51 protein-coding genes (1 of these 51 running past the window's edge) are annotated in these 57,671 nt (G+C 67.6%); 41 read left to right on the top strand and 10 right to left on the bottom strand.

The features are described 5' to 3' along the window. Both pknB and E3O50_RS00255 read right to left on the bottom strand, forming a co-directional pair. Nucleotides 1–925: the 5' end (the start) of a Stk1 family PASTA domain-containing Ser/Thr kinase gene (gene pknB, locus E3O50_RS00260; RefSeq protein ID WP_134558346.1), read on the bottom strand. It extends 1,034 nt beyond the left edge of the window; the window shows 925 of its 1,959 coding nt (coding positions 1–925); it begins with the start codon at nt 923–925; the stop codon falls past the left edge of the window. 60 nt (nt 926–985) lie between these two features. After that, complete coding sequence (locus tag E3O50_RS00255) at nt 986–2,302, bottom strand: LysM peptidoglycan-binding domain-containing protein (RefSeq protein ID WP_241975249.1); 1,317 nt, start codon at nt 2,300–2,302, stop codon at nt 986–988. Between the two features lie 237 nt (nt 2,303–2,539). Between E3O50_RS00255 and E3O50_RS00250 the strand changes: the two genes are divergently transcribed. Continuing rightward, a complete protein-coding gene (locus E3O50_RS00250) occupies nt 2,540–2,881 on the top strand; it encodes an Rv2175c family DNA-binding protein (protein WP_134446104.1) in 342 nt (113 codons plus the stop codon). Nucleotides 2,882–2,971: 90 nt separating this feature from the next. On the opposite strand, the gene E3O50_RS00245 is transcribed toward E3O50_RS00250, so the two are convergent. Further along, nucleotides 2,972–3,952 carry a polyprenyl synthetase family protein gene (locus tag E3O50_RS00245; RefSeq protein WP_347233257.1) on the bottom strand — a complete coding sequence of 327 codons (981 nt, stop codon included), beginning with the start codon at nt 3,950–3,952 and terminating at the stop codon, nt 2,972–2,974. A gap of 178 nt (nt 3,953–4,130) precedes the next feature. On the opposite strand from E3O50_RS00245, the gene E3O50_RS00240 reads away from it, so the two are divergent. From E3O50_RS00240 to E3O50_RS00135, 22 genes are all read left to right on the top strand, one after another. Beyond that, complete coding sequence (locus tag E3O50_RS00240) at nt 4,131–4,541, top strand: DUF3040 domain-containing protein (protein ID WP_134446102.1); 411 nt, start codon at nt 4,131–4,133, stop codon at nt 4,539–4,541. Nucleotides 4,542–4,799: 258 nt separating this feature from the next. Then, nucleotides 4,800–5,231 carry a division/cell wall cluster transcriptional repressor MraZ gene (gene mraZ, locus E3O50_RS00235; RefSeq protein ID WP_134446101.1) on the top strand — a complete coding sequence of 144 codons (432 nt, stop codon included), beginning with the start codon at nt 4,800–4,802 and terminating at the stop codon, nt 5,229–5,231. A gap of 98 nt (nt 5,232–5,329) precedes the next feature. After that, on the top strand, nt 5,330–6,283 hold the full coding sequence (gene rsmH / locus E3O50_RS00230; RefSeq protein WP_134446133.1) for a 16S rRNA (cytosine(1402)-N(4))-methyltransferase RsmH: 954 nt from the start codon (nt 5,330–5,332) through the stop codon (nt 6,281–6,283). Continuing rightward, on the top strand, nt 6,280–6,933 hold the full coding sequence (locus E3O50_RS00225; protein ID WP_134446100.1) for a hypothetical protein: 654 nt from the start codon (nt 6,280–6,282) through the stop codon (nt 6,931–6,933). The genes rsmH and E3O50_RS00225 overlap by 4 nt, the downstream gene beginning before the upstream one ends. A 65-nt stretch (nt 6,934–6,998) precedes the next feature. Continuing rightward, a complete protein-coding gene (locus E3O50_RS00220) occupies nt 6,999–8,786 on the top strand; it encodes a penicillin-binding protein 2 (protein ID WP_241975250.1) in 1,788 nt (595 codons plus the stop codon). A 76-nt stretch (nt 8,787–8,862) separates the two neighbouring features. Continuing rightward, the gene (locus tag E3O50_RS00215; RefSeq protein WP_174774577.1) at nt 8,863–10,344 is read left to right on the top strand and encodes a UDP-N-acetylmuramoyl-L-alanyl-D-glutamate--2,6-diaminopimelate ligase; all 1,482 of its coding nucleotides are present in this window, start codon (nt 8,863–8,865) and stop codon (nt 10,342–10,344) included. Next, nucleotides 10,345–11,808 (top strand): UDP-N-acetylmuramoyl-tripeptide--D-alanyl-D-alanine ligase, encoded by a 1,464-nt coding sequence (gene murF, locus E3O50_RS00210; RefSeq protein ID WP_134558348.1) that lies wholly within the window; start codon nt 10,345–10,347, stop codon nt 11,806–11,808. Continuing rightward, the gene (mraY, locus tag E3O50_RS00205) at nt 11,805–12,896 is read left to right on the top strand and encodes a phospho-N-acetylmuramoyl-pentapeptide-transferase (RefSeq protein WP_134446097.1); all 1,092 of its coding nucleotides are present in this window, start codon (nt 11,805–11,807) and stop codon (nt 12,894–12,896) included. Before murF ends, mraY begins: the two co-directional genes overlap by 4 nt. Nucleotides 12,897–12,898: 2 nt before the next feature. Continuing rightward, nucleotides 12,899–14,443, top strand: coding sequence for a UDP-N-acetylmuramoyl-L-alanine--D-glutamate ligase (murD, locus tag E3O50_RS00200; protein ID WP_134558367.1), 1,545 nt, complete (start codon nt 12,899–12,901; stop codon nt 14,441–14,443). Continuing rightward, a complete protein-coding gene (gene ftsW / locus E3O50_RS00195) occupies nt 14,412–15,695 on the top strand; it encodes a putative lipid II flippase FtsW (protein WP_134446096.1) in 1,284 nt (427 codons plus the stop codon). Before murD ends, ftsW begins: the two co-directional genes overlap by 32 nt. After that, nucleotides 15,692–16,807, top strand: a complete 1,116-nt coding sequence (locus E3O50_RS00190; RefSeq protein ID WP_134558349.1) for a UDP-N-acetylglucosamine--N-acetylmuramyl-(pentapeptide) pyrophosphoryl-undecaprenol N-acetylglucosamine transferase — start codon at nt 15,692–15,694, stop codon at nt 16,805–16,807. The genes ftsW and E3O50_RS00190 overlap by 4 nt, the downstream gene beginning before the upstream one ends. Before the next feature lie 63 nt (nt 16,808–16,870). Continuing rightward, on the top strand, nt 16,871–18,277 hold the full coding sequence (murC, locus tag E3O50_RS00185; RefSeq protein ID WP_134446094.1) for a UDP-N-acetylmuramate--L-alanine ligase: 1,407 nt from the start codon (nt 16,871–16,873) through the stop codon (nt 18,275–18,277). Between the two features lie 9 nt (nt 18,278–18,286). Further along, the gene (locus E3O50_RS00180; RefSeq protein WP_134558350.1) at nt 18,287–19,438 is read left to right on the top strand and encodes an FtsQ-type POTRA domain-containing protein; all 1,152 of its coding nucleotides are present in this window, start codon (nt 18,287–18,289) and stop codon (nt 19,436–19,438) included. A 202-nt stretch (nt 19,439–19,640) separates the two neighbouring features. Beyond that, nucleotides 19,641–20,822, top strand: a complete 1,182-nt coding sequence (ftsZ, locus tag E3O50_RS00175) for a cell division protein FtsZ (RefSeq protein WP_134446092.1) — start codon at nt 19,641–19,643, stop codon at nt 20,820–20,822. 7 nt (nt 20,823–20,829) lie between these two features. Beyond that, nucleotides 20,830–21,522, top strand: coding sequence for a YggS family pyridoxal phosphate-dependent enzyme (locus tag E3O50_RS00170; protein ID WP_241975251.1), 693 nt, complete (start codon nt 20,830–20,832; stop codon nt 21,520–21,522). A 35-nt stretch (nt 21,523–21,557) separates the two neighbouring features. After that, nucleotides 21,558–22,094 (top strand): cell division protein SepF, encoded by a 537-nt coding sequence (gene sepF, locus E3O50_RS00165; protein ID WP_134446091.1) that lies wholly within the window; start codon nt 21,558–21,560, stop codon nt 22,092–22,094. Between the two features lie 8 nt (nt 22,095–22,102). Beyond that, the gene (locus tag E3O50_RS00160; protein ID WP_134446090.1) at nt 22,103–22,399 is read left to right on the top strand and encodes a YggT family protein; all 297 of its coding nucleotides are present in this window, start codon (nt 22,103–22,105) and stop codon (nt 22,397–22,399) included. A gap of 138 nt (nt 22,400–22,537) precedes the next feature. Next, nucleotides 22,538–23,164 (top strand): DivIVA domain-containing protein, encoded by a 627-nt coding sequence (locus tag E3O50_RS00155; RefSeq protein ID WP_134446089.1) that lies wholly within the window; start codon nt 22,538–22,540, stop codon nt 23,162–23,164. Then, nucleotides 23,154–23,792: a signal peptidase II gene (gene lspA, locus E3O50_RS00150; RefSeq protein WP_134558351.1), complete on the top strand. Its 639-nt coding sequence runs from the start codon at nt 23,154–23,156 to the stop codon at nt 23,790–23,792. Before E3O50_RS00155 ends, lspA begins: the two co-directional genes overlap by 11 nt. Nucleotides 23,793–23,800: 8 nt before the next feature. Continuing rightward, nucleotides 23,801–24,721 (top strand): RluA family pseudouridine synthase, encoded by a 921-nt coding sequence (locus E3O50_RS00145; RefSeq protein ID WP_134446087.1) that lies wholly within the window; start codon nt 23,801–23,803, stop codon nt 24,719–24,721. 77 nt (nt 24,722–24,798) lie between these two features. Next, nucleotides 24,799–28,296 (top strand): DNA polymerase III subunit alpha, encoded by a 3,498-nt coding sequence (dnaE, locus tag E3O50_RS00140; RefSeq protein WP_255454095.1) that lies wholly within the window; start codon nt 24,799–24,801, stop codon nt 28,294–28,296. Between the two features lie 85 nt (nt 28,297–28,381). Beyond that, a complete protein-coding gene (locus E3O50_RS00135; protein ID WP_134446085.1) occupies nt 28,382–29,170 on the top strand; it encodes a lysophospholipid acyltransferase family protein in 789 nt (262 codons plus the stop codon). Nucleotides 29,171–29,197: 27 nt separating this feature from the next. Here E3O50_RS00135 and E3O50_RS00130 read toward each other — a convergent pair whose 3' ends face one another. Further along, entirely contained in the window at nt 29,198–29,752 is a 555-nt protein-coding gene (locus tag E3O50_RS00130; RefSeq protein ID WP_134446084.1) for a flavin reductase family protein, read from the bottom strand. A gap of 73 nt (nt 29,753–29,825) precedes the next feature. Here E3O50_RS00130 and hisD point away from each other — a divergent pair, with 73 nt between their 5' ends. The 3 genes from hisD (at nt 29,826) to E3O50_RS00115 (ending at nt 32,824) form a co-directional block, all read left to right on the top strand. After that, on the top strand, nt 29,826–31,130 hold the full coding sequence (gene hisD / locus E3O50_RS00125; RefSeq protein ID WP_134558352.1) for a histidinol dehydrogenase: 1,305 nt from the start codon (nt 29,826–29,828) through the stop codon (nt 31,128–31,130). A 170-nt stretch (nt 31,131–31,300) separates the two neighbouring features. Then, nucleotides 31,301–31,792: a transcriptional regulator NrdR gene (gene nrdR / locus E3O50_RS00120; protein WP_134446082.1), complete on the top strand. Its 492-nt coding sequence runs from the start codon at nt 31,301–31,303 to the stop codon at nt 31,790–31,792. 3 nt (nt 31,793–31,795) lie between these two features. Beyond that, nucleotides 31,796–32,824, top strand: a complete 1,029-nt coding sequence (locus E3O50_RS00115) for a quinone-dependent dihydroorotate dehydrogenase (RefSeq protein ID WP_134558353.1) — start codon at nt 31,796–31,798, stop codon at nt 32,822–32,824. Between the two features lie 55 nt (nt 32,825–32,879). Here the strand turns inward: E3O50_RS00115 and E3O50_RS00110 are convergent, their stop codons facing one another. After that, complete coding sequence (locus E3O50_RS00110; protein WP_166787235.1) at nt 32,880–33,926, bottom strand: phosphatase domain-containing protein; 1,047 nt, start codon at nt 33,924–33,926, stop codon at nt 32,880–32,882. A gap of 167 nt (nt 33,927–34,093) precedes the next feature. On the opposite strand from E3O50_RS00110, the gene E3O50_RS00105 reads away from it, so the two are divergent. From E3O50_RS00105 to E3O50_RS00085, 5 genes are all read left to right on the top strand, one after another. After that, nucleotides 34,094–34,795: a TetR/AcrR family transcriptional regulator gene (locus E3O50_RS00105; protein WP_241975252.1), complete on the top strand. Its 702-nt coding sequence runs from the start codon at nt 34,094–34,096 to the stop codon at nt 34,793–34,795. An 86-nt stretch (nt 34,796–34,881) separates the two neighbouring features. Continuing rightward, nucleotides 34,882–35,772, top strand: coding sequence for an ATP-binding cassette domain-containing protein (locus E3O50_RS00100; RefSeq protein WP_134446079.1), 891 nt, complete (start codon nt 34,882–34,884; stop codon nt 35,770–35,772). Next, nucleotides 35,769–36,467 (top strand): ABC transporter permease, encoded by a 699-nt coding sequence (locus tag E3O50_RS00095; RefSeq protein ID WP_134446078.1) that lies wholly within the window; start codon nt 35,769–35,771, stop codon nt 36,465–36,467. Before E3O50_RS00100 ends, E3O50_RS00095 begins: the two co-directional genes overlap by 4 nt. Next, on the top strand, nt 36,464–37,201 hold the full coding sequence (locus E3O50_RS00090; protein ID WP_134446077.1) for an ABC transporter permease subunit: 738 nt from the start codon (nt 36,464–36,466) through the stop codon (nt 37,199–37,201). The genes E3O50_RS00095 and E3O50_RS00090 overlap by 4 nt, the downstream gene beginning before the upstream one ends. A 2-nt stretch (nt 37,202–37,203) precedes the next feature. Further along, entirely contained in the window at nt 37,204–38,130 is a 927-nt protein-coding gene (locus E3O50_RS00085; RefSeq protein ID WP_134446076.1) for an ABC transporter substrate-binding protein, read from the top strand. 83 nt (nt 38,131–38,213) lie between these two features. On the opposite strand, the gene E3O50_RS00080 is transcribed toward E3O50_RS00085, so the two are convergent. Together E3O50_RS00080 and E3O50_RS00075 are read right to left on the bottom strand one after the other, a co-directional pair. Further along, nucleotides 38,214–39,173: a M56 family metallopeptidase gene (locus tag E3O50_RS00080; RefSeq protein ID WP_241975253.1), complete on the bottom strand. Its 960-nt coding sequence runs from the start codon at nt 39,171–39,173 to the stop codon at nt 38,214–38,216. A 10-nt stretch (nt 39,174–39,183) separates the two neighbouring features. Further along, entirely contained in the window at nt 39,184–39,570 is a 387-nt protein-coding gene (locus E3O50_RS00075; protein ID WP_134446075.1) for a BlaI/MecI/CopY family transcriptional regulator, read from the bottom strand. Between the two features lie 97 nt (nt 39,571–39,667). Between E3O50_RS00075 and E3O50_RS00070 the strand changes: the two genes are divergently transcribed. The 8 genes from E3O50_RS00070 (at nt 39,668) to E3O50_RS00035 (ending at nt 51,863) form a co-directional block, all read left to right on the top strand. Beyond that, a complete protein-coding gene (locus E3O50_RS00070; RefSeq protein ID WP_134446074.1) occupies nt 39,668–41,080 on the top strand; it encodes a cytochrome ubiquinol oxidase subunit I in 1,413 nt (470 codons plus the stop codon). 9 nt (nt 41,081–41,089) lie between these two features. Beyond that, a complete protein-coding gene (cydB, locus tag E3O50_RS00065; protein WP_134558354.1) occupies nt 41,090–42,094 on the top strand; it encodes a cytochrome d ubiquinol oxidase subunit II in 1,005 nt (334 codons plus the stop codon). A 94-nt stretch (nt 42,095–42,188) separates the two neighbouring features. Then, a complete protein-coding gene (gene cydD / locus E3O50_RS00060) occupies nt 42,189–43,913 on the top strand; it encodes a thiol reductant ABC exporter subunit CydD (RefSeq protein WP_134558355.1) in 1,725 nt (574 codons plus the stop codon). Beyond that, on the top strand, nt 43,906–45,588 hold the full coding sequence (cydC, locus tag E3O50_RS00055; protein ID WP_134558356.1) for a thiol reductant ABC exporter subunit CydC: 1,683 nt from the start codon (nt 43,906–43,908) through the stop codon (nt 45,586–45,588). Before cydD ends, cydC begins: the two co-directional genes overlap by 8 nt. Before the next feature lie 87 nt (nt 45,589–45,675). Further along, complete coding sequence (locus tag E3O50_RS00050; RefSeq protein ID WP_134558357.1) at nt 45,676–47,184, top strand: anthranilate synthase component I family protein; 1,509 nt, start codon at nt 45,676–45,678, stop codon at nt 47,182–47,184. 59 nt (nt 47,185–47,243) lie between these two features. After that, nucleotides 47,244–49,838 (top strand): leucine--tRNA ligase, encoded by a 2,595-nt coding sequence (leuS, locus tag E3O50_RS00045; RefSeq protein ID WP_134446069.1) that lies wholly within the window; start codon nt 47,244–47,246, stop codon nt 49,836–49,838. Nucleotides 49,839–50,001: 163 nt separating this feature from the next. Further along, complete coding sequence (locus E3O50_RS00040) at nt 50,002–50,892, top strand: helix-hairpin-helix domain-containing protein (protein WP_241975254.1); 891 nt, start codon at nt 50,002–50,004, stop codon at nt 50,890–50,892. 41 nt (nt 50,893–50,933) lie between these two features. Next, nucleotides 50,934–51,863: a hypothetical protein gene (locus E3O50_RS00035; protein WP_134558358.1), complete on the top strand. Its 930-nt coding sequence runs from the start codon at nt 50,934–50,936 to the stop codon at nt 51,861–51,863. Between the two features lie 481 nt (nt 51,864–52,344). Here E3O50_RS00035 and E3O50_RS00030 read toward each other — a convergent pair whose 3' ends face one another. The 3 genes from E3O50_RS00030 to E3O50_RS00020 are packed head-to-tail and all read right to left on the bottom strand — an operon-like array spanning nt 52,345 to nt 54,472. Then, nucleotides 52,345–52,704 (bottom strand): hypothetical protein, encoded by a 360-nt coding sequence (locus tag E3O50_RS00030; protein ID WP_134558359.1) that lies wholly within the window; start codon nt 52,702–52,704, stop codon nt 52,345–52,347. Between the two features lie 23 nt (nt 52,705–52,727). Continuing rightward, nucleotides 52,728–53,906, bottom strand: a complete 1,179-nt coding sequence (locus E3O50_RS00025; RefSeq protein WP_134558360.1) for a hypothetical protein — start codon at nt 53,904–53,906, stop codon at nt 52,728–52,730. Beyond that, entirely contained in the window at nt 53,903–54,472 is a 570-nt protein-coding gene (locus E3O50_RS00020; protein WP_134558361.1) for a recombinase family protein, read from the bottom strand. The genes E3O50_RS00025 and E3O50_RS00020 overlap by 4 nt, the downstream gene beginning before the upstream one ends. A 164-nt stretch (nt 54,473–54,636) precedes the next feature. On the opposite strand from E3O50_RS00020, the gene E3O50_RS00015 reads away from it, so the two are divergent. Continuing rightward, entirely contained in the window at nt 54,637–55,152 is a 516-nt protein-coding gene (locus E3O50_RS00015; protein WP_134558362.1) for a hypothetical protein, read from the top strand. A gap of 769 nt (nt 55,153–55,921) precedes the next feature. After that, nucleotides 55,922–56,863, top strand: coding sequence for a glycosyltransferase family 2 protein (locus E3O50_RS00005; protein WP_166790598.1), 942 nt, complete (start codon nt 55,922–55,924; stop codon nt 56,861–56,863). Nucleotides 56,864–57,671: the final 808 nt, after the last annotated feature.

Below are 57,671 nucleotides of genomic sequence, written 5' to 3'. Positions count from 1 at the left end.
CGGCATCGGCATCGGCCTGGGCGGCCGCCGCACCGCTCGGCATCAGCAGGGTCTGCTGCACTCCGGTTTCGCCGTCGAAGGGGCGCATCTGCTTCTCGACGTCGAGGAGCTGGTCGAGCATGACCTTCGCGTCCCGGGGGCGCTGCTCGGGGTCCCTGGCGGTCGCCCAGCTCACGAGCTCGTCGAGTTCGTGCGGGACGGTCATGACGCGCAGGCTCGGCATCGGCACCGTGTCATTGGCGTGCTGGTATGCGATCTGCATCGGAGCCTCGCCGACGTACGGCTGTTCGCCGGTGAGCATCTCGTAGGTCATGATCCCGAGGGCGTAGATGTCGCTGCGCGCATCGGCGATACCGCGCGTGACGAGCTCGGGGGAGAGGTAGGCGATCGTGCCGAGCAGCGCCTGCCCGGTTGCGGTGTTGTTGTTGGCGGCGCGGGCGAGCCCGAAGTCGCCGATCTTGATCCGCCCGTCATCGGCGAGCAGCACGTTCTCGGGTTTCAGGTCGCGGTGCACGATGCCGGCCTTGTGCGCTGCGGCGAGGCCGGACAGCACCGCCTCGAGGATGTCGATGGTCTGTTCGCTCGTGAGGCGCCCGTAGTCCTTGAGCAGGTCGCGCAGCGTGATGCCCGGCAGGTACTCCATCACGAGGTACGCCATGTCGGCGTCCTGGCCCTGGTCGTAGACGTTGACGACGTTCGGGTGGGCGAGGCGCGCAGCCGAACGGGCCTCCTGGACGAACCGCGCCTTGAAGGCATTGTCGTCGGCAAGGTGGCCGTGCATCACCTTGAGCGCCACCCGGCGCTCGAGGCGCAGGTCGGTGGCGAGGTAAACGGTCGCCATTCCGCCCCGGGCGATGCGAGAGCGCACCTGATATCGGCCGTCTATCAGACGGCCGATCATCGGATCGGCAGGACTATCGCTCACCAGTCGAGTCTAGGGAGAAGCGGGCAGATCCGCTGCTGGACACTCGCACGGCACGGCTGATCAGCCGAGTTCGGAGAGCCAGGAACGGGCAGAGGTCTCCCACTTCGCGTAGTAGTCGGGGAAGGCGGAGAGCTGCACGGCCTGCGCCGCCTGGGTGACGGAGAGTCCGTCCCAGCCGGGAATGTCGAGCAGCCCCCTGGTGACCCCGGGGTTGGGGTTCCCGGCGCCCCCGAAGAACGCCTGGCTCGCCCGGACCGGGTCCATCACCTGGTCCGGCGACCCCCACCCCTTGCCGGGGCGCTGCTGGAAGAGTCCGAGTGAGTCCCGGTCGCCGTAGTGGACGTTCCGCAGTCCCGATTCCTGGGCGGCGGCGACGAGGGCGATGACGAGGCCCTGGTCGTTCACGCCGGCCGCACGGCCGGTCGCCACGATGATCCGGGCGTTGGCGCGCATCTCGTCGGAGAGCGGCGTGACCTGGCCGAGGACGGCAGTGGGAGCCGGCCCGGGTTCGGGCGCCTGCAACGGGGTGACGGATGCCGCGGCGACCGATTCCGCCGCGGGCGCGGGGATCGAGAGCTGCTGGCCGGGGTAGATGATGCTCGACCAGCCGAGGTTGTTCGCCTGCAGGATCGCGCGGATGGACACTCCGGCGGCTGCCGCGATCGTCGAGACGGTTTCTCCCGTTGCGATCGTGTGACTCGCGCCGGGCGCGGCGGTCGTCGCGCTGACGAGCGCAACAGCCGGGGCCGCTGCTGCCGGGGCCGAACCGGTGGGAATGACGAGGGCCTGGCCCGGAAAGATGATACTCGCCCTGTCGAGGCCGTTGGCGCTCAGCACGGCCGCGACCGCGATGCCGTGCGCGGCCGCTATCCCGCTGATGGTGTCGCCCGTCACGATCGTGTAGCGCGTGAGTTCACTGGCAACCGGCGTGGGGGCAGGGGCCGCTGCCGGGGCGGCACCCTCGGCGAGGGTGAGTTGCTGGCCGGGGAAGATCTTCGTCGACCAGCTCAGCCCGTTGCTCGCGAGGACGGCAGCGGTCGAGAGCCCGAACCTGCTCGCGATGCCGCTCACGGTGTCGCCGGCGACGACCGTGTACTGGTTCGGTGCAGCCTCGGCCTGCACGCGTTGCGCAGGGGCGCTGGTCCCAGCGGATGCCGGCAGCTGCGCCGGGTTCTTGAGCGGCTTCCGGCTCAGGGAGGCTGCCTCGGCGGGCGACGCAAGATTGAGACCGATGGCGACCGTGCACGCCACGGCGAGCGGCAGGGCCGCGAACATGCCGAGCGCGCGGGAACGGATGGCCGAGGACTTGCGGGGCCTGGCGGGGACGAGCTCGCCACTGGCCGGCGGTCGAACGATCCTGTTGGACTGTGCTGACATGACGCTCCATTCAGATTGGTCTGACACTCAGATGCTGTCGAGCCGAAAACCGCCGCCCGAGCTTGAGACTGGCTACAACCTTCACCGTGTCCACGAGCGTTAACTTGTCCACGACCTTCAACGTTTTCACACATGACTGCCGGAGTCAATCGGTATGACCCCCATCCGGGCCGCACGGAGCGCGCACCGGGGCATCCGGTGTTTGAAGTGGCCCGGGAATCATGGGAGGCTTGGAGGGTGACCGATTCGTTTTCAGATCAACCCTGGCTGACCATCCCCGACCTCGTTTCCCTGCTCGGGACCAGTCAAAGCCGGGTTCGCCAACTCATCGATGACAAGCAGCTCCTCGCGATCCGCCGGAACGGTGTGATCTCGGTGCCGGCCGCATTCGTCAAGGACGGTTCCCCGCTCCCTGAACTCCGCGGCACCCTGATCGTGCTCGCCGATGACGGCTTCACCGACGAGCAGGCCATGCAGTGGCTGCTCGAGGTCGACGACAGCCTCGGTGTCCCGCCGATCCAGGCGCTTCTCGCCGGTCGTAAGGCCGAGGTCCGCCGCGTCGCCCAGGCGCTCGCCTAGCCACAGGTTCGACCCCGGGCCCAGTTCACACGGCGAGCCCCTTCACACGGCGAGCCCCTCGGCTCGCCCCGCTCCCGGCTCGCCCCGGTCTCAGAACGACCGGCGTGTCACGGTTTCGGCGAGCCTCTCGAGCTGGTCCCGCATGTCGGGGGCGATCGGAGAGGCGTGGAGCGCGCCGCGCGCATCCGCGACCTGGTCCGTGATGAGCGTCTCGACGCTCTCGACGGCTCCGCTGGCCCTGATGAGTTCCTGCAGCGACAGGATCTGGGCCGCGTCGAGCCCCGGGTCTCCGAGGAGTCCGTCGAGGTACTCCCGCGCGGCCGGTTCGAGCGCGCGCCTGGCGAGTGCGATGAGCACGGTGCGCTTGCCCTCCCGCAGGTCGTCACCGCTCGGTTTGCCCGTCACGGCCGCGTCGCCGAACACTCCGAGCAGGTCGTCGCGGAGCTGGTATGCGATGCCGAGCGGAAGCCCGAAGGCGCGCAACGCGTCGAGGTGGGCCGTGTCGGCGCCCGCGAGTGCCGCCCCGATGACGAGGGGAGCCTGGACGCTGTACTTCGCGGACTTGAAGACGATGACCCGCATGGCGCGTTCGAGCAACTCCTCCTCCTGCTGCACGAGCCAGGCCCTTTCCTCGAGGATGTCGAGGTACTGACCGGCTGTCACCTCCGTGCGCATCTGGTTGAATTCGTGGCGACCGAGCCTGGCCGCCACAGGATCTTCGGAGGCCTGGAGGCCCTCGTCGAGGAGCTCGTCGCTCCACCCGAGGAGCAGGTCCCCGAGAAGGATGGCGGAGGCCCGGCCGAACTCGACAGGAGCGCCGGCCCAGCCGCCCGTGGCATGCAGGGATTCGAAGAGTTTATGGGCGGATGCCGAACCCCTGCGGGTGTCCGAATTGTCGATGATGTCGTCGTGGACGAGGGCGGCGGCATGGAAGATTTCGAGGGCGGCGGCCGCCGCGATGACCGGCGCGGAATCGAGTGCGTCCGAACCGGGGACGCTCTGCCAGCCCTGGTGGCAGAACTGGGCCCGGAAGCGCTTACCACCGCTGAGAAACTGCCGTGAGAAGTTCACCAGCGCGCTAAGATCCGGGCTGACAGTAGTCACAATTAGTTGACGGGTTTTCAGGAATTCGTCGATGCGAGTTTGAACCAGATCGACCAGTTGATTGCTTTCAGCCACCCGCCTAGCCTAGCTATCGCGGCGGGGCTAGAATTGGGATTCACCGGTGATCCTACAGAGGAGGAATAAGATGCCGCTTTCGGAACAAGAGCAGCGACTCCTTGAAGAGATGGAGCGCGGGCTCTACCACAACGACTCCGACTTCGTCGCGACCGTTGGCGGTTCATCGCTTCGCCCGAACTACCGCTCGATCGCCCTCGGCGTTCTCGCGGTCGTCGCCGGTATCGGGGGACTGATCGCCGGAGTCGCAGTGCAGCAGCTGTGGCTCGGAATCCTCGGCTTCGTCGTCATGTTCGCAGGGGTATTGCTCGCCACGTCACCGGGCAAGGCCGCCCGCAGGCTGTCGTCCTCCGGCTTCTCATCCTCCGGCACGTCACCGTCCGGGACGAGCGGGTCACGCCCGTCGGGTTCCGGCAAGTCCGGCCGCGGGTTCATGGACCGTCTCAATGACCGTTGGGATCGACGCCAGGACGGCAACTAGCCCTTCGGCTCCCATCCTCCACAGCACGACCGAAACTTCACAAAAGCAGGGCCGATCACAGATCGGCCCTTTTTTTGTGCCCAAAATCGACTCTCGACCCCGCTCGCCCTTGGATTTCCCTCCACCCATCACTTAGCCTGTTCATCTGGTATTTTTCTAGAAATTTACTCGTTGATCGTGGCATTTCCCGTTTTCGTGGTCCAAAGTGGAGTAAAGTGGAGTAACACCTGAACTTGGCCGGAAGAGAAGGGGTGATGAATGTTCCTCGGGACCTATGCCCCCAAGCTCGACGACAAGGGACGCGTCATCCTCCCCGCGAAGTTCCGTGAGCAGTTGTCCACCGGCATCGTGATGACCCGCGGCCAGGAGCACTGCCTCTACGTCTTCACGACCCGGGCGTTCGAGGAACTGCACGAAAAGATCAAGCAGGCCCCGATCACGAGCAAGCAGGGCCGTGACTTCCTCCGGGTCTTCACCTCCGGAGCCAGTGCGGAAACTCCCGACAGCCAGAACCGCGTCACCATCCCCGCCAACCTCCGCAGCTATGCCGGCCTCGACCGCGAACTCACGGTGATCGGTGCGGGCGACCGTGTCGAGATCTGGGACACCGAGGCCTGGGACCTGTACCTCGCCGAACAGGAAACCTCGTTCGCCAACACCACGGAGGAGGTGATTCCGGGACTCTTCTAGAACCTGGCGCCTGACTCCCAGCCGTACGCCCTGACACACTTCCCCGGTGCCAGGACTGCCGGATGGGGATCAGGATCCAGGAACTACTCCCCGGGACCATGAACATCGACGAAATCCATACCCCCGTACTGCTCGAACGCTGTGTCGAGCTCCTCGCGCCGGCCCTGAACCAGCCCGGCGCCGTGCTCGTCGACGCGACCCTCGGCATGGCCGGGCACTCCGAGGCCTTCCTGACCCGCTTCCCAGGACTCACCCTCGTCGGCCTCGACCGTGACCTCGAGGCGCTCTCGATCGCCGAGGAGCGCCTCAAGCCGTTCCGCGACCGGATCCACCTCGTGCACACCGTCTACGACGGCATCCAGGACGCCCTCGACTCCCTCGGCATCGAAGAGGTCCAGGGCGTGTTCTTCGACCTCGGAGTCTCCTCGCTCCAGCTCGACCGGGTCGAACGCGGTTTCTCGTACTCCAAGGACGCTCCGCTCGACATGCGGATGGACAACACGAGCGACCTGACGGCGGAGCACATCCTCGCGACGTACAGCGAGTCCGAACTGCGCCGGATCTTCCACGAGTACGGCGAAGAGAAACTCGCGGCACGCTACGCCAAGGCCATCGTCGAGGCTCGGTCCACCGCCCCTCTCGTCCGCTCGGCCGAGCTCGTCGCGATCCTCACGAAGGTCACCCCCGTCGTCGTCCAGCGCACCGGACACCCGGCGAAGCGGGTCTTCCAGGCCCTGCGCATCGAGGTCAACCAGGAACTCTCCGTTCTCGAACGCGCGATCCCCGCCGCCCTCGATGCCGTCGCCGTGCACGGCCGGATCGTCGTGGAGGCCTACCAGTCGCTCGAGGACCGGATCGTCAAGAAGGCGCTCGCCCGGGCATCCACCTCGAGCGCCCCCGCCGGCCTGCCCATCGAGCTGCCGGAACACAAGCCACTGTTCACACAGTTGATCCGGGGCGCCGAACTCGCCTCGGAAGAAGAAAAGGCGAGAAACCCCCGTGCGACGTCGGTCAGACTTCGCGCCGCCGAGCGACTGAGGAGAGCCGGATGAGCGACAATCTCGCACGCGTGCTGCGACCGAACTGGGAAAGTGCCCCCCGGCACGACACCCCCGACCAGAAACCGCTGGACGCTCCGGCAGGCCAGCCAGGCTCGCGGCTTCGCCACATCGAGATCGTCGCAACGCGCAGCCAGCGCCGGGCACGACCCAAGATCGCCTTCGCCCTGTCCGCCGTCGCCGGGGTCGCGGTGATCATTGTCGCGCAGCTCCTGCTGAGCGTCGGAATCTCGCAGGGCGCGTACGAGGTGTCCCGCCTGCAGGCCAGCCAGACGGAACTCAGCCGCACCGCCGACAGCGTCACGGAGGACCTCGTCCGGGTCTCCTCCCCGCAGAGCCTCGCGGCCAACGCCGAGGCCATCGGCATGATCAGCAACTCCAACCCGGTCTACCTGCGCCTCTCCGACTCCGCAGTGCTCGGCGCCCCGAGTTCCGCAACGGGCAGTCAGGCCGGTGCGGCGAGTCTCGTGCCGAACGCGCTGCTCACCGGCGTACCTTTGGTGACACAGCCAGCCCAGGCCACCGGGCAGGGCGCGAGCGTCGCCGGCGCCGCGACGTCACCAGCCACCACGACCGCCCCGACAACCTCAACCGCCGCCGTGCCAGCCCCTGGCGCCGGACTCCCGACGCCCACGACTCGCTAGAACGCATTCCCGCACGAGCCGGGGTGCCACAACCGCGGCCCCGTCCGCAGTAAGGAACCGAAACTGTGGGTGTCAGTGCCAGGTCGACGCGCAGCGGCAAGCGCCGCATCGCGATCACGGTCGTTCTCCTCTTCGCGATCGTCGCACTCTTCGTGGTCAGGCTCGTCGACATCCAGGTCGTCCGTGCCGACACCCTCAGCGCCGATTCACTCGGCAACCGATCGGTCGAGCAGCCCATCTACGGCTCACGCGGTGACATCGTCGACGCCAACGGCGTCGTACTCGCCGGGACGGTGATGCGCTACAACATCACGCTGTCTCCCCGCAATGCCGTCGAGTTCACCCGCACAACGGCGGCGGGAGACCAGACGGTCACCGTCGCCCAGGCCGCTGCGGAGGTCGGCGCCATCACCGGTCAGACCGGAGACGCGATCCTCGCGATCATCTCTTCGTCGCTCGCCGCCAATCCCGCGTCGGATTACGCCATGGTGACCAAGGCAGTGGATGTCTCGGTGTTCCGGGCGGTCGACGCGCTCGAGATCCCGTGGATCTACTTCGAGAAGAAGCCCGGCCGGGTGTACCCGGACGGTGCGGTCGCAGGCAACCTCGTCGGATTCGTGTCGTCAGAGGGTGAAGCCCAGGCCGGCCTTGAAATCGGCCAGGACTCCTGCCTCGCGAGCACCGACGGAACGGAGACCTACGAGAAGGGCGCAGACGGCGTCCGGCTGCCGCAGAGCACCGTCACGGAGAAGGCGGCCGTCGACGGCGGAGATGTCGTGACGACGATCGACTCCGACCTGCAGTGGTTCGTCCAGCAGGCCCTGGCCAAGCAGGCCCAGGCCACCGGCGCGGCGTGGGGAACGGTCGTGGTGCAGGAGGTCAAGACCGGGAAGCTCGTCGCGGTCGCCGACTATCCCAGTGTCGACCCGAACAACGTCAACGGAACGACCAACCCCGATGACCGCGGCTCGCGCGCTTTCACGGCCTCCTTCGAACCGGGGTCGACCTTCAAGGCGCTCACCGCGGCATCCGTTCTCGATGCGGGCAAGGCCACGGTGAATACCCAGGTCGTCGCGCCCTATCGATACCTGCCGGGCAACGGCGCGAACATCAACGACAGTTCCGGTCACGCCGACCTGCACCTCACCCTCACCGGCGTGCTGATCGAATCCTCGAACACCGGCATGTCCAAGTTCGGCGAACTGCTGACCGACAAGCAGCGCTATGACTACATGACCAAGTTCGGCCTCGGCACTGCGACGGAGGCGGGGTTCCCCGCCGAAGACTCCGGAATCCTGCATCCCTACGACGAATGGGACCCCCAGACCAAGTACGCCACCATGTTCGGCCAGGGCCTGACCACGACGGCGCTCCAGATCGCGAGCATCTACCAGACCATTGCGAACAAGGGCGTCCGGTTGCCCGTCCAGCTCGTCGCCGGCTGCCGCCAGGCGGACGGCACCATGACGAATGTGCCGGCAGCAGCGGGAACCCAGGTCGTCTCGGCATCGGCCGCGCACGACACCTCGGACATGCTTGAGATGGTGTACCAGAAGGCCTGGCTGTCCAAGGTCTGGAACATTCCCGGCTACCGGGTCGCCTCGAAGACCGGAACGGCCCAGATGCCGGACGGCCACGGCGGGTACACCCACGGGTACCTTGTGTCGGTTTCCGGGTTCGCTCCCGCAGACGATCCGGAGTACGTCGTTTCGGTCAGTCTCGCCGATCCTGTTAAACTGAATTCGTCTGCAGCGCCCGCTCCGATCTTCCAGGAGGTCATGAGCCAGGTGCTGAAGAAGTACCGGGCAGTTCCATCGGGCGCTCCAGCGCCTGCCCTTCCCGGTACCTGGTAAGAAAGCGAGCCCCGTGACCGAGTTGGCACCATCGGCTCTCCGTCCTCAGCACCCGGTTGCGCGGTCGTTGTCGGGCATGGTTGATGAATTCGAACTTTTCCTGCGCGGCGACATCGAGGGTCTCGAAGTCTCCGGCGTGAGTATCTCCTCCCGTTCCGTCCAGCCGGGCGACCTGTACGTCGGCGTTCCCGGGCGAGCCTTCCACGGCGCGAGCTTCGCCGACGACGCCAGGGAGGCCGGAGCCGTCGCCATCCTGACCGATGAGGCCGGTGCGCTCGTCGCCGCCGGAAGCGGCCTGCCGATCCTCGTCACCCCGGACGCGCGCGCCGCTCTCGGCGCGGTCGCCGCCTGGATCTACCGGACCGACGAGAACCCGGCAACGCTCTTCGCAGTGACCGGAACGAATGGCAAGACGAGCGTCGTCTACCTCCTCGTCGCCATCCTGAACCAGCTCGGCGTCGTCACAGGCCTCACCTCGACCGCGGAACGCCGCATCGGCGACCTCGCCGTCGTGAGCTCGCTCACCACCCCGGAGGCCACCGAACTGCATGCCCTTCTCGCCAGGATGCGCGAAGCCGAAGTGCGCGCCGTCGCGATCGAGGTCTCCGCGCAGGCCCTCAGCAGGCACCGTGTCGACGGGCTCGTCTTCGATGTCGCAGGGTTCACCAACCTCAGCCACGACCACCTCGACGACTACGCCAGCCTCGACGAGTACTTCCAGGCCAAACTCGAACTCTTCCAGCCCGACCGGTCCCGGCGCGGCGTCATCACCGTGGACTCCGAATGGGGCCAGCGGATCGTCGCAGAGTGCCGCATCCCGGTGACGACCCTCAGCATCCATCCAGAGGTCGACGCCGACTGGCACCTCTCGATCGTGTCGGAGGACGCCCTCTACACGGAGTTCCTGCTCGAGGGGCCGGAGGGCCGCCGCCTGCAGACCCGTGTTCCGCTGATCGGCTGGTTCATGGCCGCGAACGCCGCACTGGCCATCCTGATGCTCGTCGAATCCGGCTACGACCTCGATGCCATCAATCACACCCTCGCCCGCGACGGCGGCATCGACGTATACATCCCGGGGCGCACCGAGCGCATCTCCGGCGACCGCGGACCGCTCGTCTACATCGACTACGGTCACAGCCCGGACGCCTTCCTCAACACCCTCGCGGCCATCCGCACCTTCACGCCGGGGCGACTGTTCATGGTCTTCGGCGCCGACGGCGACCGCGACACCACCAAGCGCGCGGCCATGGGTGCCATCGCAGCCAGGGGCGCAGACGTCGTCGTCATCACCGACTTCCACCCCCGCTACGAGGACCCGGCCTCGATCAGGGCCGCCCTGATCGCCGGCGCCCGAGAGGCCGTCCCCGACGTGGAGCTCTACGAGGTCGCCGACCCGCGCACCGCCTTCCGCACCGCGCTCGGCCTCGCGGTCGAGGGCGACTCGATCCTCTACGCGGGCCCCGGCCACGAGAACTATCACGAAGTGAACGGCGTCAAGATCCCCTATTCCGCCCGCGACGATTCCCGGCTCGCGCTGCGCGAAGCGGGGTGGCAGTAGATGATCGCCCTCTCCCTCTCCGAGATCGCCGGCGCCGTCAACGGCGCCCTGCACCTCGACGGAGCCCTGAACGCCGACGGCTCGCCGACGACGCCGGCGACCGTCGTCTCCGGTGCCGTCGACACCGACTCGCGTGAGATCCGCCCCGGCGGCATCTTCGTCGCGAAGCCGGGGGAGACCACCGATGGTCACCTCTTCGCTCCTGCCGCGATCGACAACGGCGCCGCGCTCCTCATCGTCGAGCGCGCGCTCGACCTCCCCGTCGCCCAGATCATCGTCGCAGACGCGGTGGTCGCCCTCGGCGACCTCGCCACCTTCGTCGTGGCCCGCGTCCGCGCGGAGGGTCGGCTCCGGGTGATCGGCGTGACCGGGTCCAACGGCAAGACGACCACCAAGAACCTGCTGCGCGCCATCCTCGAACGCGTCGGCCCGACCGTCGCCGCCCGCGCCTCCTTCAACAACGAGGTGGGCGCGCCGATCACGATGCTCGCCGTCGACTTCGACACCCGGTTCCTCGTCGCCGAAATGGGCGCGAGCGGCATCGGCGAGATCGCCAGGCTGATCCGGATGGTCCGTCCGGACGTGGGGATCGTCCTCAAGGTCGGCCTCGCCCACGCCGGCGAATTCGGCGGAATCGAAGCGACCCTGGCGGCCAAGACCGAAATGGTCACCGACCTCCTCGCAACGGATGTCGCCGTGCTGAACGCCGACGACCCCCGCGTCGCCGGAATGCGGGCACACACCCGCGCCAGGGTGGTCTGGTTCGGCCAGGACGCCACCGGCACCTCGCGCGCACCGGACGGAACGGACTTCTCCGGCGTGCACGCGACCGGGATCGAGGTCTCGAGCAGCGGAACGACGTTCACCCTGCACCTCGCGGGCGGCGACACCCGCCCGGTGACCTTCCAGGTACTCGGAGAGCACCACGTGATGAACGCCCTCGCCGCTGCGGCCACAGCAGAGGTGCTCGGGGTCGGCATCGACGACATCGTCGCGGCACTCGAATCCGTCGTCACGGCCGAACGCTGGCGGATGCAGGTGCTCGGCGGGCGTGACGGGGTCACGGTCATCAACGATGCGTACAACGCGAGCCCCGATTCGATGACGGCGGCCCTCAAGACCCTCGCCCAGATCCGGCGGCCGGGAGAACGCACCGTCGCAGTCCTCGGCGAAATGAGCGAACTCGGCGAATTCTCCGGGGACGAGCACGACCGCATCGGACTGCTCGCCGTGCGACTCAACATCTCCCAGCTCGTCGTGGTGGGACCCGCCGCCCGCCGGATGCACATCAGCACGATCAACGAGGGGTCCTGGGACGGGGAATCGCTCTTCGTCGACGACCAGGACGACGCCTTCGCGCTCCTCACCGCGACCATCCGCCCCGGTGACACGGTGCTCGTGAAGTCGTCGAACTCCGCGGGCCTCAGGTTCCTCGGCGACCGCCTCGGGGAGTTCTTCTCATGAGAGCCCTGCTGATGTCCGGCGCGATGTCGCTCGTCTTCACGTTGTCCCTGACCCCGCTGTTCATCCGGCTCTTCCACAAGCTCGGCTGGGGACAGTTCATTCGCGATGACGGCCCGAAGAGCCACCACGCCAAGCGCGGCACCGCGACCATGGGTGGCATCGTCATCATCCTCGGCACCCTGATCAGCTACTTCCTTGCGATGTGGCTCACGGGCACCCCGATCACGGCGTCCCCGTTGCTCGTGCTGTTCATGATGGTCGGACTCGGGCTCGTCGGATTCCTCGACGACTTCATCAAGACCCGGAACCAGCGCAGCCTCGGCCTCGGCGGCTGGCAGAAGATCAGCGGGCAGGTGCTCGTCGCCGGCGTCTTCGCCGTTCTGGCGCTGCAGTTCCCGAACAGGCACGGCCTCACCCCGGCATCCACCAAGATCTCACTGTTGCGCGACCTGCCCCTCGACTTCATGAAGCTCGGGACCATCGTCGGGATCGCCCTGTTCATCGTCTGGATCTGCTTCCTCGTCGCGGCGACCTCCAACGGAGTGAACGTGACGGACGGCCTCGACGGGCTCGCGACCGGGTCATCGATCCTCGCCATCGGGGCGTACATCGTGATCGGCTTCTGGCAGTCCAACCAGGCCAGGTACGGGGGAGCGGACATCGGCGACCTCTACCGTTCCTACAACGTGCGCGACCCCCTCGACCTCGCCATCGTCGCCGCAGCGATCGTCGGCGGCCTGATCGGCTTCCTGTGGTGGAACACCTCACCCGCCAAGATCTTCCTCGGCGACACCGGGTCCCTCGCCATCGGCGGGGCGCTGGCCGCACTCGCGATCCTCAGCCGCACCGAGCTCCTGCTCGTGCTCCTCGGCGGCCTGTTCGTGATCGAAGCCGGCTCCGTGATCGTCCAGAGGGCGTACTTCAAGGTCACCCGGGGCAAACGGATCTTCCTGATGAGCCCGATCCACCACCACTTCGAGCTCAAGGGCTGGGCAGAGGTCACCGTCGTCGTCAGGTTCTGGATCGTCGGCGGACTCCTCGTCGCGGCGGGCGTCGGCTCGTTCTACCTCGAATGGCTGACCGCATGATGATGAGCAACAACCCATACGACACGCACTCTGGCCATCGCCGCCTCGACGGCCTCATCAGCTGGCACGCCGACTGGACCGGGCTCCGGGTCGCCGTCCTCGGCCTTGGCGTGACCGGCTTCGCCGCGGCGGACACCCTCGCCGAACTCGGCGCGGACGTCCTCGTCGTCGCCGGTAACGCCCCGGACGACCGGGCCAGGCTCCTCGGCGTGATCGGCGCCGGGCTCGTCCAGGCCGACCTGAGCGAAGTCCCCGCTGAACTCGCCGCCCACCGTCCGGAACTCCTCGTCGTCAGCCCCGGCTTCCACCCCGACCACCCGCTGCTGCTCTGGGCCGCTGCAGCCGGAATCCCCGTCTGGGGCGACATCGAACTGGCCTGGCGCCTGCGCGACAAGGTCGGCGCCCCGGCAGAGTGGATCCTCGTCACGGGCACCAACGGCAAGACCACGACCGTGCAGCTGACCGCGACGATCCTCGCCGCAGCAGGCCACCGGGTCGCCCCCTGCGGCAACATCGGCGTGCCCGTCCTCGACGCCGTCCGCGACCCGCTCGGCTGGGACGTGCTCGTCGTCGAACTCTCGAGCTACCAGCTGCACCACCTGCCACGCACCGGGCCGGGCGCCCTCGTGCCGTGGGCGAGCGTCTGCCTGAACATCGCGGACGACCACCTCGACTGGCACGGCTCCGCTGCCGCCTACCGCGAGGCAAAAGCCACCGTCTACGCCAACACCAAGATCGCGTGCGTCTACAACAAGGACGACGAGGCCACCCGCACGATGGTCGAGGACGCCGAAGTCCGCGAGGGCGCCCGCGCCATCGGCTTCGGCCTCGGCGTCCCCGGTCCGAGCGACCTCGGCGTCGTCGACGGCATCCTCTGCGACCGCGCCTTCCTCGAGGAACGCTTCGACACCGCGATCGAACTGACCACCGTGCCCGAGCTCCGCGCCCGCGGCCTCGGCGCCGCCCACCTCGTGGCCGACATCCTCGCCGCGAGTGCCCTCGCGCGGTCCTTCGACGTCGACGCACCGATCATCCATGACGTGCTCGAGACCTTCCAGCTCGACGAACACCGCATCGAGATCGTGGCAGACGCAGCGGGCATCCGCTGGATCGACGACTCGAAGGCCACGAACCCGCACGCAGCGGATGCGTCGCTCGCCGCGTTCGACTCCGTGGTCTGGCTCGTCGGCGGCCTGCTCAAGGGCGTCGACATCGACCACCTCGTCAGCACCCACGTGCCCCGGCTCCGGGGCGCCGTCATCATCGGCGTCGATCGGGACGCCCTGCGGGCGGCATTCCTGCGACACGCCCCCGGGTTGCCCGTATTCGAGATCGATGCCGCTGACACTGGACAGGTGATGCCGAACGCCGTCGCTGCCGCGGCAGGCATCGCCGAGTCAGGTGACGTCGTGCTGCTCGCACCGGCGGCGGCATCGATGGACCAGTTCTCCGACTACGCAGCACGCGGCCGCCTCTTCGCGGAAGCCGTTCACGATTATCTGGGAGGTGAGGCGGATGGCGAGACTGCCCCTGGCTCGAACGCCTAGGACCGCAGCCCCCCACCAGCCGGCGCCCGAGGCGCACAACCCCGCCACCCGCATCCATCTCGGACGCGTGTTCAAGGCGGAATCGACGAGCTACTTCCTGCTGCTCGGAACGACCCTCTTCCTCGTCGCCTTCGGCCTCGTGATGGTGCTGTCCTCATCGTCGGTCGACTCCTACCTCGAGAACGCAGGCTTCTTCGGCACCGTGCTCCGCCAGGGCGGCTTCGCGGCCGTGGGTGTCCCGCTGATGCTCTTCGTCAGCCGGATGCCGATCAAGTTCTGGCAGCGGGTGGCCTGGCCGACCCTGATCATCGCGTGCCTGCTGCAGTGCCTCGTCGTCTTCACCCCGCTCGGCATCACCGTCGCAGGGAACACGAACTGGCTGTCCCTCGGCGGGGTCCAGTTCCAGCCGTCCGAGGCGATCAAGCTCGCGCTCGTCATCTGGCTCGGCATGATCCTCTCCCAGAAGCAGGACCTGCTCGACGACTGGCGCCACGTCTACATTCCCGTGTTCGGCGTCGGCGGCGGATCGATCATGCTCGTACTGATCGGCGGCGACCTCGGAACCGTCATCATCATGGCCGGAATCCTCTTCGGCGCGCTCTTCTTCGCGGGCGTCCGGCTGCGGATGCTCGCGCTCCCGCTCCTGGTCGGCACGGTCGCGGGCGTGCTCGTCGCCGTCTCGAGCTCCAACCGGATGACCCGCATCCTCTCCTTCCTGAACACCGGCTGCGACGACCACACCGGAACGATCTCCGCGGCGTGCTGGCAGCCGCTGCACGGCACCTGGGCACTCGCCAACGGCGGGATCTTCGGCGTCGGACTCGGCAACTCCAAGGCCAAATGGTCCTGGCTGCCCGCTGCGGACAACGACTACATCTTCGCGATCATCGGCGAGGAGCTGGGCCTGATCGGCGCCATCGTCGTGCTCGGCATGTTCATCCTGCTCGCGTTCGCCTTCCTGCGGATCATGCGCTCGAGCACGAGCGTGCAGGCGCGCGTGTCGACGGCCGCCGTGATGGTCTGGGTCATCGGCCAGGCGCTCGTCAATATCGGTGTCGTCCTCGGCGTCTTCCCCGTCCTCGGCGTTCCGCTTCCGCTCGTCTCCGCGGGCGGCACAGCCCTGCTCTCGACCCTGATCGCGATCGGCATCGTGCTGTCCTTCGCCCGCGCGCACCCCGATCCGGCCGGGCGCACCCCCGGCGGAACCGAGCACCCGGCGGCACGGCCCGGACCGAGACGGGTGTCCGAGTGACCACGTACCTCATGGCCGGCGGCGGGACCGCCGGCCATGTCAACCCCCTGCTCGCGGTCGCCGATGCGATCCGCGCGCGCGAACCCGACGCGGTCATGATCGTGCTCGGCACCAGGGAAGGCCTCGAGGCCCGCCTGGTACCCGCACGCGGCTACGAGCTGATCTTCGTGCCACGGCTGCCGTTCCCGCGCCGCCCGAACCGCGCCGCCGTGCTCTTCCTGCCCCGGTTCAACCGCGCCGTCAGCGACCTCGCCGCCGTGCTCCGCGCCAGGAAGGTCGACGTCGTCGTGGGCTTCGGCGGCTACGTCTCGACGCCGGCCTACCTCGCGGCCCGCCGGGCGGGCATCCCGATCGCCATCCACGAGGCGAACTTCCGCGCGGGACTCGCGAACCGCCTCGGGGCCTGGCTGACCACGCGCGTCGGCGTCGTGTTCCCCGGAACCCGGATCCGCCACGGCCGGGTCGTGGGAATGCCGCTGCGGCCGGAGATCCAGAACCTCGACCGCCCCGGCGTCCGGGCGGAGGCGCTGCGCTTCTTCGACCTCGACCCCGGCCGGCCGACCCTCCTCGTCACGGGCGGGTCCCTCGGCGCGCGGCGCCTCAACGGCACGGCCGTGCAGTCAGCATCGGCGCTGGTCGCGGCCGGCTGGCAGGTGCTGCACATCACCGGGCAGAAATCCGAGGTCTCCGACCCGGCCATCGACCACTACCGGATGATCGAGTACTGCGACCGGATGGACCTCGCCCTCGCGAGCGCGGACTTCGCCGTCTCCCGGGCAGGGGCCGGGACGGTCTGCGAGCTCAGCGCGCTCGGCATCCCCGCCGTCTACGTGCCCTACCCGGTCGGAAACGGGGAACAGCGCTTCAACGCGGCCTCCGTCGTCGCCGCGGGTGGCGGGATCATCGTCGACGACGCGGCCTTCCTGCCCGCCTGGGTCGCTGACGAGCTCGTGCCGCTCCTCACCGACCGGCCGCGCGTGCGCAGGATGGGGGAGCTCGCGGCATCCGTCGGAGGCCGCGACGGCGCCGAGCGGATGGCGGACCTCGTCAGCGATGCCCTCGGCCACCCACACGGCGGCGTCAATCCGGCAATCCCTGGCGCCGACGCGTAACGTAGAGGCCGCACCACACCCGATTTCGACACTGAGATTCGACACTGAGAAGAGCGGCACCACGTGATCAAGCCCGACCTGAACCTCGTCATTCCTGCGGACCTGGGAACGGTACATTTCGTCGGCATCGGCGGTTCCGGAATGAGCGGCATCGCGCGGCTCTTCCTTGCGGCCGGCCACACCGTGACCGGCTCCGACGTGCGCGAGTCGGCGAACGTGCTCGCCCTGCGCGAGCTCGGAGCGCGGATCAGCATCGGCCACGCCGCGGAGAATGTCGGGGATGCCGATTCCCTCGTCGTCACCGGGGCGCTCTGGCAGGACAACCCCGAGTACGTCCTCGCCCTCGAGCGCGGCCTCCCGGTGCTGCACCGGGCCCAGGCGCTCGCCTGGCTGATCCAGAAGCACCGCCTCGTCTCCGTCGCCGGCGCACACGGCAAGACCACGTCGACCGGGATGATCGTCACGGGCCTGCTCGGCATCGGCAAGCACCCGAGCTTCGTCAACGGCGGAGTGATCGAGTCCCTCGGCGTCTCGGCGGGCGCGGGAACCGATGACCTGTTCGTTGTCGAGGCCGACGAATCCGACGGGTCCTTCCTGCTGTACAACACGGCCATCGCGCTCGTGACGAACGTCGATCCGGACCACCTCGACCACTACGGGTCCCTCGAAGCTTTCGAGGCCGCCTTCGTGCAGTTCTCCCACGCAGCCACCGAGCTCGTCGTGATCTCCGCAGACGACCCCGGCGCGGTCCGGGTCACCCGGAGCCTCACCGGCCAGAAGGTCGTCACCTTCGGCGAGGCCGCCGACGCGACCGTGCGCGTGCACTCCGTCGTGACGGATGGTCCCGTGAGCTTCTCCGTCTCGTATGCGGGCCAGGACTACTCAGCGACCCTGCGGATCCCCGGCAGGCACAACGCGATCAACGCGGCAGGCGCCTTCGCCGTGCTCGTCGGACTCGGCTGCGACCCCGCAGCGTCGCTCGCGGCCATTGCCACCTTCGGAGGCACCCAGCGCCGCTTCGAACTGCACGGCACCGTGAACGGCGTCAGTGTCTACGACGACTACGCCCACCACCCGACGGAGGTCGCGGCCGCGCTCACCGCGGCACGGACCGTCGTCGGGACCGGGCGCATCATCGCCGTGCACCAGCCGCACCTGTACAGCCGCACCCGCCTCTTCGCGCAGGAGTTCGCGGACACCCTCGAACGCACCGCTGACCAGACGGTCGTGCTCGGCGTCTACGGCGCCCGCGAGGATCCCGAGCCCGGCGTGACCGGCGCCCTGGTCTCCGGAAAGTTCCACGACGCATCCAAAGTCGCCTACGTGCCCGACTGGCAGGAGGCCGCCGACTACGTTGCGCGCATCGCCAGACCCGGCGACTTCGTCGTCACACTCGGCTGCGGTGACGTCTACCGGATCGTCCCCCAGCTGCTCGAATCGCTCGGCGACCGCGTCCAGGCCCAGGGATAGCACGGGGGAATGAGGCGACCAGAGGGCTTCGACCGGCCGGAGCAGCCGCCCACCAGGGACGGCGCCGCGCCCAGCGCTGCCACACCCGGCGGCCGGGGCACGAAGCGTTCGTCGCGCCGCCCCGCGGACACCGCGACTCCCGCCGGCGGCCGGGGAACGACCGACGGCACCAGCACCGAACCCATCACGGTCCCGAAACGCCGGCCAGAGCAGCCGCACCTCGCCTCCGTCTCGCCTCTGCACTCGTCAGGAGCGCAGCAGGCCGAACCCGTCACCGAGCCGATCACGACGGTGCCGGCGCGGTCACCGGGCGCACGGCCGCCGAAGGGGCGGGCGTCTGACGCAAAGACGGAGACCGCCGGTACGGCAGGGGAGGACGCAGAGCCCGCGCTGACCCCCGCAACGGCCCGGCGCAAGTTCCGCGCCGCCCGACGTGCGCGCAAGCGTTACGAACGCGAGGAGGTGCGCCGCTTCACCTGGCGCTCGCGCCGCCGCCGCACGGCCTGGCTCGTCGCGCTCGGTACCGTGGCCGCTCTCCTCGGGTTCGTTCTCATCGGGACGTACTCGCCGCTGATGGCGCTCCGCACGATCGAGGTCGTCGGGACCAGCCGGATCTCCGCCGACCAGGTCACCGCCGCGCTCGGCGACCAGCTCGGCACCCCGCTGCCCCTCGTGGACTTCGCGCGGATTCGCGAGGACCTCGGTACGTTCCCATTGATCCAGAGCTACGTGACCGAGAGCAGGCCACCGGACACCCTCGTGGTGCGGATCGTCGAACGGACGCCCGTCGGCACGGTCGTCGTCCCCGGCGGGTTCAACCTCGTCGATGCCGCGGGCGTCGTGATCCAGAACGGCCCTGCACGCCTGGCCGACTATCCCGTGATCGACGCGCGGGCCGGCGTCGGCAGCGCCGGGTTCCAGGCCGCGACGGCCGTCATCGCCGCCGTCCCGGATGCCGTCCGCCAGCAGCTCGACACGGTCACGGCGGCGACCACCGACGACGTGACCCTGGTCCTGACCGGTGGGGCCCGGGTGGTGTGGGGGAGTGCGGAGCGATCGGAGTACAAGGCCGTCGTGCTCGCCGCGCTCATCGTGAGCCACCCCGTCGGCACCGTCAAGGAATACGACGTCTCTTCTCCGGACAGCGCCGTCCTCCGCTGATCCGCGGGCCATCCGCCGGCCGGGGAACCGAGTCGTCCCGCCACGCGTAATCCGCACGGTGATTTTTCCGGGGTTGTTCGCGACACGCGGGCGCGCCTCCCCGGAGGGGGATGCGTGGCGCTTACCTTCGAAATCAGGAATTGCATACTCAGCATAACTTTAAACTTCGACCAGAGGTTTAGGGTTCCACCGGAGGCCGGACGTGTCAACAACAAACCAGAACTACCTCGCTGTCATCAAGGTTGTTGGAATCGGCGGCGGCGGCGTCAACGCTGTCAACCGCATGATCGAACTCGGCCTCCGTGGCGTCGAGTTCATCGCCATCAACACCGATGCCCAGGCGCTGCTGATGAGCGACGCCGACGTCAAGCTCGACGTCGGTCGCGACCTCACCCGTGGCCTCGGCGCCGGCGCGGACCCCGAGGTCGGCCGTCGTGCCGCCGAGGACCACGCCGAAGAAATCGAAGAAGCCCTCGCGGGAGCCGACATGGTCTTCGTGACCGCCGGCGAAGGCGGCGGCACCGGCACCGGCGGAGCACCCGTCGTCGCCCGCATCGCGAAGTCCATCGGCGCGCTCACCATCGGCGTCGTCACGAAGCCGTTCGGCTTCGAGGGCAAGCGCCGCCAGGCCCAGGCCGAGGCGGGTGTCGCCTCCCTCAAGAACGAGGTCGACACGCTCATCGTCGTGCCGAACGACCGCCTGCTGGAAATCAGCGACCGCGGCATCAGCATGCTCGAGGCCTTCGCAACGGCCGACCAGGTCCTCCTCGCCGGCGTGCAGGGCATCACCGACCTGATCACGACCCCCGGTCTGATCAACCTCGACTTCGCCGACGTGAAGTCCGTCATGCAGGGCGCGGGTTCCGCGCTCATGGGCATCGGCTCCTCACGCGGTGCAGACCGCGCCATCAAGGCGGCAGAACTCGCCGTCGCCTCCCCCCTGCTCGAGGCGTCCATCGACGGCGCACACGGAGTGCTCCTCTCGATCCAGGGCGGCTCGAACCTCGGCATCTTCGAGATCAACGACGCGGCCCGCCTCGTCCAGGAGGCCGTGCACCCCGAAGCCAACATCATCTTCGGTGCCGTCATCGACGACACCCTCGGTGACGAGGTCCGGGTGACGGTCATCGCAGCAGGCTTCGACGGCGGAGAACCCGGTGTCAAGGCCGTCGAGGTGCGCCACGCGGACCTCGTGGCCGCGGGTGTCGCCGCCGGCGCCGTCTCCGCTACGGCGGATGCTGCATCGGGCGGCGCTGCGAGCGTCTTCGGCACCGAAGAGGCAAGCGTCGCGACCTGGTCCGCCGGAGAAGCAGGGACGGCCGTCGCCGACCCGGCCTTCGAAGAAGACCCCGACGACCTGGACATCCCCGACTTCCTCAAGTAAACCCATCGTGACCGAATTGCGTCCTGAGCCGTCCGGCCTCGCCGGGCGGCTCGACGTCGTGCGCGAACGGGTCGCCTCGGCCGCCAGGGACGCGGGCAGGGACCCGGCGGACGTGACGACGATCGTCGTGACCAAGTTCCATCCCGTCACGATGATCGAGGAACTCCTCCGGCTCGGTGTGCACGATTTCGGCGAGAATCGCCACCAGGAGGCCCAGGAAAAGGCCGGCGCCCTGGCCGGCCGCGACCTCACCTGGCATTTCGTCGGCCAGGTCCAGGGCAAGAAGGCCCGGCAGGTGCGCTCATACGCTCACGTCGTGCATTCCGTCGACCGGGCGTCCCTCGCGACGGCCCTCGGCTCTGCCGATTCGTCCATCGATTGCTTCATCCAGGTGAACCTCACGGACGACCCCGCTCGCGGGGGCGTCGATCCCTCCGGGCTCGATGCGCTCGTCGAGCACGTGCTCGGCACGCCGGGATTGCGCTTGCTCGGGCTCATGGCCGTCGCCCCGCTCGGGGCGGAACCGGCAGCGGAGTTCGCCAGGGTCCGGTCACTCGGGGAGGGCATCCGAAGGGCCGCGCCCGAGGCGCGATTCCTGTCGATGGGCATGTCGCAGGACTATCCGGAGGCCATCCGCGAAGGGGCGACACACCTTCGAATTGGCACCGCAATCACCGGGAATCGCCCGACTCTCGGTTAATCTGAGTACGAAGAATCACCAACACGGAGGTCGAGATGTCCAACCCGCTCAAGAAAACCATGGTTTACCTGGGGCTGGCAGACGAAGAGCTGGAGTACGAGGCGCCCGTCGCCCCACCCGCGGCCGATCAGAATGCCGTCTCGAATTCCGCCCAGCCGAAGACTGCCGCGCCGCACCAGGCCGGCCCGTCCGCGACGCGCGTCGAGGGCTCTCACGGCACCAATGGCCGCGCCCCGGTGACCCCGCTGCGCAAGACCTCCACTCCCAAGAATGTGGCTGCCTCAGAAATGAATGAAATCCTCACCGTCCACCCGCGCCAGTACCGCGATGCCCAGCTGATCGCGGAATCCTTCCGCGAGGGCATTCCGGTCATCATCAACCTCTCCCAGATGAGTGACGCCGACGCGCGCAGGCTCATCGACTTCGCAAGCGGCCTCTCCCAGGGCCTCTACGGCAAGATCGAACGGGTCACCGCCAAGGTGTTCCTGCTCTCGCCGTCCCACATCGTCGTCTCGGGCGACAACGCCGCCGAGGAGTCCGACACGGAGTCGTCCTTCTTCGCGCAGTCATAGTCTCGGCCGTGTTCGTCGTCACACTGCTCGCCTGGATCATCTATTACGCCCTGCTGTTGTATTTCTTCGTCATGTGGGGACGCTTCATCGTCGACCTCGTCCGCAGCGTCAATCGCTCGTGGCGCCCGCAGGGAATCACGCTCGTTCTGGTCGAATTCATCTACGTGGTCACCGATCCACCGGTCAAATTCTTCCGGCGCATCCTGCCGCCACTGCGGGTCGGCCCGATCGCATTCGACTTCGGCTGGAGCCTGACCATGCTCTGCACGATCATCGGCATGGGCGTCGTCGGCGCTCTCCGGTAGTTCTCGCGTCCGTTCCGGAGTGCGGCATGTATTCTTGATCGAGGCGTCCCGGGTTCGCGTGTGCAACACGCTCCGTCCGGTAGCGTCAATTATTCGTTCGACAAAAAGTTCTCAACTGAGTTTTAAGGGTGGAAAGCCATGGCGCTAACTCCGGAAGATGTAGTCAACAAGCGGTTCCAGTCGACCAAGTTCCGTGAAGGATACGATCAGGACGAGGTGGATGACTTCCTCGACGAGGTCGTCGTGGAGCTTCGCCGCCTGACTGCCGAAAACGAGGAGCTCCGCGCCGGTGTCAGCACCGAAGCCGGAAGCACTCCCGTCGTCGCCCCCGTCGAAGCCGTCAAGGCTCCCGAGGTCGTTCCCGCGCCCGTCGTCGTTCCCGCGGTCGTCGCCGCAGCGGCTCCCGTGGCCGAGCCGATCGACGAGACCGCCGGCACCACGAACCTGCTGCAGCTGGCCCGCCGCCTGCACGAGGAACACGTCAAGGAAGGCGCCGAGAAGCGCGACGCCCTCATCGCGGAGGGCCACGCAACTGCGGCCCGCCTCGTTGCGGAGGCCGAAGCCAAGCAGCGCGCACAGAACACGATCCTGGACAAGGAACGCTCCGTCCTCGAGAACAAGATCGACGGGCTCCGCACCTTCGAGCGCGAATACCGCCAGAAGCTGAAGAGCTACATCGAGGGCCAGCTGCACGACCTCGACGCTGCCTCACCGGTCGGCGCCGAGAGCGCGCAGAAGCCGAGCTACCAGGGCTTTGGCTCCTAAGGTCCGAACGAAAGGGCGATCCAGCGCGCTCATCGTTCTGGGCCTCGCCGCGCTGGGCGTCTATGCGCTCGACCAGACGGCCAAGTTCCTCGTCGTCAGTTCGCTGACCGAAGGAAGTACCGTCCGGGTTCTGGGGGATGTGCTGCAATGGCACTACGTCCGGAACCCGGGCGCGGCGTTCAGCCTCGCCACCGGCATGACGTGGATCTTCACGATCATCGCCGCGGCGGTCGTCGTGTTCATCGTGATCTTCGCCGGGCGCATCCGCTCCCTGGCGTGGGCGCTCGTCTTCGGCCTGCTCCTCGGCGGCGTGCTCGGAAACCTCACCGACCGGCTTTTCCGGGAGCCGTCCTTCGGCCTGGGCCACGTCGTCGACTTCATCACGACACCCTGGTTGATCCCCGCCATTTACAACGTCGCGGACGCGTCGATCGTCACGAGCATGGTGATCTTCATGATCCTCACCATCCGCGGCATCGGCCTCGACGGACGCAGGGCCGTGCGCGAGCCGGCCGGCACCTCCGATGCCACCGCCGATGATGCCGATCCGGCCGACCCCGGCTCGACCCCGGCCCCGCCCCTGCCCGCCGAAGGCACCACGGCAACACCCACCCAGTTAGCACCCTGATTCCCCCCATGGAAACCCGCTCCCTCCCCCTTCCGGACGGCCTCGCCGGCGTTCGCGTCGACGCCGGCATCGCCAAACTCCTCGGTTTCTCCCGCAGCTTCGCCGCAGAGGTCGCCGAGGCAGGCGGTGTCGCGATCGACGGCGTCGTGGTCGGCAAGTCCGACCGCCTGCACGCGGGAAGCTGGCTCGAGGTGAACTGGCAACCGAAGGACGCTCTCGAAATCGTTCCGATCGAGGTCCCCGACCTCACGATCGTCTACGACGACGAGAGCATCGTCGTCGTGAACAAGCCCTCCGGTGTCGCGGCCCACCCGAGCGTCGGCTGGACGGGCCCGACGGTTCTCGGCGCGCTCTCCGCCGGCGGCTACCGGATCGCGACCTCTGGGGCCTCGGAGCGCGCGGGCATCGTGCATCGCCTCGACGTGGGCACGAGCGGACTCATGGTCGTCGCGAAGTCGGAGACGGCGTACGTCGCCCTCAAGAAGGCCTTCCACGACCGCGAGGTCGAGAAGATCTACCATGCCGTCGTGCAGGGCCATCCCGACCCGAGTGCAGGCACGATCGACGCGCCCATCGGCAGGCACCCGCGCTCCGACTGGAAATTCGCGGTCATCGCCGGCGGCAAAGACTCGGTCACCCACTACGAGACCCTCGAGGCCTTCCCCTCGGCGTCCCTGCTCGAAGTGCACCTGGAGACGGGACGCACCCACCAGATCCGGGTACACATGGCCGCCCAGCGGCATCCGTGCGTCGGCGACGCCATGTACGGTGCAGACCCCTCGATCACGGCCAGGCTGGGACTCACCCGGCAGTGGCTGATCGCCAAACAGCTTGCGTTCTTCCACCCGGAATCCCGGGAATGGGTCACCTTCTCCGCCGAATACCCCGCGGACCTTGAGCATGCCCTGACCGTGCTCAGGGATGTCTAGGCCAGGAACACCACACACCATCTACCGGAGCATCCGTGTCGAATACCACTAGCGCGAACGGATCGAATGATTCTTTCGTGCACCTGCATGTGCACAGCGAATACTCCATGCTCGACGGAGCCGCGCGGGTCAAACCGCTGATCAAAGAGGCCGTCGAACAGGGAATGCCCGCGGTCGCCATCACAGACCACGGCAACATGTTCGGCGCGTTCGACTTCTGGAAGTCCGCGACGGACGCCGGCATCAAGCCCATCATCGGTACTGAGGCCTACATCACCCCCGGCACCGACCGGCGGGACAAGACCAGGGTCAAATGGGGCACGAGCGGCCAGAACCGCGACGATGTCGGCGGCAGCGGCGCGTACACGCACATGACGCTGCTCGCCGAGAACACCGCGGGCATGCACAACCTCTTCCGGCTCTCGACGAAGGCCTCACTCGAGGGCTACTACTTCAAGCCCCGCATGGACCGCGAGCTGCTGAGCGAGTTCTCGAACGGCCTGATCGGCACGACCGGCTGCGTCGGCGGCGAAGTGCAGACCCGCCTCCGTCTCGGCCAGTACGACGAGGCGAAGAAGGCTGCGGGGGAGCTGAGGGACATCTTCGGACCGGAGAACTACTTCTGCGAGATCATGGACCACGGCATCGACATCGAGCGCCGCACCATGAGCGAGCTGCTCCGCCTCGCCAAGGAGCTCAACCTCCCGCTCGTCGCCACGAACGACCTGCACTACACGCACGCCCACGATGCGACGGCGCACGCCGCCCTGCTGTGCGTGCAGTCGGCGTCGACCCTCGACGACCCGAACCGGTTCAAGTTCGACTCAGACGAGTTCTACCTCAAGACCGCGGCCCAGATGCGGCACCTCTTCCGCGACAACCCGGAAGCCTGCGACAACACGCTCCTGATCGCCGAGCGCTGCGAGGTGAAGTTCGACACCCAGGCCAACTACATGCCGCGCTTCCCGACCCCGGAGGGCGAGAACGAGGAAAGCTGGTTCGTCAAGGAGACCGAGCTCGGCCTGGCCCGCCGGTACCCGAACGGCATTCCCGCCGAGGTGCGCACCCGGGCAGACTACGAGGTCGGCATCATCGCCCAGATGGGCTTCCCCGGCTACTTCCTCGTCGTCGCGGACTTCATCATGTGGTCCAAGACGAACGGCATCCGGGTCGGCCCAGGGCGCGGATCGGGAGCCGGGTCGATGGTCGCGTACGCGATGGGCATCACCGACCTCGACCCGCTCGTGCACGGCCTGATCTTCGAGCGGTTCCTCAACCCGGACCGCGTCTCCATGCCTGACTTCGACGTCGACTTCGACGATCGTCGCCGCGGCGAGGTCATCCACTACGTCACCGAGAAGTACGGCTCCGAGCGCGTCGCCCAGATCGTCACCTACGGCACCATCAAGGCCAAGCAGGCCCTGAAAGACTCCAGCCGGGTACTCGGCTTCCCGTTCGGGATGGGCGACAAGCTCACCAAGGCCATGCCGCAGCCGATCATGGGCAAGGACATGCCGCTCACCGGCATGTTCGACAAGGACCACCCGCGCTACCGCGAGGCCGTCGACTTCCGCGCGATCATCGAGACGGATGCCGAGGCCCGCACGGTCTTCGACACCGCGCTCGGCCTCGAGAACCTGAAACGCCAGTGGGGCGTGCACGCGGCCGGCGTGATCATGTCGTCAGACCCGCTGATCGACATCGTGCCCGTGATGAAGCGCGAGGCCGACGGCCAGATCGTCACCCAGTTCGACTACCCGGCGTGCGAGTCCCTCGGACTGATCAAGATGGACTTCCTCGGGCTCCGCAACCTCACGATCATCGACGACGCCCTCGACAACATCGCCGTCAACCGCGGCCACCGGCCCGTGCTCGAGGACCTCGGCCTCGACGACCCCATCGCATACGAGCTGCTCGCCCGCGGTGACACCCTCGGCGTCTTCCAGCTCGACGGTGGCCCGATGCGCGCACTGCTCCGCCTGATGAAACCCGACAACTTCGAGGACATCTCCGCCGTCATCGCGCTCTACCGGCCGGGGCCCATGGGCGCGAACTCGCACACCAACTACGCGCTGCGGAAGACCGGGCAGCAGGAGATCGTGCCGATCCACCCCGAACTCGAGGAAGCCCTCAAGGACGTCATCGGCACCACATACGGCCTGATCGTGTACCAGGAACAGGTCATGTCGATCGCGCAGAAGCTCGCCGGCTTCTCGCTCGGCCAGGCCGACCTGCTGCGCCGGGCCATGGGCAAGAAGAAGAAATCGGAGCTCGACAAGCAATTCGCCGGGTTCTCCGCCGGGATGAAGACCAACGGGTACTCCATGGAGGCGGTGAAGACCGTCTGGGACATCCTGTTGCCGTTCTCCGACTACGCCTTCAACAAGGCGCACTCCGCGGCGTACGGCGTGGTCAGCTACTGGACCGCCTACCTCAAAGCGCACTACCCGGCCGAGTACATGGCGGCCCTGCTGACGAGCGTCGGCGACTCCCGCGACAAGCTCGCGCTCTATCTCAACGAGTGCCGCCGGATGGGCATCCAGGTGCTCCCGCCGGACGTCAACGAGTCCATCGGCTACTTCGCGGCCGTCGGTCCGGACATCCGCTTCGGGCTCGGCGCCGTGCGCAACGTCGGCTTCAACGTCGTCGACGCGATCCGCGCCTCGCGCGACGAGAAGGGCCGTTTCGAGTCCTTCCACGATTTCCTCCGCAAGGTGCCGATCCAGGTCGCCAACAAGCGCACGGTCGAATCCCTCGTCAAGGCCGGCGCCTTCGACTCCCTCGGAGCGACCCGCCGGGCCATGGTCGAGATCCACGAGGGCGCCGTCGAGTCCGCCGTGAAGATCAAGCGCGACGAGGAACACGGCATGGTCGGCTTCGACTTCGACAGCCTCTTCGACGACCCGCAGGAGACCGAACAGGTCCCGGACCGTCCGGAATGGAGCAAGAAGGAGAAACTCGCCTTCGAACGCGACATGCTCGGCCTCTACGTCTCCGACCATCCGCTCGCCGGCCTGGAGATCCCGCTCGCGAAACACGCCTCGACCTCCATCGCCGACCTGCTCGCCTCCGAACAGACCCAGGACGCTGACACCGTCACGATCGCCGGCCTCATCACGAGCGTCCAGCACCGGATCGCCAAGAAGAGCGGCAACCAGTACGGCATCATCCAGGTCGAGGACTTCGGCGGCGACATCGACGTGATGTTCATGGGCAAGGCGTACCAGGAGTTCGCGCCCGCGCTCATCAACGACTCGATCGTCGTGGTGCGCGGTCGGGTGAGCCTCCGGGACGACGGCATGAACATCCACGCATACAGTCTCTTCGCGCCGGACCTCGGACAGACCGGCGACTCTGGCACCCTCGCGATCACCCTCACAGAGGCGCGCGCGACGACCGACACCGTCACCGCGCTCGGCGACGTGCTGATCCGGCACCGTGGCTCCTCGGAGGTGCGGCTCAAGCTGATCAAGAACGATTCGGCCCGCGTCTTCGAACTGCCGTACCAGGTCACGATCAGCGCAGACCTGTTCGGCGAGCTCAAGAGCCTGCTCGGCCCGTTCTGCCTCAGCTAGAGGTCGCCGTCCCAGCCGAGCCGGCCGCGTCCGCCGCGCCGGGCGCATAGCCCGTCGGCTATGCGCCCGGGAATAGCCTTGGACCATGACACGTCGCACGAGCGAACCGTTCTACACCCCGGCCATCGTGGCCGGCCGGGCCATCTTCGGGGTCTTCCGGCTCAAGGCTGCGGCGACCGGCTTCGAGAACCTCCCCGATACCGGGGGAGCCGTCCTGGCGATCACGCACTTCGGCTATGCCGACTTCGCCCTCGTCGAATGGCAGGCCTGGCTGCACAACCGCAGGCACATCCGCTTCATGGCCAAGAAGGGCGCCTTCGACAAGCCCGTCGTCGGCTGGCTGCTGCGCGGTATGCACCACATCAGCGTCGACATGCAGGCGGGGGCCGCAGCATACGGCGAGGCCGTCGCCGCCCTGCGCGCGGGTGAACTCCTCGGGGTGTTCCCGGAAGGCGGGGTCAACGCCTCCTTCACCGTGCGCGAGCTCAAGTCCGGCGCGGTCCGGATGGCGAGGGAGGCCGGCGTCCCGGTGATCCCTGTCGCGGTCTGGGGCGGCCACCGGCTGCTGACGAAGAACCACAAGCCCACCCTGCGGGAGGCGTACCGGGTGCCGATCCGCTTCTCCGTGGGAGCGCCGTTCGAGCTCGACCCCGCCGTCGACGCCCAGGAGCTCACCGCGCAGCTCCACGACACCCTCCAGGCCATGGTCGACGAACTCCAGGCCGGGTATCCCGTCGACGGTTCCGGCCAGTGGTGGCAGCCGCGCCATCTCGGCGGCGCGGCTCCGACCCCGGAGGAGGCTGCGGTCGTCGAGGCAGAACGCCAGCGACTCCGCGCGCTCAAGCGCACTGCCGCGACACGCGACGACGCCTGACCCGGCCAACGGGTCGTTCGCCTCGGCTCAGAGCGCCGCTTCCGGTCCGGGCACCCGGTACATCCGCTCGTGGTAGAGCAACGCCTCGTCTTCGTCGCCGAGGCCGCCCTCCTCGATCTGGACGACGATCACGGCGCCGTTGTGCACAGAGACCCGCTCGATGATGTGGCCGACCATCCAGCTCGTCACGTCGTTCAGCACCGGCAGGCCGTGCGGACCCTCATGCCAGTGGTCACCGGCGAAGCGCAGGGCGTTCGGCCCGCTCATCCGCTCGGCGAGGGCGCGATTGCGTGCGCCGAGGGTGTGGATGACGACGCGCTCCGTCTCGGCGATCGCCGGCCAGGAGCTTGCCGTCCTGGCCATGTTGAAGGTCGCGAGCGGCGGCACGGACGACAGCGAGGCAAGTGAGGTCGCCGTGAACCCGACGGGGGTTCCGTCGGTCTGGCGCGCCGTCACGCACGCGACACCGGCGGCGTGGCGCCGGAACGCCTGCTTGAACGCGGCGAGGTCGAGAGGGGCGTTCGGATCTCCCTCGAGCCGGGGAACGGTCGGTGTTTCGCGGATGTCGTTCAGTTCGTTCATGTCACTTGCCCCAAGGTCTGTGAAGGCCACCCTATTCCCGTGTGATGGATGTTGGTGGCTAGGCTGGTCAGACATGATCCAGAGACTTGACCTACGAGGCACCCGGCCGACGCCGGCCGAACTGCTCGCCACGATTCCGCGCGCCGTCACCGATGTGACCGCCGCGAGCGCCGTGGCCGCCGAGCTCATCTCCGACGTCCGCGCGCGCGGCGAGGCGGCGCTCTACGACCAGGCCGAACGGCTCGACCGGGTGCGCCCTGACGCGCTCCGGGTCCCGGCCGGCGACATCGCCGACGCCCTGGCCGGGCTCTCGCCCGAAGTGCGCATCGCCATCGAGGAGACCATCCGGCGGGTCAGGCTCGCGAGCGAGGCCCAGGTGCCGCCGCACGTGACCACGACCATCGCCGAAGGAGCCGTGATCACCCAGCGGTGGCAGCCTATCCGTCGCGTGGGCCTCTACGTGCCGGGCGGCAAGGCTGTCTACCCTTCGAGCGTCGTGATGAACGTCGTGCCAGCGCAGGTCGCCGGGGTCAGCTCGATCGCGCTCGCCTCACCGCCGCAGCAGGCGTTCGGCGGACGCGTGCACCCGACCATCCTCGCCGTCGCCGGGCTCCTCGGCGTCACAGAGATCTACGCCATGGGCGGCGCCGGCGCTGTCGGCGCGTTCGCATACGGGGTGCCGAGCCTCGGCCTCGACCCCGTCCAGCTCGTCACCGGCCCCGGCAACGTCTACGTCGCCGCCGCCAAGCGGCTCGTCCGCGGCGTCACCGGCATCGACGCGGAAGCCGGCCCCACCGACATCCTCGTGATCGCCGACTCCGGCGCAGACCCGCTCCTCGTCGCGGCCGACCTGGTCAGCCAGGCCGAGCACGACGAACTCGCGGCCGCCGTGCTCGTCACCGATTCGGTCGAGCTCGCGGATGCCGTCACCGCGCGACTCGCCGTGCTCGCGGTGACAACCCCTCACGGTGAGCGGGTGACCGCCTCGCTCTCCGGAACCCAGTCCGCGATCGTGCTCGTCGACGACCTCGCCGCCGCCGCCGCATTCAGCAACGCCTTCGGGCCGGAGCACCTCGAGATCCAGACCAGGGACCCGCACGTCGAACTCGCGCTCATCGAGAACGCCGGGGCCATCTTCCTCGGCCCGAACTCACCGGTGAGCCTCGGCGACTACTCAGCGGGCTCCAACCACGTGTTGCCGACCGGCGGCCAGGCCCGGTTCTCGTCCGGCCTCGGGGCGTACACGTTCCTCCGCCCGCAGCAGGTCGTCGAGTACAGCAGGGACGCACTCCGCGGTGTCGCCGCCAATATCGCGGCGCTGTCGGACGCCGAGGATCTCCCCGCGCACGGCGCGGCCGTGACCGCCCGCTTCGCCTGACCCGAACCGATTCGACGGAGATTGTGTCCGGAAGCCACGGGGGAGTGCCGTTCCGGGGTGTTTCAGACCGAGCGCCCGTCGAATCGGTCAGGGCGTCGGGGCGAGGGTGTGGCGCGACGCGCCCGGGCGACGGCGAATCCCCCGGAAAGGGGCGCTAGGCTGGCAACACAATGTTCTGCCCGTTCTGCCGCCACCCGGACTCCCGAGTCATCGACTCGCGCACGAGCGACGACGGACTTTCCATCCGTCGCCGTCGCCAGTGCCCCGAATGCGGTCGCCGGTTCAGCACGACGGAGACCGCGAGCCTCAACATCGTCAAGCGCAGCGGCGTCGTCGAACCGTTCAGCAGGGACAAGATCGTCACCGGTGTCCGCAAGGCCTGCCAGGGGCGGCCGGTGACGGACTCCGACCTCGCCCTCCTCGCCCAGCGCGTCGAGGAGACCATCCGCCAGACGGGTGCCTCCCAGGTCGCCGCGAACGACGTCGGCCTCGCGATCCTGCCGCCGCTGCGTGAACTCGACGAGGTCGCCTACCTCCGCTTCGCGAGTGTGTACCGCGCGTTCGACTCCCTCGAAGACTTCGAGAGCGCCATCGACCAGCTCCGCAGTGAACACGAGGAGAGTCTCCGCAACGGGGCCCTCGACGACGAGCCCGAACTGTAGCCGGTGTACCCCTTCTTCTTCCGGCACGTGCTCGCGCGGCTCGACCCCGAGCGCGCACACCACCTCGCCTTCACGGTGATCCGTCTCATTCCGAGCCGGGGCATCGGGCGGCTTGTCCATGCGTTCACCCGGCCGAGAACCGACCAGGCCGTGCACACCCTCGGCTTGCGCTTCGATTCCCCGTTCGGCGTCGCCGCAGGCTTCGACAAGGACGGCCTCGCCGTGATCGGCCTGGGCCGCCTCGGTTTCGGCCACGTCGAGGTCGGCACGATCACGGCGCTGCCGCAGCCGGGAAACCCGAAACCGCGGCTGTTCCGGCTGGTCCCCGACCGCGCCGTGATCAACAGGATGGGCTTCAACAACCAGGGCGCTGCAGCGGCAGCAGTGCGCCTCGCCCGGGTGGGTTCGATCGCTGGACGGCCCGTGCTCGGCATCAACATCGGCAAGAGCCGCGCGACCGCGGTGGACGACGCCACGAGCGACTATCTCGTGAGCGCCAGGGCCCTCGCGCCCCTCGCCGACTACCTCGTCGTCAACGTGAGTTCGCCGAACACCCCCGGCCTCCGCGGCCTGCAGGAACTCGACCAGCTGGCCCCGCTTCTCACCGCCGTCCGGGCGGCGTCCGGGAGCACCCCCCTGCTCGTCAAGATCGCCCCTGACCTTCGCGACGGGGAAGTCACCCGCATCGCCGAACTCGTCGTGCGGCTCGGCCTCGACGGCATCATCGCGACCAACACGACCATTTCACGCGAGGGTCTCTCGACGGATGCCGCCAGGATCGAGGCCATCGGAGCCGGCGGCCTGTCGGGGGCCCCACTCCGGGCCCGCTCGCTCGCGGTACTGCGCCTGATCCGCGCGAGCGTTCCCGCCGGCCTCTGCGTGATTTCCGTCGGAGGAATCGACACCGCCGCCGACGTCGCCGAGCGGCTCGATGCCGGGGCGACCCTCGTCCAGGGCTACACGGCGTTCCTGTACCGTGGCCCGCTCTGGGCGCGCCAGGTCAACCGCGGCCTCGACCGGCTCCGCGCGTAACCTCCCCGCCTGACGTCAGCGGTCGGTGCGAGGTGCGCGGGCATCCGCCGATCGCTCAGATGAGCGGTGCGCCCGGCGCGAGGACTCCGAGCGCTACGAGTTGCCTGGCGAGGCTCGCACCGTCCGGCCCGTAGACCCAGCGGGGGTCCGTGGACTCGAGGGCGGCATCCTTTGCCCGTCGTCCGGCGAGAACCGCCTCGCTCGGGGAGAGCTCGCGAATGGCGACGGCCTCGACGCTGCCGGGGAACTCGCGCTGGAACTCGCTGTAGATGTCCTCGTCGTGCTGGCCATCGTCCCCGACCAGGATCCAGCGGATCCCGGGAAACTCCAGGGCCAGGCGACGCAGGTTGGCGCGCTTGTGGTCGGTGCCGCTGCGGAACCACCGGTCGTGGGTGGGGCCCCAGTCGGTGAGCAGCAACGCGCCGGCGGGGTAGAGGTTACGGGAGAGGAACCGGGTCAGGGTCGGCGCGACATTCCAGGCGCCCGTCGACAGGTAGATCACCGGGGACCCCGGCGCCGCCGCGGTGAGACGGTCCAGGAGTACGGCCATGCCGGGGGTGGGCACCCTCGCGTGTTCGTCGAGCACGAACGTGTTCCAGGCGGCGAGCAACGGCCGGGGGAGGGTCGTGACCATCACCGTGTCGTCGACGTCGGAGATGATGCCACGATCGACGAGCGGAGCGACGATGAAGAGCGGCGCATCGACGGGTGCCGAGGCATCCGTGCTGAGTCGGGCGACCTGCCAGCCCGGCGTGAGCGGCAGCCGGATGACCGTGTCGACGACGCCGCCGCGGTCGGCGCTCACGCGGTGGCTGAAGCCGTTGATCTCGATCGTGACGGTGACGTCGTGCACGGGAACCGCGGTGAAACTGCGCCAACCGCGGATGCCGGCCTCGCGCCGTTCGGCTCGCCAGCGTCTGCGCGTGACGGCCTTCTTGGTCCGAGCCGGCTTGGCCAGCAGAACCCGGCAGAGAATCCGCACCCATTCGGTGCTTCCGTATCCCGCGTACGGGATGACCGTGGGCAGATAACCGCGTTTGCGGGCGCTACGCTCGCGACGTTCGTGCATCCAGTCTTCGATCCGGGCTGCGCGATGCATCATTTTCGCAGGTCGGCCCGCATTCGTTGTTCTGGAAGGCTTCGGCACGCCTCCTAGTTTGTCATGTGCCGCCCCTTTCGGGAGGATCCAGTCGTGCCGCGACCCGTTTGGCATCGCCGGGGGGACAAGACCCGTAGGATTGGGTCCTACTTCAAGGAGGACAAGTGTCAGTGAGTGACCTTTTCGAGGGGGACATCGTTGAGGCCGGCGCACAGGTCCGGATCGAACCCATCCAGCAGCGCAGCACGGCACGCCTGTCCGGCCTGCTCGATGCCGCTGCCGTCGTCGTCGACGAGGTCGGCTTCGACCGGATCACGACCGCGATGGTGGCTGAACGCGCGGGGGCATCGATCGGAACCGTGTACCGCTACTACCCGGACCGGGTCGCAGTACTGCATGCCCTGCGTGAGCGGGCCATTCAGCGATATCGACTCCGCGTCGCCAGGGAAATCAAGCTTGCAGACCCGAAGACCGCCTGGGAGACCATCGACTGCGCCATCACGGCCTTCGTCGAGATGTACCGGACCGAACCGGGCTTCCGCATCATGCACTTCGCCGACAGGGAACGGCTTCCGATCAGCTCGGCGAGCCCGGCCGACGGGATCGAGGTCGGCTTCCTGGCCGGCCAGCTCGCAATCGCTCTCTCCGAGCGGTTCGGCCTCCCGTACGGGCCGGATCTGCTGTTCCGGCTTGAGGTCATGGTCGAGATGGCCGCAGCGGTCCTGTCGAGAGGGTTCCAGTCCAACGTCCTGGGCGACGAGCGATACATCGCGGAGGCGAGGCGGGTCATCGCGGTATACCTGGCGGGCTACTACGGCGAGGAACTCGAGCAGGACGGTGCAGCAGTCCCAGTCTTGGAATCTGCTGAGTAGAGCTTGGCATCCGGCGGCTTTCCTGATTGGGTGGGAGATCGCTGGCACGTGTTGATTCGACATCAAGCGAGGAATGGGCCACTTCCATGATTGAGTTCCGATCGGTGACGAAAGAATTCCCGGACGGCACCCTTGCGGTCGACGACTTCAGCCTCACGGTTCCCTCGCACCGCACGACCGTGCTCGTCGGATCCTCCGGCTCCGGGAAGACCACCCTGCTGCGGATGATCAACCGCATGGTCGATCCGACGTCCGGCACGATCGAGATCGACGGCGTCTCCGTCGCGTCCCTCGAACCCGTGAAGCTGCGGCGCAGCATCGGCTACGTGATGCAGAATTCGGGACTGCTCCCGCACCGCACCGTCGTCGACAACGTCGCGACCGTGCCCCTTCTGCGTGGTGTGCCGCGCAGGACGGCGCGGGCGGATGCGCTGCGCCTGCTGGACACCGTCGGGCTCGACCGCGCCATCGCCGACCGGTACCCGAGCCAGCTGTCCGGCGGCCAGCAACAGCGCGTCGGCGTTGCCCGCGGCCTCGCCGTCGATCCCAATATCCTCCTGATGGACGAGCCCTTCGGCGCCGTCGACCCGATCGTGCGCGCGGAGCTGCAGCAGGAGCTCATCCGGCTGCAGCACGAGCTCGGCAAGACCGTCGTGTTCGTGACGCACGACATCGACGAGGCGTTCCTGCTCGGCGACCAGATCGCCATCCTGCGGGAGGGCGGCCGGATCGCCCAGCTCGGCACCCCGGCCGAGATCCTCGCCAACCCGGCCGACGACTTCGTCGCGAGCTTCGTCGGTGCCGACCGGGGAAAGCGCGCCCTGCACGTCGAGAGCCAGGACGGCTCGGACGTGCTCGTCGACTCGGACGGGCGACCCGCTGGCGTTCTCGTCGGCCAGCGCTCCGGCGCTGGCCCGTCCGGCGGGGCCCGGTCAGACGTCCCGCACATCGTACCGACGGAAGGCCCGCCCCGGTGACGTGGCTCTGGTCGAACCTCGACCTGGTCTGGCTCCGCACCCTCGACCACATCGTGCTGAGCCTGCCGCCGATCCTGCTGAGTTTCGTGTTCGCGCTCCCGCTCGGCTGGCTGGCCAACAGGTACCGGCCGACCCGCGGGGCGATCCTGTCGATCGCCGGCCTGTTCTACGCCATTCCGTCCCTGCCGCTCCTGTTCATCCTGCCGGTGATCATCGGAACGAGCCTCCGCTCGCCGGCGAACCTGATCGCCGCACTCACCCTCTACGGGCTCGCGCTCATGGTGCGTGTCGTCGCCGACGGACTCGCGTCCGTCGACCCCGACGTGCGGCAGTCGGCCACCGCGGTCGGTTTCTCGGCGTGGAGCAGGTTCTGGCTCGTCGAACTCCCGCTCGCCGGCCCCGTGCTCCTCGCCGGGGTGCGCGTCGTCGCCGTCAGCACCGTGAGCCTCGCGACCGTCGGCGCCGTGATCGGAGCAAAGAGCCTCGGCAGCCTGTTCACCGACGGTTTCCAGCGCGGCATCCAGGTCGAGATCATCACCGGCATCGTGGCGACCGTCCTGCTCGCCCTCGTGCTTGACGGGGCTGTCGTGCTGCTCGGCCGGGTGCTGATGCCGTGGACCCGCCGGACCCGGCGCATCCGCCCGGCACCCGCTGCGGTGCTCGGACCCATGCCCGTCGTTCGGAGTGTCGCATGAATTACTTCACGGATGCGGTCGCCTGGCTCCTCGACCCGGCGCACTATCCCGGGCCGACCGGGATCCCGGCCCGGCTCGGCGAGCAGCTCCTCTTCACGGTGGTGACCCTCGTGCTCGCCTCTGTCATCGCCATCCCGGTCGGATTCCTGATCGGGCACACCGGGCGCGGACGGGGGATCGCCGTCGCGACCTCCGGCGGGTTGCGCGCCATCCCCACCCTCGGCCTGCTCACCCTCGTCGCCCTCTGGATCGGCATCGGGCTCGGCGCCCCATACGTTGCCCTGACCGTGCTCGCGATCCCGCCCATTCTCGCCGGCGCATACACCGGGTTCGAGGCGGTCAACCGCGCGACGATCGACGCGGCGAGGGCCGTCGGCATGACGGAGCTTCAGATCGTGCGCCACGTTGAGATACCCCTCGGACTGCCCTTGCTCATCGGCGGGCTGCGGTCGGCGACCCTGCAGGTCGTCGCAACGGCCACCCTTGCCGCATACGTCGCCGACTTCGGGCTCGGCCGGTTCCTCTTCGCGGGGCTCAAAACCAACGATTACGCCCAGATGCTCGGCGGGTCGATCCTGGTGATCCTGCTCGCCCTCGTTCTCGAGGGCCTGTTCGCCGGTCTCCAGAAACTCGTCGTACCCCGCGGCGTCGCAGTCGGACGCCCCCCAGTCGACCGGAAGGCGTCGACCCGACGTCGCCCGGGGATGGAACCCGCCATCACGAAAGGAATCTGACAATGTTCACAGCGAAAAAAGGCCGGCTCGCGGCAGTCGCCGCGGTCGCGGTTGGGGCCGTCGTAGCCCTTGCAGGGTGTGCGTCCAGTAATCCACTGGGCACCGGAAGTAACGCGTCGAGCGCACCGACGACACTCGTCGTCGGATCCCAGGACTACTACTCGAACGAGATCATCGCCGAGATCTACGCCCAGGCGCTCGAGTCGAACGGATTCACCGTCGACCGCCAGTTCCGGATCGGACAGCGCGAGGTCTACCTGCCCGAGCTGAAGTCCGGGTCGATCGACGTCTTCCCCGAGTACACCGGAAGCCTGCTGCAGGCGCTCGACAAGGCCGCGGCCGGCGGAACGAGCGATGCCGTTCACGACCAGCTCGTCAAGGCCCTCCCGAGCGGCCTGACCGCCCTCGACAAGTCCGACGCGAGCGACCAGAACTCGTGGACAGCGACCCAGGCCTTCGTCGACACCTACAAGCTCACCGATCTCGCCTCCCTGAAGAACGTCACCGAGCCCATCACGGTCGGCGGCAACTCCGAACTGGAGACGCGGCCATACGGGCCGACGGCGCTCAAGGACAAGTACGGCATCACGATCGCCGGATTCGTGCCCGTTGAGGACAACGGCGGACCGCTCACCGTCAAGGCGCTGGTCGACAACAAGATCCAGCTCGCCAACATCTACACGGCAGACCCGAACATCAAGTCGAACAACCTCGTCGCCCTCTCCGACCCCGACGGCCTGTTCTTCCCGGACAACGTCGTGCCCATCGTCTCCAGCAAGGTCGACGAGAAGGCTGCCGGCGTCCTCAACAAGATCAGCGCGGCGATGACCGCTGCGGACCTCGTGAGCCTCAACGCCCAGAGCGTCAACGACAAGGAGTCGGCGGACAAGATCGCCTCCGCCTGGCTCGCGCAGGCGAAGCTCTTCTAGTTCGTCGCTCTCTCATCGCGGTCACCCGCGACGTCCAGGACCGCCCGGTTGCCTCGCAGCCGGGCGGTCCTGTCTGTGTCCGCTCAGGCCTGGGCGAGGAGCACGGCCAGCAGGACGAGGAGGGCAGCGGCAGAGCCGAGAACGGCGACGGAGGCCGCCGCGGTGAGGCGGGGCGGCGGGGTCAGCAGCCGGCGGACCCGGGGCGTGACGAGATCGACGGGACGGTCGCGGGAAACGAACGCCGCGGCATCCGCCGCCCCGGCGGAGAACCGGGCCTCAGGCGACCGGCCGAGCCCCGCAGAGCCGACGAGCGCGATCGCCGTCGCGAGGGTGTGGTCGTCGACGGCGAGCCTGGCCTGGTCGTCCGCGAGCATCTCGACGAGAAGGGCGACGGCGTTCTCGGCCCGGTTCGCGATCGGGAACCAGGGCAGGGCACTGTGCCAGGACTTGAACGCGACGAGCACGAGGTGGTGCCGCTGGGCGAGGTGGGCCTCCTCGTGGGCGACGACGGCGCGTACCTGCGGCGGGTCGAGCAGGCTGAGCAACCCGCGCGAGAGCACCGTCGCCGAGTGCGTCACGCTCGGCAGGCAGTATGCGACCGGGGAGGCGTGGTCGATGACGCGGGTGCCCGGTCGTCCCTCGAGGGGCTCGCTGAGCAGCCGGACCAGGTTGAGGTGCCTGCGCTGCTGGCGCTCCGCGTGCACGAAAGTCACGGCGAGGTTGAGTACGAGGTGACCGCCGAGCAGGAGCGCCCCGCAGAGGGCGAGAACGTGGTCGAGGGAGGTGCCTGCCGGGACCGAGCCGGTCGCGAGGTGGTCGGCGAGCGAGCGGATGCCGGCGACCGGGTTCGCGCCGAACGGGATCAGCCCGTAGACGAGGAGCGCCCCGATCATCGCGAGCCCGCCCGCGAGGGCGATCGACTGCCAGAGAACGAGGGCGACGCCGGGGGAGCCTGCCGGCCAGGCGGACCGCGCGAGCAGCACCGGAACCGGCCAGGCCAGCAGGACCGCGAGCACGCCGAGGGCGAGCGCCGTCGTCAGCACGACGACCGGTTCACTCGCGGTGCAACGGGATCGTTTCGAGGAGGCGGCGGAGAGTCTCCGCCTCCTGGGGACTGACATTGCCGATGAACCGGGCGAGGGCATCCTGCCGGTCGGGGGCGGAGCCGAGCACCTCGTGCATCAGCCCTGCAGTGTGTTCGGCGCGGGTCGTCATGGCACGGTAGCGATGCGGGCGGATGCCCCGGTCTCGAACGACGAAGCCCTTGGTTTCGAGACGCGACAGCACCGTGAGCACGGTCGTGGTTGCGAGCGGCTTGCGGTTCGCTGCACTCGCGGCCGGCGTGAGCAGGCGGTCACGCAATTCATTCGCCGGCAACGATTCCCCGGAATCCCAGAGGACATCCATCAGCAATCTCTCCAGCACACCGAGACTTCCCATAGTCAGGGAGTTTAGTATGCCGTTCCGCCTTCTTCTACGGGGTGTAGAAGTGTATATTTTCTACGTACCGTAGAAATGACGATCGCCGGGAGGGCGCATGAACGAGTGGCTTGACCCGCTGCTGCTATCGAGATGGCAGTTCGGACTGACAACCGTGTACCACTTCCTGTTCGTCCCGCTCACGATCGGCCTCGCCCTGACCGTCGCGATTTTCCAGACCGCATGGGTGCGCACCGACAAGACCAAGTGGCTCCAGCTCACGCACTTCTTCGGCAAGCTCTTCCTGATCAACTTCGCTATGGGCGTTGTCACCGGCATCGTGCAGGAGTTCCAGTTCGGCATGAACTGGTCGACATACTCCCGCTTCGTCGGCGACGTCTTCGGCGCACCGCTCGCCTTCGAGGGCATCACCGCGTTCTTCCTCGAGGCCACCTTCATCGGTCTGTGGATCTTCGGCTGGGACAAGCTGCCCAAGGGACTGCACCTCGCGACGATCTGGCTGACCGTGGTCGGATCGATCGCGTCCGCGTACTTCATCCTCGCGGCGAACGCCTTCATGCAGAACCCGATCGCCTTCCGGATCAATGAGGAACGTGGCAGGGCCGAGCTGACCGACATCGGCACGCTGCTGACCAACCCGATCTCGCTCGCCTCGTTCCCGCACACGATCTTCGCGTGCTTCATGGTGTCCGCCGGCCTGATCATCTCGGTCGCCGCGTTCCACCTCTACCGCAAGCAGCACGTCGACACGATGCGTCCGGCGCTCAAGTTCGGCCTGTGGATGATGGTCATCTCCGGTGCCCTGACGACCGTCTTCGGCGACTCCCTGAGCCTCGCGATGGTCAAGGCCCAGCCGATGAAGATGGCCGCGGCCGAGGCGATGTACCACACGGCGACGGGCGCCAACGCGTCCTTCTCGCTCTTCACCCTCGGTACCCCCGACGGCGTGAGCGAACTGTTCTCCGTCCGCATCCCCTACCTGCTCTCGTTCCTCTCCACGCACACCCTCGACGGCACCGTCGAAGGCATCAACAACCTGCAGGACCAGTACACGACGCTGTACGGGCCCGGCGACTACACCCCGATGATCTGGGTCACCTACTGGGCCTTCCGCTGGATGATCGGACTCGGCATCGCGCACATCCTGGTCGCCGTGGTCGGCCTCTGGCTCACCCGCAAGGGCCGCAGCCCCCGGGCCACCTGGGTCTGGAAGGTCGCCATCTGGTCCTTCCCGTTCTCCCTCGCCGCCATGAGCGTCGGCTGGGTCTTCACCGAGATGGGTCGTCAGCCCTGGCTCGTGTTCGGGCTCCTGAAAACCCAGGACGGCGTCTCGCCCAACGTGACCGGCCTGACCATCCTGATCTCCCTCATCGCCTTCACGCTGATCTACGGCGCCCTCGCGGTCGTCGAGTTCCGGCTCATCCTCCGTGCCGTGCGGAAGGGCCCAGAGGATGCCCCGGTGCCGGACGCTGAGACCGGCATCACCCCCCAGCGCGTCACGGTCTACTAGGAGCAACTGATGGAACTCAACATTCTCTGGTTCTGGATCATCGCCGTGATGTTCATCGGCTACTTCGTCCTCGACGGCTTCGACTTCGGCGTCGGCATGTCCCTGCCCTTCCTCGGCAAGGACGACACCGACCGCCGGGTGCTGATCAACTCGATCGGACCGGTCTGGGACCTCAACGAGACCTGGGTCATCGTCGCGGGCGCCTCGTTGTTCGCCGCCTTCCCCGAGTGGTACGCGACGATGTTCAGCGGCTTCTACCTCGCCCTGCTCGTGATCCTCCTCGCGCTGATCGCGCGCGGGGTCTCCTTCGAGTACCGGCACCAGCGGCCGGAATCCGAATGGAAGAAGTGGTTCGACGGCATGATCGTCGTCGGCAGCGCCCTCCCTGCCCTGCTCTGGGGCGTCGCATTCGCCAACGTCGTCCAGGGCGTCCAGCTCGATGCCGGGCACAACTACACCGGCACCTTCTTCGACCTGCTCAACCCGTACGCCCTCCTCGGCGGGGTGACGACGCTGCTCCTGTTCTTCACCCACGGCGTCGTCTTCGTCTCCCTCAAGACCGAAGGGGACATCCGCCTTCGTGCCCGCACGCTCGCCACCAAGGCAGGGCTCGTGACGATCGTCGTCGCAGCGTCGTTCCTGCTCTGGACCGTGCTCGCGTTCGGCAGCCTTTTCACCGCGCTGTTCGCCGCTGCCGCGGCCGTCGCGCTGATCGGGTCGTTCCTGCTCAACCTCCGCGGCAAAGAGGGCTGGGCATTCACGCTGATGGCGGCGACGATCGGCCTGGCCGTGCTCACCCTGTTCGCCTCGCTGTTCCCGGACGTGATGCCGGCGAGCAACGATGCCGCGAACAGCCTGACCATCGACAACGCGTCGTCGACGCCGTACACGCTCCAGGTGATGACGTGGACCGCGGTGATCGCCGCCCCGGTGATCTTCCTCTACCAGGGCTGGACATACTGGGTCCTGCGCAAGCGCGTCAGCCGCAGTAGCATCGAGCTCGCCGCGCTCTGACCTGCGGGCGCTCCCGCTGCGCCAGCTGTAGTTGCCGCGACCGCCGCCACCGAATAGTTACCGGCGAACAGTTTCCACCGAACAGAACGAGTACATGCGACCCCTCGACCCCCGGCTGCTCCGCTACGCCTCTGCCGCGCGGTGGTTCCTGGTCATCGGTGCCGTGCTCGGTCTGGCGCAGACGCTCGTCGTCGTCGTCTTCTCCTGGTTGCTCAGCCAGGTGATCACGCTCGCGGTGGGAGGCCACGACGTGACCGAACTCGGTCCGTACGTCGGGGGGATCGCCGCGGTCGTGGTCCTGCGCGCCGCGCTCGTCTGGCTGCTCGAGGTCGCGGCGAGCCGCGGCGCAGCATCCGTCAAGAGCCAGCTGCGCACCCGGGTACTGCGCGGGGTCGCCGAGCGTGGCCCGGACTGGCTTGCCGGCCAGCAGGGCGCACGCGTCTCCACCCTCGCGACCCAGGGGCTCGACGCCCTCGACAACTACTTCGCCAGGTACCTGCCGCAGCTGCTCCTCGCCGGGATCGCGACGCCGATCCTCGTGCTCGTGATGCTGTGGCAGGACCTCCCGAGCGGCATCACGGTGATCATCGTGCTCCCGCTCATTCCGCTGTTCATGGTCCTGATCGGCCAGGCCACCCAGGCCGTACAGAAGCAGCAGTGGGAGTCGCTGCAGCGGCTCGGCACCGGCTTCCTCGACCTCGTCGGCGGCCTCGGCACCCTCAAGATCTTCGGCAGGGAACGCCGGCAGACCGAACGGGTGCGCACGATCACCGAGGACTACCGGGCTCGCACCATGAAGGTGCTCCGGGTGTCATTCCTGAGCGGCTTCGTGCTCGAGCTCGGGGCGAGCCTCTCGGTCGCGCTCGTTGCGGTGTCGATCGGCCTGCGGCTCGTCGACGGCTCGCTCGGACTCGGCGTCGGACTCTTCGTGCTGCTGCTCGCGCCGGAGGCGTTCCTCCCGGTGCGCCAGATCGGCGTTCAGTTCCACGCCGCCGCCGACGGACTCGCCGCGGCCGAAGAAGTCTTCTTGATCATCGAGGGCGGTCCGGCAGCCGGGACGGCGATGGAGACAGCGGATTCAGCGAAGACAGCGGATGCAGCGGATGCCGCGGCGCCTGCGGTGCCGGCTTCGGTCACGACGCCGACGGGCTCCCTTCGCTTCGACGCGGTCACCGTGCGACGCGGAACGACCGTGACGCTCGCCGCGTTCAGCGCGACGCTCGCGCCCGGCCGGCTCGCGGTCATCGCCGGGCCGAGCGGCGCGGGCAAGTCGACCCTCGTCGCGACCCTCCAGGGCTTCGTGCCGTATTCCGGCTCCATCACCCTCGGCGAAACGGCCGTCGTGCCCGGGGGTCCTCGGCCCTGGCTCGCCTGGGCCGGCCAACGGCCGGGACTCCTCTCCGGGACGATCGCAGACAACGTCGCGCTCGGCGCCCCCGGCGTCGACAAGGCCCTCGTGGCCCGCGCACTCGACCTCGCCGGCGGCGGCGACCTGGACCCAGGGACAGCCCTCGGCGTGAACGGGGACGGTCTCTCGGGCGGCCAGGCTCAACGCGTCGCCGCGGCGAGGGCCATCTATCGCACGCTGGCGGACCGATGCCCGGTGCTCGTCCTCGACGAACCGAGCTCCGCCCTCGACGAGGCCGCAGAAGGCCGGTTGATCGCGGGCCTTCGCGAGCTCGCGGCCGCCGGCACGATCGTCATCGTGGTGAGCCACCGACCGGCCGTCGTCGCCGCGGCCGACCTCGTTCTGCAGGTCGTCCCGGTGTCCGAGGTGCCGGCATCCGCCGTTTCGCTCGGGGAGGACGCCCATGTCTGAGTTCCTGCCCCCCGCCAGGGTCCGCGCGATCCTGCGGCTCGCCCAGCCGTCCACGCGGCGTTTCCTGCTCGGGCTGGCCGCCGGCGTCGCGAGCGCCCTCTCCGCCGTGGCCCTGCTCGCGACGAGCGCCTGGCTGATCACCCGCGCCGCCGAACAGCCGCCGATCCTCTACCTGTCGATGGCGATCGTCGGCGTGCGCGCCTTCGCCCTCGGCCGCTCCGCGTTCCGCTACCTCGACCGGCTCACGAGCCACGATGCCGCCTTCCGCCAGCTCGCAGCGCTCCGGGTCGGCGTCTTCGAACGCATCCTGCCGCTCGCCCCCGCTGGACTCGCGAACACCCGCCGCGGTGACCTGCTCACGCGTCTCGTCCGGGACGTCGACGACCTGCAGGACTTCCCGCTGCGGGTCGTGCAACCGCTGGCAACGGCCGGGATGCTCGCCGTGGTGAGCGTCGTGGGCGTCTGGCTGCTCTCGCCGCTCGCGGCCCTCGGACTGGCGACCTGTCTCGTCCTCGCCGGAGTGCTCGGCACGGCCGCGTCGGGGAGCGTCGCCGCCGGCTCCGAGCGGGAGCTCGCTCCACACCGCGGGGACCTCGCCGACCGGGTGCTCGAACTCGTCGAGAACATCGACGTGCTCACGGCCTTCGGAGTGCTCGACGCCCGTCTCGAAGGGCTGGCCGGCGCCGACGACCGGCTGCGCCTGGCCACCCTGCGCCGATCCGTCGGCGTCGGCATCCAGGGCGCCGTGCTCTCCCTTTTCGCGGGCGCCGCGACCGTCGCAGCGCTGCTCGCCGGGTTCGGCGGGCTCTCGGGCGGCAGCCTGCCCGGCCCCGATTTCGCCGTGATCGTGCTCGTTCCGATGGCGGTCTTCGAGATCTTCGCCGTCGTGCCGGCCGCCCTCGGCGCCTGGCGCCAGGTGCGATCGAGCGCCCAACGTGTTGCGGATGCCGTACCCACCACGGTCCCGCTGGAGATCCCGATCGAGAGCGACGCCGATTCCGGGCGGGACGCCGTCGCCGCCATGTCCGCGCAGCCTGTGCTGCTGCTGAGAGGGGTCGGCGCCTCCTGGCCCGGCGCCACGGAGCCCGGCGTCTCCGGCGTGACCCTCCGCCTCGGCCCCGGTGAACGCGTCCACCTCGCCGGCCCGAGCGGCGCCGGCAAGACCACGCTCGCGCAGGTGCTCGTCCGTTTCCTCGACTACACCGGTTCGTACACGCTCGACGGCGTCGAGGCGAACACGCTCGCACCCTCCGCCGTGCGCCGCGTCGTCGGACTGTGCGAGCAACAACCCTGGCTCTTCGACGACAGCATCCGCCAGAACCTGCTGTTCGCCAGGGAAACCGCGAGCGACGACGACCTGCTCGCCGTGCTCGACCGGGTCGGCCTCGGCGACTGGACCGCACAGCGCGGAGGACTGGACGCGAGGGTCGGCGAACGCGGTGCCCTCGTCTCCGGCGGCCAGGCCCAGCGGATCGCCCTCGCCAGGGCGCTCCTGGCGGACTTCCCCGTGCTCGTCGTCGACGAACCCACCGCGAACGTGGACGAGGCGCAGGGCGACCGTCTCGTTCGGGACATCCTCGCGACGGCGGCAGAGGACGGCAGGGCCGTCCTGCTCATCTCGCACACCCCGGTGCCCGATGAGCTCATCACCGCCCGGGTGACCCTTCCCGCCTGACCCTGCGCGTCCGAGCCCGTCCGGCACTCCCGGGCCCGCCCGTCTGAATCTGCCGGTCCGGTCCGGCGAGCGCCCTAGGCTGGGGGCGTGTCCGCATCAGCCCGTCCTCGTCGCAGTCCCGGCAGGGGCGACGTCGAACGCTGGGACCTCGACGGCTGGTGGGACCCGGCGGATGCCTTCGACGCGCTCTACCGGGACAGTGCCCACGCGATCTGGCTCGACGCCGGCCCCGGCGCGCAGGCCGGCTTCAGCTATCTCGCCGGGCCGACCGAACGCTCCCGGTTCGTGACCGCCTCGGTAATGGATGGAACCGTGACCGTGACGGTTCCCGGCGACCCGCTCACCGTGCCCGCCACGAGCACCGGCACCGTTTTCGACTTTCTCAGCACCGATCTCGCCACGCCTGGCGGCTCGCCGGGCGGCGAGGGAGCTAGCGGCTTCCACCTCGGCTGGGTCGGCTGGCTCGGGTACGAGCTCGGCGCCCAGACCCTGGACGTGCCGCAGCCTCCCTCGCGCTACCCCGACGCCGCCCTGCTCGAGGTCGACCGGATGCTCGCCTTCGACCACGAGAGCCGCACCGTCACCCTGCTCGCCCGCAGGCAGCCGGGGGAGCCGGCCCGCCTTGCCGAGGACTGGGCCCGCGCCGTGCGGGCGCGACGGGACAGTTCTCCTGCGGCGCGGCATCCACTGTCGTCGGCCGGCGCGGTGGCTGCGGTGGACGTCGCGCCCGAGCAGCCCGGATCACCGCCCCGCGCCCGCTGGCGGCACGGCTCAGCCGACTACGCGGCCCTGATCGAACGCTGCCAGGCCTTCATCGCCGCGGGGGACGCCTACCAGCTCTGCCTCACCAACGAGATCACCGTCGACGTGCGACCGCACCCCGTCGTGGCCTACCACCGGCTGCGGGCCGGCAGCCCGAGCCACCACGGCGGCCTGCTGCGCTTCGGGGACACCGCCCTGTTGAGCGCATCGCCGGAGCAGTTCCTCACCGTCGGCACCGACGGCAGCCTCTCGAGCAAACCGATCAAGGGCACCAGGCCGCGTTCCGCGGATCCCGCCTCCGATGCCGGCCTCCGCGCCGACCTCGCCGCGAGTGACAAGGAACGCGCCGAGAACCTGATGATCGTCGACCTGATGCGCAACGACCTCGGCCGGGTGGCCGAACTCGGCACCGTCGCCGTCACCCGCCTCCTCGACGTCGAGAGCTACGCGCACGTCCACCAGCTCGTGAGCACGGTCGAGGCGCGCCTCGCCGCGGGGCTCACGGGCACGGATGCCGTCCGGTCCTGCTTCCCGGCCGGTTCGATGACGGGGGTGCCCAAGCAGAGCGCCGTCAGCCTGCTGCGCGGCCTCGAGGACGGTCCGCGCGGCATCTACTCGGGTGCGTTCGGCTACTTCGGCCGCGACGGAGCCGTCGACCTCGCCATGGTGATCCGCAGCATCGTCCTCGATCCCGCAGGAGCCTCGATCGGAACCGGCGGCGGAATCACCACCCTGTCCGTCCCGGCGGAGGAGGTCGAGGAGACCCGGATCAAGGCCGCGGCGCTCCTGACCGTGCTCGGTTGCGGCCCTGACCTCGTTACCGGCGCGGGTTGAGTAACCTAGAAGCTTGGACTGTGAAGCGTTCACGCCCGAATCACCAGAATGAGAGTCCCGTGGCACACGAGCACGACCGCACCCCATACGGCGTAGAGATCGACGAGGACGTCTATGACTTCGCCGCGATCCAGGCGAAGTGGCAACCCATCTGGGACGAGCTCGAACCGTTCCGGACGAGCGACCCCGACGACACCCGTCCGCGCAAGTACGTGCTCGACATGTTCCCGTATCCCTCAGGCGACCTGCACATGGGCCACGCCGAGGTCTACGCGCTCGGCGACATCGTCGCCCGGTACTGGCGCCAGCAGGGCTTCAACGTGCTGCACCCGATCGGCTGGGACTCCTTCGGCCTCCCCGCCGAGAACGCGGCCATCAAGCGCGGCATCGACCCGCGCGGCTGGACCTATGACAACATCGCGCAGCAGAAGAAGAGCATGAAGCTCTACGCCGCCTCCTTCGACTGGTCGCGTGAACTGCACACGAGCGACCCCGAGTACTACAAGTGGAACCAATGGCTGTTCCTGCAGCTGTACAAGAAGGGCCTCGCCTACCGCAAGGACAGCTGGGTCAACTGGGACCCGATCGACCAGACCGTGCTCGCGAACGAGCAGGTCCTGCCGGACGGCACGAGCGACCGCAGCGGCGCGATCGTGATCAAGAAGAAGCTCACCCAGTGGTACTTCAAGATCACCGACTACGCCGACCGCCTGCTCGACGACCTCAACCAGCTCGAGGGCACCTGGCCGGCCAAGGTCCTTAACATGCAGCGCAACTGGATCGGCCGCTCCATCGGCGCCGACGTCGACTTCGCCATCGAGGGCCGGGAGGCCGTCGTGAGCGTCTTCACGACCCGCCCGGACACCCTCTTCGGCGCGACCTTCATGGTCGTGGCCCCCGACTCCGACCTCGCCGCCGAGCTCGTCGCCGACTCCACTCCCGAGGTGCGCAAGCGCTTCCAGGACTATCTCGTGCAGATGCAGAAGAGCACGGACATCGAGCGCCAGGCCACCGACCGGCCGAAGACCGGCGTCTTCCTCGAACGTTTCGCGATCAACCCCGTCAACGGTGAACGCCTGCCGATCTGGGCCGCAGACTACGTCTTCGCGGACTACGGACATGGCGCCGTGATGGCCGTTCCCGCACACGACCAGCGCGACCTCGATTTCGCCCGGAAGTTCGACCTGCCCGTCCGGGTCGTCGTCGACACGACGGCGCCCCTGACCGGTACCCTGCCCGTGATCACGCCCGGCATGATCGACGGCACGGAGGAACTGCCGCTCGACCCCACGCCGCTCGATCCGGCAGAAACCGGTGTCGCGCTGGCCGGGGAAGGCCGCCTGATCAATTCCGGAGCCCTCACCGGCCTCAGCAAGAACAACGCGATCAAGCGCATCGTCGAGCAGCTCACCCAGGACGGCACCGGAAGGGCCGCGAAGAACTACCGGCTGCGCGACTGGCTCATCTCCCGCCAGCGTTACTGGGGCACCCCGATCCCAATCATCCACGGCCAGGACGGCGCAGAGATCCCTGTGCCCGAAGACCAGCTGCCGGTGCTGCTGCCCTCGACGGAGGGCCTCGATCTCAAGCCGAAGGGGACCTCGCCGCTCGGCGGCGCCACGGACTGGGTCAACGTACCCAACCCGATCGACGGCACCCCTGCGCGCCGCGACGCCGACACGATGGACACCTTCGTCGACAGCTCCTGGTACTTCCTCCGGTTCCTGAACCCGAACGACGACACCCAGGCCTTCGACCCGAAGGAAGCCGAGAAGTGGGCTCCCGTCGACCAGTACGTCGGCGGCGTCGAGCACGCGATCCTGCACCTGCTCTACGCCCGGTTCATCACCAAGGTGCTCTTCGACCTCGGTTACGTGACGTTCACCGAGCCGTTCACCGCACTGCTCAACCAGGGCATGGTCATCCTCGACGGCACCAAGATGTCCAAGAGCAAGGGCAACCTCGTCTACTTCACCGAGGAGATCGACCAGTTCGGCGTCGACGCCGTGCGCCTCACGATGGCCTTCGCCGGGCCGCCGGAGGACGACATCGACTGGGCGGACGTCTCCCCGGTCGGCTCGGCCAAGTTCCTCGCCCGCGCCTGGCGCATGGCCAAGGACGTCACGAGCGCGCCCGACGTGCTGTGGAAGACCGGTGACCCCGCCCTCCGCCGGGTCACGCACCGCTTCCTCGCCGACGCGCCCGGCCTGATCGAGTCCTTCAAGTTCAACGTCGTCGTCGCACGCCTGATGGAGCTCGTGAACGCGACCCGTAAGGTCATCGACACCGGCGCAGGCCCGGCCGATGCCGCGGTGCGGGAGGCCGCTGAGGCGACCGCCATGGCGCTCAACCTCTTCGCGCCGTACACCGCGGAGGACATGTGGCAGCGCCTCGGCTACGAGCCGTGCGTCGCGCTCGCCCAGTGGCGCAAGGCCGACCCGCGGCTCCTCGTCGAGGAGTCCGTCACGGCGATCGTGCAGGTCGACAGCAAGGTGCGCGAGCGCCTCGTGGTCTCGCCGAAGATCTCCGCTGACGACCTCGAGGGCCTCGCCCGCGCATCCGCATCGGTCATTCGCTCGATCGGGGACCGGGAGATCGTCCACGTGATCGTCCGGGCGCCGAAGCTCGTGAGCATCGTCACCAAGCCCGTCTGAGGTCCTGACGTCGTGAGGTCCTGAGGCACCTCGAGGATCCTCGAGGTGCCAGTGCCCTCGCCGATGCGCGTTGCGCGCCCTCGACAGGCCTGGGGCCGGTCCGGTTGTCCACCGGTCCGGCCCGGGCCGGCGCCCCGCGGGGCGGCGCGCATAGCCTGCCCGGATGGAGACTCCACGACCCTCGTCCTGGCCGGACGGGGAACCCGGGACAGGGCAGGGAGGGCGGTCCGGCCGGGGTCACGACCTGGAGCCGAACCCCGCCGACGCGGCTGAGCCGTTTCCCGACCGGATGTCGCCGCTCGACACCCTCTCGCCGTCCGCCCGCCGGCCGAACCGGGCCAGGCTCCGGATCGGCCTGGGCGCGGCGGTCGTGCTTGTGCTGGCCGCTCTCCTCATCGCGGTGATCGTCACCGCGCTCGGGCCGCAGGCCGGGCGGCAGGTCCTCGTCTCCGCGGTGGGCGGAGCCGCAGGCCGCGGAACGTCGACGGCGTCCCCGCCGGCCTCCCCAGACAAGGGTCCTGCCTCCGAAGCGGCCGGCTCCGGAACGGGGCGGGCCTCGCCGTCTCCGGACGCCGCTCGCACACCCGTCATCCTCGTGCACGTCCTCGGTGCCGTCCTCCGGCCGGGCCTGTTCGAATTGCCGGTCGGTGCCCGCGTGGTCGACGCCGTGTCGGCTGCAGGGGGATTCACCGCGGCGGCCGATCCGGCAGGGACCAATCTCGCCCGGCCGCTCGCGGACGGCGAGCAGGTCTACCTGCCCGCCATCGGTGAGACGGTACCGGGTGGAGCGGGCGGCACCGGTGGCACCGGCGGCACCGGCGGAAGCGCGACCGGTTCAGGTGGAGCGGCCGGTCTTCCGGCGGTGAAGATCAATCTCAACCGGGCGACGGTGTCCGAGCTGGACGCGCTGCCACGGATCGGCCCGGCCATGGCGCAGCGCATCGTCGACTACCGGTCCGCGAACGGACCCTTCGCCGCCATCGAGGACCTCCGGAACGTGACCGGGATCGGAGACAAGACCTTCGAGGCCCTGAAAGACCTCGTGACGGTGTGAGACCGCCGACGGGAGGTAGTTCCAGGGCGGACGCACGCCTCGTGATCCCCGCGGCAACGGCCTGGGCGACGGCCTGGTGGCTCACGGGCGCCCCGGTGTCCGCAGGGCCGGCCGCGGCGGCCCTGTGGGGGGCTGTGCTCGCTGCGACCGGATACGCGGTCCTCCTGGCGCGCAGGGGATACCCGCGCTCGGTGTCCAGCCCCGCGGCCGGCGCGGGGATCCGCCGGGCGATCCGGCGCCTGGCGACCCGGTTGCCCGCGAACCGGACGGTGACCGCGGGAACCGTCCTGGTCTGCTGCACGGCCGCGGCCCTCCTGGCCTCGCTCGTCGCGGTCGCGGCACCCGCCCGACTGCCGGCCGGCGTCGCGAAGATCGCGGCGGCCCATGTGCCTGTCGCGGCGCGGATCGTGGTCGGTTCCGTGCCGGCCAGGGCCCCGGCACTGTCGGGATTCGGTGGTTCCGATGCCGGTGCCGATGCCGATCCCGGCGCCGGCGCAGGGAGCGGGCGCATCCGGTTCAGGGGCACCCTCGTCGCACTGGACGCGGGGACCGGTTCGGCCAGGGCAGCCGCGCACGACACCGGGGACGGCCTGTCCGTTCCGGTCCTCGTGTTCGCAGCGGCGGCGGGGGAGAGCCTGCGGATCGGTGCGACCGTGAGCCTGGACGCGACACTCGTGTCCACGGAGCCGGGCGACTCCGCCGCGCTGCTGGTCTTCGGCGACGGACGACCGGTGCCCGTCGCCGAAGCGCCGTGGTGGCTCGACTGGGCCGACGAATTGCGCGCCCGCTTCGTCGCCGCGGCCGCAACCCTCCCCGGTGACGGGGGAGCGCTCCTGCCCGGGCTCGCGATCGGCGACACGAGTGCCGTCGGCGACGACCTCGACGCGGCGATGAAGTCCAGCTCGCTCAGCCACCTGACCGCGGTCTCCGGAGATACTAAAGCAAACCGGGGTGAGTCCGGCAATCCATGAGTAAGTTCGAGCAAGTATTGAAGTGGTACCACTGACTGGGCACGCTTCGGTGAGATGCGGAGCGACTTCATGCGTTTGTGCTAGATCCTCTTTGAAAGCGATCTCAGGCTTCGCGGCAGAGGGCCGGGCCGTTGAGGCGGACACAACGATGCAGTCGATCCCGAGCAGCGTGGTGAAGGCCAGTAGGCTAATTCAAAGGGGGACAGGTGACCAAGTCCCACTCGCCGATCAATTGCTACCGCTTGCCCTCGAACGGGTCCAGAACGCTGTGCACGCCGTGCTGGGGGCACACGAAGGCGATCCTGAAGCCATCGTCCGCCTCGAGTGGCTCTGGTGGGCAGTCCGCGCCACACTTCGAGCAAGTTCTGTACAAGGGGCCGTCGTCGGTCGGCGATAGGTCTAGCCCGTCCGCGTCGATTGGGGACGCTGACATATCGATGAGCGCGGCAAACTCGGTGTTGCACAATGTGGTCAGGCCGAACTACTTCGCCTTCCGTCGGGCTGCGTCATCCGCTGTGACGACGACCCATTCGGGTGCGTCCAGGTACACGCTATCCGTGGCCTGGCCATCGAGCGCGCACGCGACGAGCAATGGATCCGCGCCGCCCTTGTTCCGGTAGAGATCGACGAGCCGCGTGTCGTCGACCGGAATGGTGGCCATGACCTGGACCAGCCATTCGAGGACCCCAGCCGTCGTTGGGTAGAGGAGGCTTCGCAGGCTGCCTACATCAGGGAACTCCCTCGCTTCGCGCAGCACTTCCTCCGGAACTACCACGTTCACCTTGAAGAAATCGCTGTCTCGGCGGCGTCGACCGATCTGGCTGAGCGTGTTCGTGTCCAAGACTTACCTCTGCCCGTAGCCGCTCATCCCACGGCCCGCCTTAGGTTGATGATCTGGCTCGGCTTGAGGCGGTCCAGACACACTGCCCGGCAAAACTCGCGCTGCGAAATGCTCGACGCATCCAACGCGCGCAGCATTCGCCGTGACAGTTCGCGCCCACCGTACTTCTTGACGGCGTTCTCCGGCAGAATCGCACTGCGCGGGCCGCCAGAGGGAATCTGGGCAAACTCGCTCCGCAACTCGGCGAGGTAGCCCATTGCGGCATCGGGTCTGATGAGACCGAGATGCATGGCTCGTACCACCACAGCGCTTGCGGTGACTTTGAACTCGTCGGATGCCTGTTTCATGTCGTCCAGCGACGTGGGCCTCATCGACCGGAGCTGTTCTGCAGGCAGGAGCATTGCACCGGCGATGTCGTACTCCCTCCCCAGGTTAGTCTCCGCGCTGCCACCGTCCCACGTCATGGGGGCGAAGACCCTGCGACCGACAAGCACAGCCATCAGCGCGAGCGTGAAAATTGTGCGTCCGACAGGCTCCTGCTGGTCGCCGTGGTCGCCCCCAGCGAGGAATACAAAGGGCACTTTGTTGTCCCGGATCGTCATTCCGCTGAACTTCACGTGCGACAGTCGCTGGGGCATATAGTGCTGCACGCTGCGGGCGACGAGCACCTGGTTCGCTTCAAGCCGCTCGATCATTAGTTCGAGCGCGTCGCTCTTCTTGCGGCAGGCGCGGATCGCTTCCTGAGAGAGTCCTATCGCGGCCATGAGCTTCGCCGCATCCTCTTCGGGAGTGAGGGCAGCCTTGCTGATGACGCCCACGACTTTGTTCTTTCCAAGTGTGCTGTCATGCTTCCTCAGCAGCTCCTGCTTGCGAATCAAATCCTTCACGATGAGCTCCACGTCGCGGAGTTCCACCTTCGCTCGCGAGCCAATCGAGAACGTGTCCTTGCTCACACCGGCAAGGAGCTTGTCTGTCTTCGCCTTAACTTGGGCATCGGCAAGCGCCAGAGGAGCGAAGAACAGTGAGAGCGGGATGTCGCCACGCCGACAGAGAAACTCCAGCCTGCGCAGCTTGATGCTTCCGGACGCGAGCGCGCGGTCGTAGTCCACGTACGTGCCCGCAACGGAGTTGTTGAGCAAGAGGGTGAACACGGCCCGATCGATCGGCACGGTCGAGCCGTTCACAAGTACGTCGATCGTCATTGTTTGCCTGCGGGCTCGACTGCCCGATACGCGGTCGATCGCGCGGCGCCGGAATCGTCCGCGAGCTCCATCGTCGCATGCTTCTCTGGCCGGTAAAGGGCGGCGCCGTGTTTTTCCTGAGCAGGGGAGAGCTTCGGCTTCGTGCCGCGGAGGCGCCACTTGGCCGTGGCGACCTGGTTGCCCTTCCGCGTTCGTATCCGGATGACGTCCGCCTCGAACTCAACAGGCCTCTTGAGCACGTTGAAGAGCGGCTTGCCTGTCGCGTCCGTCGGGTAGTAGACGCTGCCGCCGAAGCTGAGGGCCGCAGCCCTCTCATAAAGCTCACTTGCGATGTCGTGGGCGTCACGGACGGAGCGCGCCAGCCGTTTGAGCTTAGTGACCACGAGCTGGTCCTCGGCGCGCACAGCGGCAAGCACCTTTTCCAGGTCTGGCCGAGCGCTGCCACTCCCGGTGAGCCCGTGGTCAACAAAGGTGTGCTTCTCATCGATGCCGAGTGTCTTCAAAGCGTCGAGCTGAATGCTGAGGTCCTGATTTGCTGTCGACACTCGCCCGTGTCCGATCTTCATGGCCCAACTGTAGCGATTTAGTATCGCCATCGGGCCTTATCTTGGGCGTGTCTCACCGTACGCTGGCGACCGCGAATCTATGCGGTGTCCCGGCTCGTCACCAGGTGACTGCTGGACGACGGTCTCACGGGAAGGCAAGAACCGCATCGAGTAGCCTGCTTGTCGTGGACCTCGCGAGCATTATTATCAACCTCGGAATATTTGTAGCAACCGTCATTGCCGCCATCGTGGCCTGGAGAGGCGTGCGGGACGCACAGAGTGCACGCGACGACGCGGCCGAACATGAGGTTCAAGCTCTGGCTCACGCTAGGGAGGCTGCTGCGGCAGCGACCGAGTCCGCTGCGGCTCAGCAGCGAGCGGCGCAGGCGCTTGAGGCAGCAAACCGTCGGGAGGAAGCGCGCGACGCGCAACAAACGCAATGGAGCGTGGCGAGAGTCAGCGACGGTCGCTGGCGGGTGTCGAATAACACTGGGGGCGTGACCAGCGATGTCGAATTTGAGCCAGTAGGTGTAGCGAATGTGCAGATGGAGGACGGCCTTCAATTCCGCGATGTTGGTGCTGGGCAACCGGTCTTCATCCACTTTGGTGGAGGCGTGACGGACCCGCCAACAGCGACGCTGCGCGCGGAATGGAACGACAGCCTCAATCGAGCGCAGATGGCGGTCGTCGTTCTCGGTTAGGTAGATCTTTTCGACTCCTTCTCCGTCTCCCTGGCCGTCAGAGCTCCGAGACATACGCGGGCGAGCTGCCTGCTGAGCAGAAATCGAACCACACTTCCACGCGACTTCCGTTTGCCTCACTGCTCGGAATCGCTGTAAGAGAGAGATCCCGCAGCGGGTAGGGCTGCGGGGTTTCATTCTTGGTGCGACTAGTTCATTGCTGTCACGAACTCCGAACTTCGTCCAGAACGTCGAGGGATCGCAATACCCACTCCGCGGCCTCTCTTCCTCTGTCCTCCTTGCTGTTGGGTAGGCCGGCGCGGTCAAGCGCCTCCGCCTCGTTGCTAACGGTAAGGATTCCGTATCCGACGGGTTTATGTGTTTGGAGCGCGATGACGCCCAGTCGCGTACTGACCGAGGCTGATACGTGTTGATAGTGATCTGTGGAGCCTTGGATGATTGAAGACAAAACGACCACGCCGTCCCAGGACCGTTCGAGTATTTCTTGGACTATGAGAGGTATGTCGAACGCGCTGGGCGAATGAAAAACGCGAAATTCACAGTTCTCTGCTTCAAGAATCTTGGTGGCGCTTATAAGGAGCCCTGCGGATACGCGCGTGTGCCAAACGCTCACCACCACAGCAATCTTTCGCACATTTGCTGGCGCTTCATGCCCTCGCGAAGCGACATTACGGATATTGTTCAACTTTTTCCCCGATGCGGACTACTCGTGTGGTTGCATGTTGGAAGGAATCTACCGTAACTATTTGCTGATGAGAGGTCCATCGCGTTGGGAAATGACTATCGGGTTGTCATCGTCATTGCAACCTACCAGCGGCCTCTCCAACTTGAACGGCTGCTCACCTCGTTGCAACCTCAGCTAACTGGCGCAAATGTGGAGATAGTTGTTGCCGACAACGACATCCGGGGTTCAGCAGAAAGCATCGTTCGTCCATTCCTCGCGCTATATACGATCGAGGCCAAACCAGGAGTTAGTGCTGTTCGCAACGCGGGGCTAGAGCTGGCCATGACTCTCAATCCTTGGGCGATTGTTTTCGTTGACGATGACGAGACGGTTGAAGAAGACTGGCTGGCACAACTTCTGAGCGCGAAGATTCAGACGAATGCTGATGTAGTGACCGGTCCGGTTGTCTATGACGTCGAGACACGGAATGAAAGTCTGATTGTGACCCGGCAGTATCTGACCACTCGGATTCATGGGGAGCTCGAGCAAATCGTTTACGTTTCGACGAATAATGTTCTCGTCGATGCGAAGTGGTTCGCCCAACCTTGGGGATTGCGATTTGATCTCTCGTATGGTCTGACGGGCGGCGAGGATCTGGAATTGTTTTTGAGGATTCAAGGCAATGGTGGTATTTGCGTTTGGGCCAATGGCGCGCGCGTGCGAACCGAGGTTCCCCCCTTTCGACTAGAAGCAGCATGGAACTTGCATCGTGAGATGCGAAATGGCCAGCTAATGGCGCGACTCCGTCGATCGTTCGACGGGTTCTCGCGATTCAGACTCTTTGCGATTGGCGTGGGTCGTATATCTAGTGGATTGGTGAATTCAGTCCACGATATGTTTCTACTTCAAGTGCCCAGCTTGCAGGCCCGGCTCAAAGTGTTCGACGGAATTGGTTGGATTAGAGGGGCCACAGGTCTTCTTTACAACGAATACGCTCGCCCTCGTGAGTCCAGCGACGACGTCTCGTTCGTCAAGCTAGGTCGATGACCAACATGGATATATGGCCCCCAGTCTGGAATCAGTTCTTGCCCGACGTGATCGTTGCTCTTATCACGGGCGCCGCGATTGGGCTTGCGCTGGACCTCGTGCAGCGAAGACGAACAACGCGGCAAGCGAGGAGCGATGCAGCCCGGTATTGGAGCCTGCTGAAGTCGAGCTTGCGTGCGCATTTTCGTCGACCTCTTCATCCCCACGTTGATTCATGGGATTTTGGCGCTCCGCTTGGGGCCTTTGTCTCTGCCGTTCACGACGAGCCGTTGGACTATTGGAACGCACTCCTTCGAGAACCTTCTTTGACTGCGACTATCCGCGTTAGTCGCACACTCGACCTCTTGCAATCTGCCAGTCAGGAACTTAGATCGGCTTCTACCGGTGCCGTACGCCTCACTCGACCGGCCTATGTTGCGGTAACGCAGCTCTCCGAACGATATAGAGAGGCCGAAAATGCAATGCGGGCCCTCGTGTTCGAAATCGATGTCTCAGTTGCCCGAATATCTTTCGCTGACCACAACCTGAGTGACGATCAACTTCTGTATTGGGCGCGAGCGAGTCTGGACGAACGAAGTGTTGTGGCAGCGCTTGATGAGTACAAAATTCTTGTGCAGGCGCTCACTTCCGACCACGAATTGCTTCGATCGGCCCTAGCAGAGCGATAGAGCGATCTGCGAGGCCCTACGTGTCAGGGTGAGTTGAGGCCGGTAGCTCAGAGCAAGTTCGCCGTTTGACGTAGGGCGAGAATCAGGAAGTCCCACCATGTCCAGTCCCTCGTTGATCGCCGTGCGCGACGATAGTTCCA

Origin of the sequence: Cryobacterium sp. MDB1-18-1 (genome assembly GCF_004402735.1) — a bacterium.
GTDB classification, from domain to species: Bacteria; Actinomycetota; Actinomycetes; order Actinomycetales; family Microbacteriaceae; genus Cryobacterium; species Cryobacterium glucosi.
Note: the sequence above shows the minus strand (reverse complement) of the source record. Positions and strands in the feature narration are given on the sequence as shown.

Coding starts and splice junctions, on each gene's coding strand:
- E3O50_RS00255 (WP_241975249.1), bottom strand. CDS start 2,302: ATGTCAGCACAGTCCAACAGGATCGTTCGACCGCCGGCCAGTGGCGAG.
- E3O50_RS00240 (WP_134446102.1), top strand. CDS start 4,131: ATGCCGCTTTCGGAACAAGAGCAGCGACTCCTTGAAGAGATGGAGCGC.
- mraZ (WP_134446101.1), top strand. CDS start 4,800: ATGTTCCTCGGGACCTATGCCCCCAAGCTCGACGACAAGGGACGCGTC.
- rsmH (WP_134446133.1), top strand. CDS start 5,330: ATGAACATCGACGAAATCCATACCCCCGTACTGCTCGAACGCTGTGTC.
- E3O50_RS00225 (WP_134446100.1), top strand. CDS start 6,280: ATGAGCGACAATCTCGCACGCGTGCTGCGACCGAACTGGGAAAGTGCC.
- E3O50_RS00215 (WP_174774577.1), top strand. CDS start 8,863: ATGGTTGATGAATTCGAACTTTTCCTGCGCGGCGACATCGAGGGTCTC.
- murF (WP_134558348.1), top strand. CDS start 10,345: ATGATCGCCCTCTCCCTCTCCGAGATCGCCGGCGCCGTCAACGGCGCC.
- mraY (WP_134446097.1), top strand. CDS start 11,805: ATGAGAGCCCTGCTGATGTCCGGCGCGATGTCGCTCGTCTTCACGTTG.
- murD (WP_134558367.1), top strand. CDS start 12,899: ATGAGCAACAACCCATACGACACGCACTCTGGCCATCGCCGCCTCGAC.
- ftsW (WP_134446096.1), top strand. CDS start 14,412: ATGGCGAGACTGCCCCTGGCTCGAACGCCTAGGACCGCAGCCCCCCAC.
- E3O50_RS00180 (WP_134558350.1), top strand. CDS start 18,287: ATGAGGCGACCAGAGGGCTTCGACCGGCCGGAGCAGCCGCCCACCAGG.
- sepF (WP_134446091.1), top strand. CDS start 21,558: ATGTCCAACCCGCTCAAGAAAACCATGGTTTACCTGGGGCTGGCAGAC.
- E3O50_RS00155 (WP_134446089.1), top strand. CDS start 22,538: ATGGCGCTAACTCCGGAAGATGTAGTCAACAAGCGGTTCCAGTCGACC.
- E3O50_RS00145 (WP_134446087.1), top strand. CDS start 23,801: ATGGAAACCCGCTCCCTCCCCCTTCCGGACGGCCTCGCCGGCGTTCGC.
- E3O50_RS00135 (WP_134446085.1), top strand. CDS start 28,382: ATGACACGTCGCACGAGCGAACCGTTCTACACCCCGGCCATCGTGGCC.
- E3O50_RS00130 (WP_134446084.1), bottom strand. CDS start 29,752: ATGAACGAACTGAACGACATCCGCGAAACACCGACCGTTCCCCGGCTC.
- hisD (WP_134558352.1), top strand. CDS start 29,826: ATGATCCAGAGACTTGACCTACGAGGCACCCGGCCGACGCCGGCCGAA.
- nrdR (WP_134446082.1), top strand. CDS start 31,301: ATGTTCTGCCCGTTCTGCCGCCACCCGGACTCCCGAGTCATCGACTCG.
- E3O50_RS00110 (WP_166787235.1), bottom strand. CDS start 33,926: ATGATGCATCGCGCAGCCCGGATCGAAGACTGGATGCACGAACGTCGC.
- E3O50_RS00100 (WP_134446079.1), top strand. CDS start 34,882: ATGATTGAGTTCCGATCGGTGACGAAAGAATTCCCGGACGGCACCCTT.
- E3O50_RS00090 (WP_134446077.1), top strand. CDS start 36,464: ATGAATTACTTCACGGATGCGGTCGCCTGGCTCCTCGACCCGGCGCAC.
- E3O50_RS00085 (WP_134446076.1), top strand. CDS start 37,204: ATGTTCACAGCGAAAAAAGGCCGGCTCGCGGCAGTCGCCGCGGTCGCG.
- E3O50_RS00075 (WP_134446075.1), bottom strand. CDS start 39,570: ATGGGAAGTCTCGGTGTGCTGGAGAGATTGCTGATGGATGTCCTCTGG.
- E3O50_RS00070 (WP_134446074.1), top strand. CDS start 39,668: ATGAACGAGTGGCTTGACCCGCTGCTGCTATCGAGATGGCAGTTCGGA.
- cydB (WP_134558354.1), top strand. CDS start 41,090: ATGGAACTCAACATTCTCTGGTTCTGGATCATCGCCGTGATGTTCATC.
- cydD (WP_134558355.1), top strand. CDS start 42,189: ATGCGACCCCTCGACCCCCGGCTGCTCCGCTACGCCTCTGCCGCGCGG.
- cydC (WP_134558356.1), top strand. CDS start 43,906: ATGTCTGAGTTCCTGCCCCCCGCCAGGGTCCGCGCGATCCTGCGGCTC.
- E3O50_RS00040 (WP_241975254.1), top strand. CDS start 50,002: ATGGAGACTCCACGACCCTCGTCCTGGCCGGACGGGGAACCCGGGACA.
- E3O50_RS00025 (WP_134558360.1), bottom strand. CDS start 53,906: ATGACGATCGACGTACTTGTGAACGGCTCGACCGTGCCGATCGATCGG.
- E3O50_RS00020 (WP_134558361.1), bottom strand. CDS start 54,472: ATGAAGATCGGACACGGGCGAGTGTCGACAGCAAATCAGGACCTCAGC.